The sequence below is a fragment of the Pseudoalteromonas maricaloris genome (assembly GCF_024746855.1).
In the GTDB taxonomy this organism is placed as follows: Bacteria; Pseudomonadota; Gammaproteobacteria; order Enterobacterales; family Alteromonadaceae; genus Pseudoalteromonas; species Pseudoalteromonas maricaloris.
Genome location: NZ_CP024625.1, coordinates 37501 through 94843, shown reverse-complemented (window position 1 = coordinate 94843; position 57343 = coordinate 37501). Strand labels below are relative to the sequence as shown.

The window sequence follows — 57343 nt, the reverse complement described above, 5'->3', positions numbered from 1 at the left end:
TTCTTTAAAAACATGCATTGTGCAGGGGTTTCAACCCCTTCCGCAATGACCCTTAAGTTCAATTTATGCGCCATCAAGATAATCGCACTGACGAGCGCTTTATCTTCTTCATCTTCAGGTAAATCACGAATAAAGGTTCTATCAATTTTCAATTTAGAAAGCGGGAAGCGCTTGAGGTAACTCAACGACGAATATCCAGTACCAAAGTCGTCAATTGCCAGTTCTACGCCCATTTCTCTTAATGCTTTTAACTGTGACAATATTTTGTCTGAGTTTTCAACCAGTACCGACTCTGTGATTTCCAATGTCAGATACTTTGCTTCCAGTTTGGTATCTCTAAGTACTTTTCTTACTAGCTCGACCATATCTTGGCGTTTAAACTGAATACTAGAAACGTTAACTGCAATAAATAAGGGTCTACCGTAGTTGTCTTGCCAGGCTTTAACTTGAGAACAAGCGTGATACAGCACCCACTCCCCAATGGGTAAGATAAGGCCTAGTTCTTCGCAAACGGGAATAAACTGATCGGGTGAAACATGGCCAAGCAACTCACTTTTCCATCTTAATAACACCTCGCAGCCAACGAGGTCGCCGCTGCCAAGCTGTGAAAAAATGGGCTGGTACACCAGTGATAATTCTCGATTAGACAGTGCTTTATGCAAAGCACTTTCTAACACACTACGCGCTTTGGCATGTTGATGCATCGCTGAAGTATAGAATTGAAAACAGTCGCGACCATGTTCCTTGGCTTTATACATTGCACTGTCGGCATTACGGAGCAAAATTTTTCGATCAGTGCCGTCATCTGGGTAAAGCGTGATCCCCATACTACCGGATACATAAGCTTCGTGCCCTTCCAAATGAAAAGGGTTAGCTAACGCACGTAAAATCTTCGTCGCAACCAGCTCTAAATCACTGATAGAACTTATATCTTGTAGCAATAAAGCAAATTCATCCCCACCTAACCTTGCAACGGTATCAGAGCTGCGCACGCACTCATTAATACGGTTTGCTGCTTCTTTGAGTAATAGATCACCAATATGGTGCCCAAGCGTGTCATTCACTGCTTTAAAGCGGTCAAGATCGATAAAACAAATAGCAAAGCGCTCTTCTAGCTGAGCTGCTCGTTTTAACGCTAAATCAAATTTAACGTGATAATGATGGCGATTTGCAAGGCCCGTCAAACTATCAAAGTTGGCTTGCTGCCACATCAACTGTTCATTACGTTTTCTCGAGGTAATATCGCTGAATAGGGCTACATACATATCAATTTCCCGAGCTTCATTAAATACTGCGGATACCTGCAGCCAACTCGGATAAATTTCACCATTTTTGCGCTTGTTCCAAATCTCTCCTTCCCAATGGCCTCTATTAACTAAGTCATCGTATAACGCGTTGAAAAAGCGCTCATCGTGACGTCCAGAATTCAGGATTGCAGGCGTTTCCCCAATCACTTCATCCATGCCAAAGCCTGTAATTTCGCTAAATGCGCGATTTACCATTTGGATTTGATTATGTTTGTCGGAGACCAACACGCCTTCAGTGGTTGTCGCAAATACCGTACTTGCCAAGCGCTGTTCTCTTTCGTTCTCAAGCTCTTCTGTAATATCTTGAATAACATAGATAAAACCAAGCTTTGCTTGCGTTTCGCTTACTACAGGGGCACAAGAAACCCGAACATTGCGATAGCCAAAACGCGCATCAAGTTGGCACTCAAGCGTTCCTTCCGTTAGCAGCTTTTCACTATCAAGCACATCAAATAAGGTATAAATAGATTGTGATTTTAACGATTCTAAACTATCAAAATCCTTTAACACTGAGCCATTAGCGGCTTCAATGTGATGAGTTTCATCCGTAAACACCAGATATGCTTTAATACCATCAAAAATGGCACTAAGTTTCGCACCTTGGTCTTGTGCTCGCTGATTGGAGCGCCTCAGCCTGACCAAAACGGTCATCAATACCGCCATTGATAGAATAAGCACAGCAATTACCGCAGTTAACAAAATGACCTGTACCATATTGGCTTGCTTGATTTTTTCAGTCTGCAGCATGACCTGTTGTTCAAGATTGGCTTGGTAATGCCAAAGATCTTGCTGTAGCTTACGCTGCTCACTCATATCTTGAATGATAGAAAGTAACCTAGGTTTGCCATCGCTATCTTCAAATGGTGTCGAGTGAACACTTACTGTTTTCACACTACCGTCTGCAGTTTGATGTTGGAAGATAAAATAGTTACGGCCTTCATTTAAAGCCGCGTGACGCTCATTGGCAACCTGCTCGGCGGTAAATAAGTTGATATCTTGAATGACTTTTGATTCTAGTACCGCCTCGCTATAACCATAGAATGCGGCAGCAGCCTTATTGGCATCCAAAATTTTTCCAGACGTGGGCTCGATGATCAACATCACCGCGCTATGATTAGAAAAAGTATAATATGGTAACTCGTTAGCTGGTGCTGAAATACAAAACAGCAACAGCAGCCCCCGAGCAATTTTGACATCAACTTCAAACTCAGACCCCTCAGGATATCGTTTTATGCAACCGCGGCGACTATAGCGCAAAGGGTATGTGAGCTACATCGAAAGTCGATTTTTGCTTGTTTCATATCAAAACAACTCAACACACACATCTTTTTATAACAATTTATACACTTGCTCCGGCGTACTGACAAGCCGATAAGTTCTGAAAGTGTAGTCTATTTCAAAATACTGTAGACGCAAAAGTGAGTCACTAAACCTTTTCACCATCCCATCCGTACAGCTAGGAAAAATATGCCTAGTTGATATACTAGGCCAAACTCAACTCATAGTGCGCCGATGAAATACCAAGACTTACGAGATTTTATAGCCCAGCTTGAAAAACAAGGAGAACTTGTTCGCGTCAAGCAGCCCATTTCCACCAAACTAGAAATGACTGAAATTGCAGATCGAACGCTGCGAGCAGGTGGACCCGCTATCCTATTTGAAAACCCTGTAGGTTATGACATTCCGGTACTGGCTAACCTATTTGGCACACCAAAGCGCGTTGCAATGGGGATGGGACAAAGCGATGTCAGTGAGCTAAGAGAAGTCGGCAAGTTACTCGCTTTTTTAAAAGAACCCGATCCACCGAAGGGAATTAAAGAAGCCATTGGCCAGCTACCGGTATTCAAACAAGTGTTGAATATGCCAGCCAAGGAAGTGAAAAAAGCGCCATGCCAAGAAGTCGTATTGAGCGGTGATGAGGTCGATCTCACGACACTACCTATTCAACATTGCTGGCCTGGTGATGCCGCACCTTTAATTACATGGGGGTTAACGGTAACCAAAGGTCCTTATAAAAAGCGTCAGAACCTAGGGATTTATCGTCAGCAGCTATTGGGTAAAAACAAAATTATTATGCGCTGGCTATCACATCGCGGCGGCGCGCTTGATTTTCAGGAGTGGTGCAAAGAGCATCCGGGCGAACCGTATCCGGTATCGGTTGCACTTGGCGCTGATCCGGCGACGATTTTAGGTGCGGTAACCCCGGTTCCCGATACGCTAAGCGAATATGCATTTGCAGGTCTACTGCGTGGTAGTAAGACACAGGTCGTTAAATCTATTTCTAACGAACTGCAAGTACCAGCGAGTGCCGAAATCGTCTTAGAAGGATATATTCAACCGGGCGAGCTTGCGCCAGAAGGTCCATATGGCGATCACACAGGCTATTACAATGAAGTTGACGACTTCCCTGTAATGACTGTCACTCATATAACGCATCGCAAAGATCCAATTTATCACAGCACTTATACTGGCCGCCCACCTGATGAGCCAGCCATTCTTGGTGTTGCCCTCAACGAAGTATTCGTGCCGATTTTACAAAAGCAATTTCCGGAAATCGTCGATTTTTACCTTCCACCAGAAGGCTGCTCATACCGCATGGCGGTCGTCACCATGAAAAAGCAGTATCCGGGGCATGCTAAACGCGTGATGATGGGCGTATGGTCTTTCCTTAGACAATTTATGTACACCAAGTTTGTCATTGTTTGCGATGATGATGTAAATGCTCGCGACTGGAATGATGTGATCTGGGCGATAACCACACGTATGGATCCCGCAAGAGACACCACCTTAGTTGAAAGCACGCCTATCGATTATCTCGATTTTGCTTCCCCTGTGTCCGGCCTTGGCTCTAAAATGGGTATGGACGCAACCAACAAATGGCCGGGTGAGACCGACCGTGAATGGGGCGAGCCTATCGTTATGGATCCCGAGGTTAAACAACGCGTTGACGAAATTTGGGATACCCTAGGGATCACCATCAAATGACATATATCATCTAACATTGTGCACTCAGCTATGCTAGAGTGCACAGACTTTAGCCACGTGCTTAATAAAGGTAACACATGCAAGTATTAGCAGCAGAGGTTGTCTCAATTACACCTCTTACGGAATTTGTTCACAAAGTTATATTAAAACCTGAAGAAGCGGTGCAATTCGAAGCCGGCCAGTATCTGCAATTGGTACTTGGTGAAAAAGACAAACGTGCTTTCTCGATTGCCAGCAGCCCTTCAAAAACAGAGCAGTTAGAGCTACATATCGGTGCTTCTGGCGCTGACTCTTATGCCATGCAGTCACTAGATCACCTACGTAACGCTTTTGATACAAAGCAAACCGTTGCATTAGAAGTTGGTCTTGGCGTATCTCAGATCCGTATTGATCAAGCGCGTCCACTAGTACTCCTTGCCGGCGGTACTGGATTTTCTTATGTCAAATCTATGGCCGATCACTTGGCTGAAACAGGTTACGACCAACCAGTATTATTTTACTGGGGTGTAAAAGAAGAAGCTGCGCTATATGCAAAAGCGGAGATGGAAGCTTGGGCCGCCTCAAATAAACACTTTCAGTTTATTCCTGTGGTAGAAAATGCCAGTGAAGCATGGAAAGGCCATCGTGGTTTCGTTCATCAGGCTGTGATGAAAGATATCGTTTCTTTAGAGCCGTACAGCATTTATATGGCAGGCCGCTTTGACATGATTGGCATCGTGCGTGATGACTTTATCAATCATGGTGCTGAGCGCGACTTTATGTACGCCGACGCTTTTGCGTTTATTAAGTAACCTGAGCTGCGGATAATTAATGCCTTTCTAGCAGCCAGTTTTAGCGCTAACTGCGTTGAATTCACTTCCAATAGCCAGCTATTGGTGCGTAAATTCGCCTTGTTTTCCCTAAAACTCTTTGGCTAGACAAGGAAAAAACTAAGTTGTTCTTTAGAAACAATGAGTTGGAACATTCTTATCCAAACCTCAGGTTAAGTAACTTAAGCCAAGTTATTTAATAGCAATTTATCCAATGTGTGGCAGGTCTTTAGTCACACATTGAAAAAACAGAACGAACCAATCAAAACAATCCATTTTACCAAAGCAGTCTCACCCGCTACTCTCATATTACACACAAACACCGCGAGAAGTATGATGAGTAAACTCTATGTTCGTGACATCATGTCACCCGATTTCCCACTGTTAACCGCCGAGACCGAGCTAACCGACGCGATTAGTTTGCTACAAAAGCATCATTTAATTGGTGCGCCAGTGATAGATGCACAGCGTCATCTTGTTGGATTTATTTCAGAGCAGCAGCTGCTTAAGCCTTTGCTTAATTCCAGCTACTTTTGTGATGGTAAAGTACAGCTGAGAGACTTACTGACTACGCCTGCCCTCAGCATTGAAGCTGCAACAACCGTTGTCGACCTTGCACAACGTATGCAGCAAAATAGTCCTAAGGTATATCCCGTACTCAATGAAGGCAAAGTGATTGGAATTGTGACACGCAGCCAAGTCGTTGCGGCGCTAAAAGAGAGTTATCTTAGCTGTGCGGGGTGATCCCACACAGCAATTTCAGCCTACGCTTTCTTTGCAAGCAACGCTTTTTTATCAGCTTCGCTTAAAAAGGCAATCTCAACCGCATTGCGCTGCGCTTTATGGATATCACTCAAATCTAAACCTGCCGCCGCAGCTGCATGGCTATACTCGTTATCCAACTCGATACCTTGAACCGCAGGGTCATCGGTATTGATAGTTGCCAATACACCATGATCTAAAAATGCTTTCAATGGATGCGTGGTTAAACTTTCGACAGTGCTTGTTTGGATGTTACTGGTTAGGCAAGACTCGATCCCGATACGATTATCACGTAAATAGTCCATCAGAGCTGGGTCATGGATTGCTTTAACTCCGTGACCGATACGTGTTGCACCAAGTTCTTTAATGGCTTGCCAGATACTTACCGTGCCCTCAGCTTCGCCAGCATGTACCGTCACCCCAAGGTAAGCATCGCGAACCTGCTTATAATGTTCAATAAACAGCTCGCCAGGGAAGCCCAGCTCGTCACCCGCGAGGTCAATCGCAACCAACTGCTCTTTAAAGGCAAGTAGCGCGTCTAGCTCATATTGGCATTTCTCAACACCAAATGTGCGTGACATAATCCCGATCAGGTTAACCTTAATGTCTTGGCCTTTAACTGCACTTTGTACACCGTCGACTACGGCTTCAACAACGCCCTGCGGGTGTAGATTATGGGTTTTTGCCATGTAGTAAGGACTAAACCTTAGCTCTGTGTAATCAATACCTTGTGCAACTGCGTCGGCAACATTTTCAATCGCAATACGGCGACAAGCATCGTAGTCACCTAGTACCTTTACACCCCAATCTAGTTTTTCAAGAAACGCCATTAGATTGGGTGCATTGTCCAACACTTGAACATGCGGGCGTAGACCTTCGAGATCCGTTGCCGGTAAATCCATATTAAACTGCTGGCCAAGTTCTAAAATCGTTGTAGCACGAACGTTACCATCTAAGTGGCGATGTAAATCTAATAGTGGGAGTGTGTTATTGATCATAAGAGACTCGATTTGCAGTTAAAATTTTAGGGATCATACGCACCTAAACTGAGATAGCAAGGACATATGTCAGAATTGAGTATAGCTAACTTTAATGCAAAAAAGCCTGCACATTGCTGCGCAGGCTTTTCGTTATGATTTTGCGATTAAATACGCTTTCTCGTAGGTATGCATTTTTTCGTAGGCGAGCTGAGCTTGCTTACTCCAGCGCGCCTCCCAAGGGTTTGCACTTAAAGAATCAAAGATCTTCGCAGCAAGCTCATAATCCCCCTCAGCATTGCAAAGGCAAGCCAAGGAGAACAGCAGCTCCTTGTCATCTGGATGTTTTTTCAATTGCTGCTGCAGTGCTAACTTGAGTTCATTACTACTTTGCGTGCTGTGTTGCAGATAGTCGGCCAGCTGGCGATATTGACCTTGTTTGAGCAGCTTCTTGAGCTCACCCAACACTTCCGCTATGCGTCCCTGTTGTAGCTTCACCTTATTAAGAGCTGGTATCGCATGCGCTTTTACTGCCTTAGCTAGCATATTAAACAAAGTGTCTGCTTGCTCTGGGGCTATTACAAACATGCGCTCGAACACACTCTGCCACTGTGTATCACTCCAGTTGAGCTTTTTGTGCCACTTCGCGATTTGTGCAGCGGCCAGCTCGGGTTGCTTAGCCTGTAGGCAAGCTAAAATGTAACCGCTAAGCACCGCTGAAGTTGGTTTAGCCGCAGACATTTTATCATCAAGTAAAGCCAACGCCTGTTCACTATTATTTGCCTCTAGCCATAGTGCCGCAAGCTGTCCTTGGTTGTCATCCGATATTGCTTCTAGCTCCGTATTCGCTTTGACAACATCTCCTTGCTTTAACGCCGCTTTGGCTGCGATGGCACGCACATAGTCTTGGCGTTCATCCGGCTGCGGCGTTTTCGTCAACAAGGTTGCGGCTTGTTCCACTTCGCCGTTAATAAATAGCCACAAACTTTCGTTCCATGCTTGTTGCGCTTTTAGTTTACGCTTTCTGGAAAAATGACCTTTCGTATTGACTAGACGATGCCACGACCAACGCACTACCTTACCCAACAACACTAAAGTGGTGATGGCGAGTAATAACAAGATAGTGAAAGACACTATGCTGCCTTCAATCGTGGTTTGATTGAAGGAGATCAACACATAGCCTTTCTCATCAATGAGCAAATGACTGGCGGCTAGCGCGATAAAGATAAGCGCAAAGGTGATGATTTTTGCCATCATTTTAGCCACCCTTTTACTGCTGCTGGGGTGGCAAGCTCAATCGACTCTTGGCGCTGAACTTCACTGCGGCTCAGCTTGTTTAAAGCCTGCTGCATCGCGCTCACAGGCGCGTGTTGCGTATCAAAATAACGCGCCAACGTGTCGGCTGCACTATCAAGCGCACTGAAGTAAATGCTCGCTTGTTGATCCATTAATGCGGTTTGTGCTTGGGTTAAATAGGCACGCAGCTGCGTGCGTATAAGCAGCTGCTCGTTTTTATCTAGGAGTGGGTCTATCACCATTTCATCATGGTGACGTATGGTAATAAAGTCATCAACCAATCCCCGCCAAGAGCGCTTTAAGTTCGCTTGCCAATCATCAACCTGTTGCGATAGCGCAGCATCTTCACTCGCTGCCTTTTGCGGAATTTGCTTGGTTTTGATCGTTAGCGTATCAACTTGAGACAATAAACCATGAAGCTCAAAGTAAAGTGACTCCGTTTGTGGCTTAGGCAAGGCCTTCAAAGCCGCAATATCTGTAGCAATCGCCTGTTTAACAGCAGCCGTGTTGGACTCAGACTCTAAGCTCTCTTGCAAGCGCTGCAGGATAGCAGTTGCGCCAAGATAATCTTGCTCTGCCGCAACTTTAAATGCAGCAAGGCGCTGTAAATACAATGCCTCAGAGGCCACTGCACCGCTTACTTGCTGCTGCGCCTTGGCAAGCGTCTGCGTTAACTGGGTTTCCACATGTTGCTGCTGCTCAGCCAATCGCTTTGCGACATTGTCTTGCAGCGAATCAAGCACATTTTCTACTCGTTGAAGTTGCGACTTAGCACCACTCAGCTGCGTGTTTAATAGCTGATTTTCAGCGTTAATCGCTTGGTTAGCTAGCAACGCTTGCTGCAACTGTTGTTGCTGTTGCAAATAAACATAGCCAGCACCAGCACCACTACCCAGCGCCACTAATAATGCAAGGAGCGCAACCTTACTCACACCAGCCTTCGCGTGATGTGGCGTTACGGTTTGCTCTGCTGCTTTTGCAGCTTGCGGGGTATTTGTATTCTTTGTTTGCGATTCAGACTGAGTCATTTTGCGCCCTTGCTGCTTGGTATAGTCGATGATACTCCCTGCGATGGCACGATTATCAGGGCCATGACATACCACAATTTGAGACTGTTCGATGTTATAGGATTGCTGTACATGCTCAGCAATACGTTGGCTCACAACAAAGAAAGTGCGCTGAGCCAACCAATCTTTACTTGCTGACGACTGCGTATTAAAAATCGCATCCGCTGCACTATTACTGGTAATGACTATACCTTCAATCTGCTGGCTTCGCCAGTGGTCTAACCAGCCATCTGCATTGTCTTTTACGGCAACGCGTTCATAAACCACTAGACTGTCAAGGATGGCACCTCGCGCTTTTAAAGTTTGCGCAATGACGGGACGCCCGCCTTTCCCTTTGACCAACAATACACGCTTGCCCTCAACAGAGGACAGCTGCGGGAGTGCAAGCAAGCCTTCGGAATCAGGTTGTTTAGGATATTTAGCCTTGATATTTAGGGTCTGCTGGATAGCATCGGCCGTGCCTTCGCCAACAGCAAAAGCTGCGCAATGTCCGGCTAATGGTACTTCTAATTGGTGAAAGTATCGCACCGCATCTGGCGAGACAAAAATAGCTAACTCGGCTTCGCTTATCATTGCTTTGGCGGTGTCACTCACCGCCACTTCATTAAGCTGCAATACTGGGCAAATCACTGAGCTAATTTGCTGCTGTGTCAGTAACTCAGATAAAGGTTCTGATTTGCCAACGGGTCGAGTTAGCACAACTTTCATTTAAGCGTCCCTATAAACCTCAGCAAGAATTTTATCTGCACCTTGCGCAAGTAAGGATTCTGCCAATTGAATTCCAAGTTGCTCAGCCTCTGCAACCGTACCAGAGCATTCGCCGCGCAAGATTTCGCTGCCATCGACAGCACCTACTAAGCCGCGCAAGTGCACCTGATCGCCCGAGACTTCTGCATAAGCACCGATTGGAACCTGACATCCCCCTTCCAAACGGCGGTTCATTGCACGCTCGGCAAGTACACGAATACGTGTATCAGTGTGTTCCAGTGGTGCAAGGAATGCTTTAGTTTGAGCATCATCGCTACGACATTCGATACCGACAGCGCCTTGACCATTGGCCGGTAATGAATCTTCAGGTTCAATATAACTTGCGATTCTATCCACCATTTCTAAACGGATAAGTCCCGCTGCGGCCAAAATAATGGCATCAAACTCACCTGCATCTAGCTTGGCTAGGCGAGTATTCACATTACCGCGTAAGTCTTTAATGATTAAGTCCGGACGAGCCGCTCGAATTTGACATTGGCGACGCAGGCTTGAAGTGCCAACCACAGCGCCCTCAGGCAACTCTGCAAGTGAGGTATAAGTATTAGACACAAACGCGTCTCTTGGGTCTTCGCGTTCGCAAATAGTATGCAGCTCGAGCCCTTCTGGGAAATCAACAGGTACATCTTTCATTGAATGTACTGCAATATCTGCGCGCCCTTCTAACATGGCCTGCTCAAGTTCTTTGACGAACAACCCTTTCCCGCCAATTTTTGCCAGTGGCGTATCTAAGATCTTGTCGCCTTTCGTCGACATCGGTACGAGCTCTACTTTTAGATTCGAATGGTGTTTTTCAAGCTCTGCCTTCACAAATTCGGCTTGCCATAGCGCCAAAGCACTTTTGCGCGTTGCAATACGTAATATGGAAACTTGTTCTGTCATGATTTGCCTTTCATTTATTGCAGCGTTATTGCCGCTGCAAAGAGTTAACTATGTGGTGACGGCAGTCAGTCACGTGCTGCCATACACAATGCTGCGAGTAAGATTATTGCTGACTGTTATCCACAATGCGGAACGTCTTTTGGGCAAGCAGTTGTCCAGACTGCGTCACCACCTCAACACGCCAATCTCCGGTTTGACTCGGCATGACGTTCTTACTTGAATAAGTACGATAGCGCGCGGCTTGGATCGGCAGCTCCACTTCTGCCATCAGCTCGTCTTGATGGAACCACAGGTGCGACACCACTTGATCTTTAAGCGCGTGTACTTCAGTGAAAAAGTAAAGCTTGTCACTAAACTGAGTGGTCGCAATCACGTCTTTCAACACGTTCGTTGGTTCGCGGTCATCAATCATAGTAGTGAGTACAGCGCGGCTGATAAATTGCGTGTCTATTTTTGCCCCTAGCGCGACACTGGCTATGCGCGCTTCAGCATCAAATTGATTTTTAGCTTCAGCCCTTGTTTCTGTTTCTGTTTCTGTTTCTGTTTCTGTTTCTGTTTCTGTTTCTGTTTCTGTTTCTGTTTCTGTTTCTGTTTCTGTTTCTGTTTCTGTTTCTGTTTCTGTTTCTGTTTCTTCAGAAGTGTGCTGTTGCACTTGGTCTAACGCAATAACTTGAGCGACCTCTATTGAGGTCGTCGCGGCACCAGCAGGGGTGAGTTCGGGCGTCGTTAACACGCTATCGGGTGAGGTATCCGCACTTGGCTGCTCGCCGTCACGATCCACATTAGAGTCTACTGGTGCAGGAGAGTCATTCAGTGATGTATCGGTTTGCGCAATGGTAGCATGTATAGGTACTGCCACTTGGACATCATCTTCATCTGCGTTGACGTTATCCACAACACCGTAAACCCCCGCGGTTGCAATGCCAGCAAATGCTGCCGTTGCCATAAAAATGCGTTTCCAGTGCCATTGATAGGTCACCGCTGAGGGCTCTGAGGGTTGCTTACTCACCGACGTTTTTATGACAATCTTTTGTGACATTGCTTTGCTCCTGTATCTGTCACCAGTACCTTATACCACTTAATATTAATCGCTCAGTCTCGTAATTAACCAAGCGCGAATGGCTTTTAACTCTTCAAGACATACCTGATGCTCCATTGGGTAGTCTTGCCAGCTCACTTCATAGCCTTGCTGTTGTAACGTGTTAAATGCGTGCTCACCTGCAAACATCGGCACGACAGGATCAGCACTGCCATGCGCCATAAAAATAGTAAGCTCGCTTTGCTGTGCTTCTGCGCTGAGCTTTTCAGGCACACACATATAAGTTGATAGTGCCATGACACCAGCCAATTTAACAGTTAAACGCGGTGCAAGATGGAGCGCAATCACGCCCCCTTGAGAAAATCCAGCTAGGATAATACGGTTAGCTGGAATACCTTTATCTAACTGTGCCTGAATTAACGCTTCAACCTGAGCTGAAGAGTCTCGCACACCTTGCTCATCCGCTCTTTTATCCAGATCAAATGATTTAATGTCATACCATGCACGCATCACCATACCACCATTTATAGTGACCGGCTGCTCTGGTGCATGTGGAAAAATAAAGTGTGCACCCAATTCGTCAGGCAGGTTTAACTCAGAGGCAATGGGTAAAAAGCCGTTACCTGAATCACCTAAACCATGAAGCCAAATAATACTCGCTTTATGTTGTCCTTTGGCAGGATAATCTACAAACTCCAACATTAATCGTGCTGCCACTCTATTGCGATATTTGCCTGTTTAGTCGCCGCGTCGCTCATAAACTGCCAAAACTCAGCACCGGAGCGATTATCAATCCACTGATCGCCACGCAACTCAAAGTGATGACCATTAAACTTAGTCGCCACCCAGACTTGGTGCAATGGTGCTTGTTTGTTAATAACAATTTTGCTCTTGTCAGGGAAAATAATCTCTAGAATTCCCGATGCTGATTCGTAATCTAAATCAGCGTCACAATCATCGATCTGCTCTTCAATAGTCAACATTAGCGCATCGGCTAACTCATGATATTCACTTTCTGTCATCGTGATTTCCTCTTACTGACGCACTGCGGCATGGTGCCTAAGCTTAACTCGCTATTTGAGCAATTTGATGAAGACGAAATTTCAATAGCGAAAAGCTGCTTTTTTTATCAATTCTGTTACTCTGCGATTATAAAGGCACTGACACGAATTATCTAATGAAAGCGACACCTTATAAATTTAGCGTAACGGCACTTGTTTTTACTACTTTAATCGGATTATCGGGTTGCGGTCAAAGCGGTCCGCTTTATTTGCCTGAACAACAGGCTAAAAAATCAAACCAACCGAAAGCAGCACAAGCAAACCAGCCTGAAGCAGAGCAACAGGAGCGTTAAAATGGATTATTTCAATTATCAAGATGGCGAACTATTCGCTGAAGATGTCGCCATAACCACAATCGCCGAGCAATATGGCACTCCTTGCTATATCTACTCGAAGAAGACTTTAGCGCGGCATTATCACGCTTTTACGGATGCCGCAGCCGGTCATCCCCACTTAGTGTGCTACGCAGTAAAGGCGAATTCAAATATCGCCGTGCTGAACGTCTTGGCTCAGCTTGGTTCTGGTTTTGATATCGTGTCGAAAGGTGAACTTGCGCGAGTGCTAAAAGCAGGGGGAGATCCTCAAAAAGTCGTTTTTTCTGGTGTTGCGAAAACGGAAGATGAAATTGCGTTTGCGCTTGAGACTGGGATTAAATGCTTTAATGTTGAGTCGATTGCAGAGCTTCACCGTATCAGTGAAGTGGCAACCAGACTGGATAAAATTGCGCCAATTTCATTGCGTGTAAACCCAGATATCGATGCAAAAACTCACCCCTATATTTCAACCGGGTTAAAAGAGAACAAATTTGGTATTGATATCAAAGCCGCATTTGATGTTTACCAGCTCGCTTATGCCCTACCGGGTTTAAAAGTGGTTGGGATCGACTTTCATATCGGCTCTCAGTTGGTTGAGGTTAATCCATTTTTAGCGGCGTTAGATAAAGTGCTGGCTCTAATCTCTCAACTTGAAAAAGCGGGAATTTACTTGCATCACCTCGATATCGGTGGCGGTCTTGGCGTGCCTTATGACGGTGAAAAGCCGCCGCATCCGAGTGCTTACGCTGCAGAGATTAAAGCGCGATTGGCGCAGTTCAATGATCTAGAACTCATTTTTGAGCCTGGTCGAGCGATTGCTGCCAATGCCGGTGTGCTGGTGACTAAAGTCGAATTTATTAAGCCAACCGAGCATAAGCATTTTGCAATTGTTGATGCTGGCATGAACGACATGTTACGACCATCGCTTTATCAGGCTTGGCAAAATATCGTACCAGTCACACCGCGAGACGACGTTGACGCGATAAATTACGACGTGGTTGGTCCAGTATGTGAAACGGGTGACTTTCTAGGTAAAGACCGAGTACTTAAAATAAAGGCTGGTGACTTATTAGTACAGCGCAGTGCAGGCGCGTATGGCTTTACCATGAGTTCAAATTACAACTCACGCCCCCGCTGTGCAGAGGTCATGGTTGATAACAATCAACACCATCTAATCCGCCAAAGAGAGCCGTTAGAATCTCTGTGGCAATTTGAGCAACTACTGCCACAATAATCGACTTGGATACGTCCTAGGGATGCAAAGCAAGGCTTAATGCCAAGCCGCTTCCCTAGTCGAGGTATCCATGGCAAAGTATTAGCAAAGTGAGGCCATGGTTTTATACCAAAAGATAACCACTCTATGTTTATAAACTTTTCAAAAATGCATGGTTTAGGCAACGACTTTGTGGTGATAGATAATGTCACCCAAAATGTGTTTTTGTCTCGAGACCAAATTAAGAAGTTAGCAGATCGCCACTTTGGAATTGGCTTTGATCAGCTGTTGATGGTTGAAGCGCCTTATTCCCCGGACTTAGATTTTCATTATCGTATTTTCAATGCCGATGGTAACGAAGTTGAGCAATGTGGTAACGGTGCTCGCTGTTTTGCTCGCTTTGTCCGCATGAAGGGCTTAACGAACAAACACAAGGTTTGTGTCTCAACAAAGGGCGGCAATATCACCCTGTATACCGAAAAAGACGGCCAAGTTACCGTGAATATGGGCAAACCGAACTTTAACCCACAAGCCATTCCGTTTCGTGCAAACAAACAAGAAAACACCTATATTTTAAGAGCCGACGAACATACGGTGTTTTGTAGCGCGGTTTCTATGGGCAATCCTCATGGCGTGATTATTGTCGATAGTGTAGAAACCGCTGAGGTAGCTACACTTGGGCCACTCCTTGAACACCATGAACGTTTCCCACAAAAGGCCAATATTGGCTTTATGGAAGTAGTTTCTCGTGAATACGTTAAGCTACGTGTTTGGGAGCGCGGCGCTGGCGAAACGCTTGCCTGTGGCACAGGAGCATGTGCTGCCGTAGTTGCAGGCATAATGCAAGGCAAGTTAGAAGAAACCGTTAGGGTCGACCTACCAGGTGGCAGTCTTCAAGTGCGTTGGGGCGGTCAAGGTCAAGTAGTGAAAATGACCGGACCGGCGGAGCATGTTTTTGATGGGCAAATCGCAATATGACCATAAAAGAAGCAAATTCAACTGAACAATTAGTCATTGAGTACCTGCGCAAGCATCCTGATTTTTTGCTCAGGCACCCTTATGTGCTATTGGATTTGCAGCTACACCACCAGCAGCAAGGGCTCCCAAACCTTGCTTTGCACCAACAGCGGATGCTCCGCGACGAAGTCAACTCGCTACAGCAGCAGATCAAAGATATGGTCCATTATGCAAAAGCCAACGAGCTGGTTTTCAAGCAATTGAGTGAATGCCAATTGGCTATCATGCGTTGTACTGAGTTGAGTGCAATCAATCATACGTTAGCACAGCGCTTTGAGGACCACCCGGACATCCAAGCATGTAAACTCATCAACATCGATGATACGCTTTTGGAACTAGTGTCAGCTAAACTGAGCAGTAACAACTGCTACTTAGGACGACTCAGTCCGTCACAAGCTGAACTCTTGTTTGCCGATATTGAAGTAGGATCGGTAGCACTTTACCGCGTTGATGCGTCAGACAAAGGTCGCTTTATTCTGGCCTTTGCCAGCCGCTCACCAGAACACTTTTCGCCACAACACGACAATATGTTGATCACGGCTTTTATTCAAACATTATCGCTTAAGCTCGAAGCGCTGGCATGAGCCTAACACCACTATCGGAAGATTGGACGCAACCAGTAACCGCCTTTATGGCACACTTGCGCCACGAAAAGCACTACTCAGAACATACACTAACCCAATACAACACTCAGCTTATTCAAGCAGCGCAGTATTTTTGTGACCACGCCTCTTCTTGGCTAGAAGTCAGTGGCGAGCAAATTCGCCGCTACAGCATGAAGCTTCGCGGTCAAAATTACAGCCCAAGAACTATCAACCTTAAGCTCAGTTGTATTCGGAGCTTATATAAATTTCTCAAGCTCAAGTCACAATCACAACAGGCTGTCGTCAATCCCGCACAAGGGATCCGAGGGCCTAAGTTTCAAAAGCCACTCCCAAAGAACCTTGATGTTGACCAAATGGGGCAACTTCTGGAAATTCAGGCAGATGATGCGCTTGCCATTCGTGATAAAGCCATGATGGAATTAATGTACTCTAGTGGTTTGCGATTAAGCGAGTTGGTTGGCGCAAACCTATTGGATGTCAAAGACGGTGAAATACGCGTGCTTGGTAAAGGCGGTAAGGAGCGCGTTGTGCCTGTCGGCGGTAAAGCGCTAAACGCACTAGCTGATTGGCTCAAAATAAGGCCGCAATTTGCAACGTTGGAAGAACCTGCGCTTTTTGTGAGCAAATTAAAGCGCCGGATCAGTCCTCGCCATGTCCGCGCAAGAATGAAAGAATGGGGTCTGAAACAAGGGGTTAGTACACCTATTCATCCCCATAAACTGAGGCACTCGTTCGCCAGCCACATGCTAGAATCCAGCGGTGACTTGCGCGCGGTACAAGAGATGCTTGGACATGCCAGCTTATCAGCCACTCAGGTCTACACCCATTTAGATTTTCAACATTTGGCAAAAGTGTATGATAGCGCTCACCCAAGAGCGAAAAAGCAAAAAGACGAGTAACAATGCGATTCAATAAGCCCATTTCAGACATTGCCGCCATCAGTTTTGATTTAGACGATACGCTATACGATAACAGGCCTGTTATCATTGCGGCTGTTAACGCCATGACAGCGCACCTGAATACTATTCCCGGGTGGCAAGCGAAAGGGGGATCATTCTGGTCTCAATGTCGAAACGAAACACTCAAACAAAACAGTGCGCTTGCAGAAGATGTGACAAAGTGGCGTCAAGTGGCACTTGAATGGGGCTTCACGGCACTGGGCTTTGATACCGCAACAAGTAAACAGCACGCACTACGTGCCTACCAAGCCTTTGCCGATGCCCGCAGTAATATCACGGTCAGCGACGCCGTCATCAGCCTGCTTGCTCAGTTACGCAGTCAATATCACATCATTGCTATCACTAATGGTAATGTCGAGATAGATAAATTTAATCTTCGCGATAGTTTTGATTTAGTGCTTCGCGCCGGAATTGATGGCCGCGCCAAACCTCACCCTGAGCTTTACCAGCTTGCCTGCCAGCATTTTAACCTTGCACCACATCAACTTCTGCATGTTGGCGATAGCTTAGATACCGATGTGCAAGGAGCACACCGTGCCGGCTGCCCTAGTGTTTGGCTTCGCAATCAATTTGCGCCATACCAGTACAAAGGATTGGCTAATGTGGAAATCGATGACATACAAATGTTAAAAAAGATGATGTAATGTTTCCTTTCATGCGGTTGCATTCGGTGCTTGAATAACGTACTAATATTGACTTCCAAAAAACGATAATAATGGAAGTGAAATATGTCATCACAGGACACAACAAGTGATACAGGCTTTTTTGGTCATCCAAAAGGCCTACAGACTTTGTTTCTCACCGAGATGTGGGAACGAATGAGTTATTATGGCATGCGTGCCATGTTAGTACTTTTCATGACGGCCACCTTACAGCAAGAAGGCCTTGGCTTCACCGTTGCCTCCGCTGCCGCAATATATGGCCTCTATACTGGCTCGGTTTATTTCTTAGGTCTACCGGGAGGTTGGATAGCAGACCGTTTATTGGGTGGCCAACGTGCGGTTTGGTACGGCGGCATTATCATCATGTGCGGCCACATCATTCTTGCCATCCCAAGTCAATTTTCCTTTTTTGTTGGCCTTATCTTTGTTGCCAGTGGCACTGGTTTATTAAAACCCAATATTAGCGCTATGGTTGGCCAGCTTTATAACGATGAAGATAACCGCCGCGATAGTGGTTACGCGATTTACTATATGGGGATCAACCTAGGGTCTGTGATCGGCTATGCGGTATGTGGCTACTTTATGGAAAACGTTGGTTGGCATTGGGCCTTTGGTGCAGCCGCGGTGGGCATGGCAATCGGTTTAGTCAATTATCGCCTAACAGACAAACACATCGCTACCGTTGGCAATGCGCCAACTAACCCAATGACGGGGAGTCAAAGTACTAAAGCTTGGGGTGCGATTGTTTTAGTCATTGCGGCTGTTGCAGCAATAACGGCAGCGGCGTTTGCAGGTGTTTTTGTGATAAACCCCGTAGAGCTCGCAAAATATGTCGCGATAGCTTTTACTGTCACTTTCTTTTTGTATTACGGTTATATCTACTTTGGCGGTAATCTTGATGCCGATGAAAAGCGCCGGATGTGGGCACTCTTTTTGGTTTGCGTTGCGTCCACTTGTTTTTGGTCTGGTTTTGAACAAGCAGGCTCATCGCTTAATCTATTTGCCCGCGATTACACCGACAGATTAATCGGCAGTTTTAGTATTCCAACCGCTTGGTTCCAATCGGCCAACGCTTTTTTCATTATCGTGTTATCCCCTTTCTTTGCTGCGCTTTGGATTAACTTAGCTAAGCGCATGATCACGCCAACCTATAGCGTGAAATGTGCGATTGGCCTTATCATCATGGCGAGCGGATTTATTGTGATGTTTTTCGCTTCCCAATATGCAGCTCAAGGCCTACAAGTAGCACCAATGTGGTTGATCACCACTTACTTTCTGCACACCGTGGGTGAACTTTGTTTAAGCCCAGTGGCGTTGAGCGCAGTAAGTAAGTTATCTCCCAAACGTTTTGCTGGGCAAATGATGGGGGTTTTCGTACTCACCTACTCCATTGGTAATATCTTCTCGGGTCTGCTCGCTGGTAGCTTTGATCCTAATAATATCGAAGACTTACCAAATCTATACCTACAAATTGCGCTATTTACTATCGGTATTGGTGTATTTGTCGGTGTACTTGGTCTAAAAACCAAGCATTGGGAAAAGCAATCTGAAAAGCCGCTCACAGAGCAAACGGCTTAAATGAATTGAAGATGTAGGAGTGATGGCTTCTACATCTTCTCAAACTCAGCAGAAACAAGCTGGCCGTCATAAGATTTGAAGTGGCCAACCCAATCAGAGTTTACTACTTCTATCATGCCATATAGATTTTCAATCGAGCCTATTTGAGATGCGCGACTTTCAGGGTCAAGATAATTTACCCCATAGAATTGCCAAGGAGTAAGTACATTCGATATCACGCTCAATCCAGATAAATTAGCATTGCTTAACGACCAACTCTCTAGCAGCTTAATTCCTATCACTCGGCCAAATTGGCTTTGTTCAATTAACTGATTACACCCGGTGTAAAATAGCGTTTGTTTATCTATGCCACGCCATTGCATTAAGCCGCCCTGATGCTTTGTAATAAAAGCTTTGATGTCTTCTTGACCACTCCAGCATGCAGGAGCAATTGGTTTCGCAATCTCTGTTTTGCCTATGGTTAGGGCAGATAGTTTGGTCTTCGGATCGGTAGTATATCTTCCCTCGACAAAAAACTTAATGTCAGGAAACTTTTCCTTAAGTGCAGAAACTGTCATCTCATCCAAGTCACGGTTTGCAATTTGAGTTTGCTGGTGACTTAGTGGTGTCGCAAGATCAACATCATAAATATCAATTAGATTTGCAAGACTGATAGGAAGAAGATTGAATGCATATTGGTACCCGACGAGCTTATCATGTTCAAATAAAAACGCGTTATTGCGACCAATAAATGCAAACTTTTGATAAGCATTAATAGGCCATTGCATCGTAAAACGGCCTATTTTTTCTTCCGCTTGTGAAAAAGAGTCTCCGAGCTTAATACCAAATACTTGGTCCGTAGTAACAGAAGTATCAAGTACCTCTGTTAGCTTTGGCTTGAGTCGACTTTTGTTCGGATCAATCGTTGTGTTATAAGTAATTGAATGGGTCGTTGGTTTGGATGAAAAAACAGCACCAGATATCAGCTCAGTGTTTTTTGCTGTAAGTACTTCAGTATAATGACAAGATAAAACGGGCTGAGCTACAACTTTCCCGGATACAACAGCTCTTTTCGACCACCCATCAGCCGTTCTTTTGAATGAAGCATTTTTAATAATTATACCTTTCTCAAACGCTTTAGCTTCTTCAGATAACGCGTCAAATAGTGACAATCTAACATCGTCAAACAGCGCTGTGACAACATCCGATAACTCACCATTACTCGCCTCTTGTCCCCCCAACAAACGCATTGACTTTGAGCTTTGCTTGTATATTTCAATGGGCGCTTTACTTTCATCAATGACACAATCACTATTTTTCGCAAATATTTGGGTCGCACTCACTTGCACACTCACCGCAAACAAACCAGCTAGCAAAATATTTTTTTTCATTTTATTGTCCCTTTTTTAGCCTTATCTCAACCTTAGCGTAATCCGATACAAATCTGTAGTTTTTCTTCCGACTTTGCTACTGTACTGACTCTTTAAAAAAGGATGCTGTTATCTATGTCTAAAGTCATGATCACTGGTGCAACGGGCTTGCTTGGCCGCGCACTTTGCCAAGAGCTAAGTAGTACCCACGAGATTTTAGGATGTGGCTTTAGCCGAGCAGCCGCGCCACTTCACAAACTTGACTTGGCTGACCACAGTTCGGTTTTAGATTTCTTAGATAATCACGGGCCAGAGATACTTATTCACGCAGCAGCAGAGCGCAGGCCAGAACAATGTGAGCGAGACCAAGCGGCGACGCTTGCGCTCAATGTTGCGGCAACCGAGTTCTTAGCCCAAGCCTGCCGCGAAAGAGATATTCGATTTTTCTTTATTAGTACTGACTATGTGTTTGACGGCACCTCAGCACCTTATGTTGAAACAGATATCACTAATCCTGTGAACTTCTACGGCCAAACCAAGCAAGCTGCGGAGCGCGCGATCCTCGCAGACAGCGCATCACATACCATAGTACGAGTGCCTGTATTATACGGCGAGGTAAAAACGCTGGAAGAATCTGCGGTAACCATTATTGCAAAACAGCTGTTAGCCAACCCCGCTTCAAGTCACGATAATTGGGCCATTCGCTACCCCACCCATGTTAATGATATTGCACTAACGCTCAAAGATGTTATCGCACAGCCTAGCCTTGGTGGGATTATTCATATCAGTGGCAATCAAGCATTCACTAAGTATGAAATGGCGCAGGTCATGGCGCAGGCTTTGCGGCTACCGACCCAGGATCTCATGCCGCTGAGCCAACCGAGTGACGATGCCACAAGGCCACAAAATTGCGCTCTAAAAGACACTAGATTGATTAACATGGGGATCGCCCACCACCGCGATTTTGCAACTGCGGTGAGTGAAGTGCTCACAAAACACAGATAACTTTTAAAACAGGTTATTACGACCAAAGGGCACTTCTAATGTATTGTCATTGGCTGATACTGGGTGCCCTACCATCTCGTCATAAGCGCTTTGATGCCTAATCACCATTTCCATGTAGCTAATATCAAGCAGGCGTTTTTGAATTTGCAGCGGGTTATGTGCTTTTAAAAACTCGCCATTTTCTTCCGTGACATAATATTCCACATTATTAATAAGCACACTGACTTGATAAAGCGCTAAATCGATGGAATGCACTATTACCTTTTGCAGCGGTTGATGTTGTTTTAACTTTGAAAACACAATGGCCATTGATATTCCCCATGCATAGATCCAAACAGTCTGTTGCCCTACAATACGCGCTGTTATCTCTTTTTGATCATGTGAATGTCTATGTCCTATCCGATGCGTTTGGCCAAATATCTCAGCCACTGCGGTGTTTGCTCTAGGCGACAAGCGTCTCGCTTAATTGATAGCGCAAGAGTGACCGTAAATGGCCGCTTGGCAAACCATATAGATCACATCAATTTGACCGATTGCATTATGGTCGATGGTGAACCGGTCGCGCCGCCACAAGCGAGAAGACTCTTTGTTTACCATAAACCCGTGGGTATAGACTGCAAAGTGAATCCAGATGACCCTGCGAGTATCTACCATGTACTACCAAAATCGTGTCGTGTGTATCCAATAGGTCGGTTAGACAAAGACAGCAGGGGGCTACTACTACTCACCAATGATGGGGCACTGTGTCAGCAGTTAATCCACCCTGACCATCATCAAGAGAAAGAATATGAGGTGCAAGTTGACAAGCCTCTAGACCCAGATTTTTGCCTTAAAATGGCAGCCGGCGTGCCAGTGAAGGGCCAAATAACCCTCCCCTGTACCGTTGAGCAAATCGCACATGACCGCTTTAGAATAGTGTTACGCCAAGGACTCAATCGCCAGATCAGAAGAATGGCACATTACTGTGGTTATCGGGTTATCGACTTATACCGAGTGCGTATCGCAAACTTAGCATTGACACAGCTAGAGGTTAACTCCGCTGAAGTGAAAGAGATTTCAGCAGAGTTAATTCAGTTGACCTAAGTGTAGAGTCACGCAAAGGACGACTATAAACCACACACCACAATAATGGCGATAGCACAGCCGAGTCCTAGCGCCCAGACAATGGAGCGCAGCACGTCAATATTCGCCCAATACAGCACACAATATAATGCTCGAGCGACAATATGGCCTATCGCTAGCCATTCGACTAGAGGAGTGTAGGTTTGGGTGCCAAACGCAACGGCCAAGGCGACAGCAAACACGGCTAATGACTCAAAACAGTTTTGATGTGCGGCCAGCGCTCTTGCCCCCAGCCCAGTTAGTTTCTTTTGCTGTTCACGCGGGTGCTTGTTGTCGTAGCCCCCTTCTTTATTCATCGCCACTGCCACAGGGATTTTGGCAAAATAAGGTAGTAAGATGGCAAGAATTGCACAGATGATTAGTATACCCACAAGATACTCCTTCAACCTTTTGATTATTCAACTCAGTAGAGCAGAATAGCGTTAAAAAGAAAAGCCATAAGTGAATACGTAATACCCTAACCTATGGCCCAATCTTGTAGCATCGACGTTAATCATATCGTGATACTGAAAATTGAACATGTGGCAAATTGTCGCAGTACGCCAACCACAAGAATGCTTCCGTAGCACCTTGAATACACATTGAATTATTTTCACTATCACGATAATTCATTTATTCAGACTCGCTCCTATCCGGTATGCTGATACACATTCGAGCATTGTAGAGTCACCTCTCATGTGGATTTTGTTCACCTTACTAGCTGCTTTTTCTCAGGCTTGGCGAAATGCTTTTCAAAGCAAATTGAGTGAAAGCGCCTCCACAGCCAGCGTCACCTTAGCAAGATTTATTTTAGCCAGCCCACTTGCGGGGCTATATCTTTGGAGCCTTTATCAGATCGCTCCTGCAGAATCGCTCATCATTAACGATGACTTTTTAGCCTTTGTGCTGGGTGCCAGTGTCATGCAAATCATCGCGACGGGGTTAATGGTGGTGCTATTTAAGCAAAATAATTACGCCATAGGCGCTGGACTTGCGAAGAGTGAGGCACTCGTGGCGGCAATTTTGGGCGTACTCTTTTTTGGCTCAAGCTTAACTTTACTCGGTTGGTTTGGTGTCTTTATCGGTGCTATCGCGGTGTTGTTATTGAGCGGTTTTAGTCTGCGTGCTTTCAATGGTAAAACTGCACTAGTGGGACTTGCCTGTGGAACAAGCTTCGCGCTTACTTCTCTTTGGGTGCGTGAAGCCAGTATCGCATCGGGCTTACCTTTCCCCCACAGTGCAGCCTGGGTGTTATTATTAGTGCTGGTTTGCCAAACTGTGATGTTGAGTATGTATTTGACAATGCGCGAACCACACTCTTGGCGCGTGCTGTGGCAACGCCGCAAACTGACGCTGGCAATTAGTATTAGCAGTTGCATCGGTTCTATAGGTTGGTTTAGCGCAATGAGCCTTGAGCATGTCGCCTACGTGAAAACACTCGGCCAAATCGAAGTGTTTTTCACTTTGCTTATCTCATTCTTGTGGCTCAAAGCACCAGTAAAGAAGCGCGACTCAATGGGACTCTTACTCATCGCCGTCGCGGCTATTTTGGTTATGCTAACTTAAGTACCACAACCCCACTGATGATAAGTAACACGCCCAAGTAGCGCATAAAACTACTTGGGTCACCGTAGAAAAAGATACCCACTAAGAATGTGCCTGCCGCGCCAATACCCGTCCACACCGCATACGAGGTACCCAATGGAATTTGCTTTTGCGCCAGCCATAACATCCAGCCGCTCAAGGCCATAAAACCAACTGCTATCACTATGCCTAGCCAACGAGTATCGGCTTGTTGCGCCATTTTCAGACCAACGGGCCAACCTATTTCAAACAGGCCAGCCATAATTAAATAAACCCACGCCATACTATTTTTGTTTCAACTCCACAGAATACAGGTCTTTTCTTCGGTCTCGTAAATTACGCACCGTTCCTTCACTATGCAATATTTTGAGTTTATCTAAATCTAAGTCACTAAATAACAGCATTTCCGTATTTGGTGTTGCTTCATTGAGCGCGGCATCATGAGGAAAAGCAAAGTCCGATGGCGTCAACACCGCTGACTGCGCGTACTGCACATCTAGGCTTTCTACCTGTGGTAGGTTACCAACGCTTCCTGCGATAACCACGTAGCATTCGTTTTCAACCGCACGGGCCTGCGCGCAGTGCCTCACCCTTAAATAGCTATTTTTCGTGTCAGTCCAAAATGGTACAAACAAAATATCCAGCCCTTTTTCAGCCATGATCCGCGATAGCTCTGGAAACTCCACGTCGTAGCATACTTGGATCCCTACTCGGCCCGCGTCCGTATCGAACACTTCAATTTTATCACCGCCTTTGATAACCCAATCATAGTCTTCGTGAGGGGTGATATGAATTTTACGTTGTTCATCCACTTTGCCAGAGCGATGACACAAGTAACTGACGTTATAGAGCTTGTCGCCCTCAAGTAGCGGCATAGAGCCCGTGATAATATTGGCATTGTACTCAATCGCCATTTGCGACATAGCGGCTCTAAACTGCTCGGTATACGTCGCCAATGCACGAATTGCTTCGGTCTGATTTCTATAGCTTCCGAGCCCCATTAGTGGCGCGTTAAAAAACTCAGGGAAAAGGATAAAGTCACTTTGGTAATCCGAGACCGTGTCCACAAAATACTCTACCTGCTTCATTAGCTCCTCTACCGATTCCACCCGGCGCATCTGCCACTGCACGGCCCCCACTCTGACGATGGTTTTCTTGCTTTCGATCACGGTATCGGTTGGCTCGAAGAGAATGTTATTCCACTCAAGTAGGGTCGCATAGCCTTCGGAGTCCTGATCTTCCGGCAGATATTGCTTAAGCAATCGCTTTACTTGGAAGTCGTTGGCAAGTTGGAAGCTTAGAATGGGGTCGTGTAATTCTTTATGGTCGACTTTGTTTATATACTCCATTGGCGACATACTGCCACGGAATTGCTTATAAAGCGGAATACGACCACCCGCTAAAATCGCGCGTAAGTTGTACTGACGACAAAGCTCTTTACGAGCATCATACAGCCGTCGACCAAGACGTAGACCACGATGGCTTTTGGCTATCACTACGTCCAGCCCATACAGCGCATCAGCATTACTATCACTAAAAATTCGGCTATGCGCGTCAACAATGTCTTCATAGGTATGCGGGTTAGAAAAGGTTTGATAGTCAACTTGAACACTCAGCGCGATACCGACGAGACGCTCACCGTCTTTGACACCGATCTGCCCCTCAGGAAACTGGTCAATCAACCTAAATATCGTATGACTAGGCCACGCACCACCGAGATCAGGATAGGCTTCATCCATTAATGATTTAACCTGATCGTAGTCAGACTTTTCTAGGTTACATAGCGTGATCCGCGCTTTTTCTACAGACATATCAACTCCAAAGCTTTTATTATCTAACCTGAGGTTTGGATAAAGAATGTTCCAACTCATTGTTGCTAAAGCACAACTTAGTTTTTTCCTTGTCTAGCCAGAGAGTTTTAGGGAAAACAAGGCGAATTTACGCGCCAATAGCTGGCTATTGGAAGTGAATTCAACGCAGTTAGCACTAAAACTGGCTGCTAGAAAGGCATTAATTATCCACAGCTCAGGTTATCTACCTATCTCTCACTCTACTACAGCCAACCTTGCTGGATGCTGAGCGAATAACCTGAGCTTAGGTCAAATAGACGGCAAATCACAATAGAGCTTCTATACTTATTTTATTGTGAATACCACAAGAGCTTACGTTTGACTAAATACCACCCTTATAGCAAACCAGACCAAGTAGAAGCATTAAAATTTGCATTATTACGACGTGTGGCCGCGTATTGCATGTGGCTACACGCAGGCCTCATTGGTGTCTTTTGGCATTTAGAGGTGAACATACTTGCTTTGGTAAACGTGGGTAGTGTGCTGATGTGGTACGCTGGCATTAAACTCATTGATGCGAGTAAACCCTCGATTGCACTGCGGGTTTTCTGCCTTGAAGTCGCCATACATGCGACGCTGGTGTGTGCCTATCTCGGCATGTCACTCGGGTTTCAGTACTATCTCTGGACAGTGTCTTGCCTCATGTTGTTAGATTACCAACTCAGGTTACGTAATGCCGTGATTTATTCCGTTGTGTTGATCACGCTTTTCGCAGTCTTAGAATTATTGTTTGGTGATGTTGCCTATCAATATCGCTATCAACAGTTAATTCCCTATGTCCATTTTGCCAATGTGCTCATATGTGGTATTCCAATGATCTACACAATCAGCCACATACGTAAAATGACAGTGCAACAAAGAGACAAATTAGAAGAACTCGCTGCACACGATCCGCTCACACAAATGTTCAACCGTCGCTATGCGCGCGAGTTAATCACCCATGCTAAAGAAAACTGTATCTCCACTCACTCTCCTTTATGTTTGGTGATGGCGGATATCGACCACTTTAAAAAAATCAATGACACCTTTGGCCATGACAAAGGAGATCAAATTTTAAAAAGTGTGGCCGAAACAATCAAAGCACATATTCACCCTGCAGACATTGCAGTTCGTTGGGGTGGTGAAGAGTTTTTAATCGTGCTCGCGCCTTGCTCTAGTGGAGAAGCAATGCAGCGCATGGAAAAACTACGACGAGCCGTCGAGACCACCAGTTTTGAAAACGACATTCTTAAAGTCACCATGAGTTTTGGCGTTGCAAATTGGGATCCTAGCCAAACTTTTGAGGTCGTCATTCAACACGCGGATGCCGCACTTTACGACAGCAAACATTCAGGTCGTAACCGTGTTACCGCAGCACCGATTTTGCGTGTATCGGAGGGTGTAAGTTAATCCCCTCCGATACGTTCAGTGCAAAGCATTACTTAGGTGAAATGACTATCTGGTGAGTTAATTCACCAGGTAGCAAAGGGGTATTCTCCCCTTCGGCATAATCTGCAAATCCAGATCGATAAAACGGTGATAACGGATGTCCACTTTGGCCACCAGCAACCGTTAAAATTGCATTTTGTAAATGACCTGGTTGTGCGATAAAGCGTTGCGATGCGCCGAATGATTTACCCTGCACCGCAGGCATAAAGGTATCACCAAAAGCTTGTGCGGTTGGCATATCTAACAAACCACTCAGCATTGGCATTTGTTTTGAAAAAGGATGCTGCACCTTGAGTGCATTAACATCCCCCCAGCGCCAAGCGGCCATATTACTGCCATATCTTTCGCTAAGTTGCTGCTTGGCAAGCTTGTAAGCAGCCAACTCTAACTCAACCCAAGAACCATGCTCGCCCAACCAACTATTTGGCTGCTCGGTTAAGAGCTGCCAGAGTCCGGACTCAAGATAACGCTTAACCGGCTTCAGCGACAATTTTTGCGTGTTTAAGTGCTGCTCCAAGGGGGCGAAAAGAGTGTCGATCAGTGCGTTGCGGTAGGCTTTCACTAAGGTGTAACCGACTGAATCGGCACAAGCACAAGCCTGCCAGTCATTAAGGAGCGACATATCATTTTCAAAAGATGCGGAATGTTGGTTTTGCAATAGAGATACTAAGTGCTCGTGCCACGGGGCTAAAAACTTGGCGCGATTGTCCAATTGCAGCTGATAGAAATCCGCTTCCGTAAATTGTTGCTGACCTAACAGTCCATCGCGGATCTGCACGGCACGTGCACCTAACGCATAGCCGCCATCACCAAACCTTTGATTATCTGCAACTGAAACCACGCGAGAGTTAGCCGTCCACAATTTACCATTTTCAGGGTTTTGCACAACCGGGCGAACTTGTTCGTTGTTCTGCCACGCTTGCTCATATTGCTCTGTATTCAACGCCGTGTCATGAGCTATTTTACGTGCAGGAATAGCCCCCATCGGCGTCCAAGCAGCTGCCCCTTTACTGTCTACCACCATCAAGTTTTGTACAGGGATCCCTACCGTTTTGGCATGCTCTGTTGCTTGCTGAACTTCGGTTAATCGCTCAAGTTGCACAAGCTCTAAGTTTACGGCATAGGGTTGATGAGCAACCCAACTCAGCGCTAGCTTCTTATGTCCAAGTTGTTTAACGGGACCAAATGTACTCATTTCCAATTTATAGGAATGGCTTTTGCCATCAGGCAATTTAATTTCTTCAGCAATGAACTGCGTCTTGGCGTCTGCGTCAAGCTCAATCCAATCGGCTGTATCTAAATAACCATTGGTGAATCCCCACGCTATGCGATTATTGCTTCCAACCACAATGGCTGGAGCGCCTGGTAACGACACCCCAGTTACCTGAATTGCATGGCCCTGATCCTGATAATTAAGCTGGGCACGATACCAAATCGACGGCACATTTAAGCCAAGGTGCATATCGTCGGATAACATTGCCGAACCTGTCTTTGTAAGCGCACCTGTTACGGCCCAATTATTACTGCCGTAAAGCGGCACATCAGCAATATGTGATGGCTGAGCTTGCACGATTTGTTGCTGTAATACAGGAATAGTAACTGGCGATGCCGTAAGTACACTGCTATCCAAAGCAGCCTGATATTGACTAGGCTGCAAGATAAAATCGAGCATATCTTGACCATATTGCTGCTTAAGCGCAATTAGGGTTTCATCGCGCTCATAAGTACCTGCTTGCAAGTCTAGATACATGCTAAAAATAGTGAGTAAGCTGTCTTCTGGCTGCCATGGTGCAGGAGTTGCACCTAGAAGCAGGTATTCAAAACTGGTGAAGCCAGATTGTACTCGCCCATCGTTCACCCCTTGTGTATAACGCTCAAGGATTTGCCTATGCGCCTCAGGTAAGGACATCACGATAAGCTTTGCCCGTTTTCTGAATTGATGGAATCGCATGCTTTCATCAAGGCCAATGGCCGCCGAGCCAAATAACTCACTCAATTCACCTGCGGCATTGCGACGCAACAGGTCCATTTGGAAAAAGCGGTCCTGACCATGTGCAAAACCCAATCCATACGACGCATCTGCTCGGGTGTCAGCCGACACCACAGCTTGCCCCATAGCATCGCGCGCTACCGTTACTGTATTATCAATCTCCGATGTACTTCCTTTACCATCCAGTGCGGGCAAGCTCAGCGCAAGCAAGCCATATATACTTGCAGTACCAAGCAATACCAGTAACAGCAGAGCGACAACAATTCGTTTAATCCAAGTAAGCATGACCATCCCTTAACAATGTATCTAGCGCTAATTTATGCCTAGAAGATATAGCATGTCATTGGCTAATAAACCAATATTCTCGACTTTGTCACAGTTATAAGACAATCAAGTTAAAGCATTTTATTTTGGTTAATTAGATTTCGCTTTGCGAGGACTGAACTATAGTTAAATCATCGTCTTCAACACAGAAGCACCATGATCTCTGAACTATCGACATCGCCACTTAAATTTCGCTTTGTGAAATATAGCTTCTGGCTTTTGCTAGTCGTGATCATCGCGGTGGCATGGTATGTTGATCAAGTAAACTATCGCCGCTTAATCGCGATAGAAAAGAGCCGCTCGACCGAGGAAGTGAATGTCTACCGCACTAAAATAGAAGGTATTCTGGCAAAAAATGTACAACTTGTCAGAGGACTAGGCATTGCCCTTTCTGGTCAATCCGAACTCTCTCAAGCTCGCTTCGAACAGCTCGCAAAACCCTTATTCGATAGTAGCCAAATCCTTCGAAATATCGGAGCAGCTCCAAATATGCGGCTCGACTATATTTACCCATTGAAGGGCAATGAAAAAGCCATAGGCTTAGACTACCAAACCCATCCGACGCAAAAATACGGCGCATTACTCGCCAAAGAGAGTCGCGAAATCGTGATGGCAGGCCCACTGGAGTTGCTGCAAGGAGGCACAGGTTTAATCGCAAGAGTTCCCGTTTACACTGACAAAACTCACTTCTGGGGATTACTCTCGGTCGTGCTCGATATGGATAGTTTGTATCAACAAGCAAACTTTACCGCGTTAGAAAGTCAATATCTGATCGCGATTCAAGGCGTCGATGGCAAAGGCCGAGATGGAGATTACTTTTATGGCAATAGTAATATTCATTCGCTTGCTCCCATCGCGTTTAGTGTCAACGTGCCCTCCGGTGAATGGGAACTCTACGCCGTGCCTCGTATTGGTTGGCAGCCCGCAGCAACTGCTGTGTGGCCTTTTCGCTTAGCTATCATCGCATTGATTATCATCTTTATTGCCGCATTTATCTTCATCACTCGACTGCTATCGCAACTGCAACGAAATGCTTTGTCACTGACCAATATGGGTATACTCGCAGAAGTTGGTGCATGGGAAATTAACGTCAAAACACGCGATATTATTTGGTCGGACGTCACTCGTAGTATTTTCTGCGTGCCGAGACAATTTCAGCCCACTTGGATGAATACGACAGAGTTTTTCAAAGCAGGTTTGCACAGAAAGCGTTTGCAAGACTGTGTGGATGAACTTATAAAAACAGGCCATGAGTTCGAAGAAGAGTTTATTATCCAAACCCAAAATCTGGACGACTTATGGGTGCTAGTGAAAGCACGCTCTATTCGCAATGGCAAACGCACTAGCCACATTTTTGGTTCCATTCAAAACATCCATAAACGCAAAATCATGGAAATGGAACACGATAAATTCGCCAAGAATAATGAGCTCCTTGCCCATTTGAGCTCTCACGAAGCCATCTTAAATAACCACCTCAACAAAGCACTCACACTCTGTGCAGATACCTGTAGAAAAGGAGTGGAGGTTAATAAAGTGAGCATTTGGCAATTTAATGAGGATAAAAACCAATTGATCCCAGTATGTTTTTCAAATGCAGCGATGGATAACTTAGAGCACTTTCCTCCTTGGCGAAAAGCAATAGCGCCTGCATTCTTTAGTGAAATTGAGAGTGGTCAAATAATTGCGGCGGAACAAGCTGAAAACCACCCTGCAACCATGGCCCTCACTACAACGTACCTTGAACCTTTTGAAATTAAGGCGATGCTTTGCTGCCCCATCAGTCATAAAAACCAAACCTTAGGCGTTCTTTGTGCAGAGTACGATGTTGTAAGTCCAGGTTGGGGTCAAAGCGATCTCCGTTTAATGAAATCTATCGCCGCCATGCTAGGGAGCCTCTTTATCAATAAGGCCCACCAAAAGGCAAAAAATCAAGCCATCATTGATAAAGACTTAGCAGAACAATCCGCTAAAATGAAAGCAGAGTTTTTAGCCAGTATGAGTCATGAAATACGCACTCCACTCAATGGCGTAATGGGTATGGTTGAGCTCGTCATGCACTCACAACTCACTTCGACTCAACACCACCAGCTCTCTTTGGCACATAGTTCAGCGAAGTCCTTGCTTACCATCATTAATGACATTCTCGACTTTTCCAAAATAGAGGCTGGTAAGCTAACGATCGAATTTGTTGAGTTCGACCTGATCGAGATGTTAAGTAATATGCTGTCTGGTTTTGTGCGCGCCGCTGATGCCAACAATAATCGGCTACATATCGATTTATCAGGTATGAAAGTCCATACCGCACAAACAGATCCTAATCGCCTCAAACAAATCCTTAATAATTTGTTAAGCAATGCGATTAAGTTCACCCATGATGGTTCAGTGACATTAAGCTGCCATACCGAACAAACGGGCGATCAAACTCGGTTATGGTGCAGTGTCGAAGATACTGGTATCGGTATTTCAAAGGAAAAGCTCAATAAAGTTTTTGATTCATTTACCCAAGCAGATTTATCAACCACTCGACAATATGGTGGTACTGGGCTTGGCCTCACCATTGCAAAGCAATTGTCTCAATTGCTCGGTGGCGATCTACAAGCATTTAGTAAAGAACACGTTGGCAGCACGTTTTCCTGCAATGTGCTTTTGACAGCAGCTAAACCCATTACCGTACATGAGAAATCAGATAACTCAACGTTATATATATTAAGCGAAATCAATGAAGACTACGGTAAACTACTGAAGCCCTGGCATATCACGTGCTTACACGTGCAGCAACTAGATATGCTCATGACACAACTGCAACAACCATCCTCACATCTTGCTGTTATTTTGGATGCCAAGTTACTCAATGCCACACCGCGGAAAAAACAACAAGCACTCAAAGCGCAGCTAACACAGCAGCAGATCGTACATATGGTTGCCGTTGAAGAGCAAAGTAGCGAAACGCTCTCACTATTTTCCTCCTGTGAGCGGGTATACTATCCCATTACGCCATATGCAGCACTTCAGGTGTTCAACTCTGATTATCAAGATCCAGACAAGCCGACATCCGTCAAAACCGACTCACAGGTCAATGCTGAACCCCTGTTAGCACGCTCAATCTTATTGGTGGAAGATAATCGGATAAACCAAACCGTTGCGATGACGATGTTAGAGCGTTTAGGTGCAAAAGTCGTCTGCCAAGAAAATGGAGAGTTAGCACTTGCACACTTACAATCAACTAACAAACCTTACGATGTAATTCTAATGGATTGTCAAATGCCAGTGATGGACGGTTATCAGGCAGCACAGCAGATCCGCCAAGGTGTTGCCGGAAAAATCCATCAGCATAGCGTGATCGTTGCACTCACCGCCAACGCGATGCAAGGTGATAGAGAAAAATGCCTTAATGCTGGAATGGATGATTACCTCACCAAACCCATTGACTTTGATGAGCTAAAAGCCAAGCTGCTGCAAATAAAACCGCAGCAAACAATGCAAGCACCTTCGTCTACGGCCCAACAAAGTTAGCTCGCACACTTTGCTACAGTAAATATTGGTATTATATTGCTACTATCAAGATGATGTTATACATCTCATCAGCAACAACAAAAATAAGGAAAGTGATGCAATTAGATACTCAAGAGCAACGCGTACTGGGTAGCTTAATCGAAAAGCAAGTCACCACCCCAGAACAATACCCCATGTCACTCAACGGCCTCACCAATGCGTGTAATCAAAAGTCGAATCGCGAGCCGGTGATGGAACTCTCTCAAAATGATGTGCTAGACACACTGACTCGCCTACAAGAAAAACGCTTAATTACCTGCGACGAAGCACTCTCTGGTCGCGTCGACAAGTACAGCCAGCGCTTTTGTAACAGTGATTTTGGCCACCTTAAAGTCAACGCGAAACAAAAAGCGATTATCTGTTTGTTGTTACTGCGTGGACCACAAACTCCAGGTGAACTGCGTACCCGCAGCAACCGCCTCGCAGAGTTCAGCTCCGTACAGGACGTTGAAGCGACATTAAGTGCGATGCAAGAACAGGATTATGTAGTTAAGCTTGCCAGAGAACCTGGAAAACGAGAAAGTCGTTATCAACACTTGTTTGGTGACCAAGTCGTTGAACCAACAGCGCCTGCAGAACCCATAACCTGCACCCAAAATGACAGCGAAATCGAAAGCTTAATTGCCGAGATTGAGCAATTAAAGCAAGAGCTCGCTACCATCAAAGCACATTTAGGGCTTTAAAAAGCGCGTCAGCACCAACATAATAGAAGTTTATCGCCCCGATAGTATTGAGGAACCAGTATGCGTGAAGCAATCATGGCCGAAATGAAAGTTCAGCCAATTATTGACCCGGAATTTGAAGTCAAACGACGTGTCTCATTTTTAAAAGCACGATTACAAGCCTCTGGCTGCTTCACCCTTGTGCTTGGCATAAGCGGAGGAGTTGATTCGTCAACTTGTGGACGTCTATGTCAGCTAGCTATCGATGAACTCAATGCTGAACATGGTACTGGGGCTTATAAATTTATTGCCATGCGCTTGCCGTATGGCGTTCAAGCTGATGAAGATGAAGCGCAACTTGCACTTGAGTTTATCCAACCGAGTCAGCGCTTAACAGTCAACATCAAGCCTGCGGCCGATGCCATGCACGAGCAAGCACTTGCAGCCATGGCGGGTGGAAGCGTGCCACTGCCTTCACAAGCCAGCGTGGATTTTATTAAAGGAAACGTAAAAGCACGCCAGCGCATGGTCGCGCAGTACGAAATAGCAGGCCTGACTCGCGGTTTAGTCGTCGGCACCGATCACAGCGCTGAAAACATCACGGGCTTTTACACCAAGTTTGGTGACGGCGCCTGCGACTTAGCGCCCTTGTTTGGCCTGTCAAAACGCCAAGTTCGCGCACTAGCGGCTTTTCTCGGGGCACCCGCTGGACTAGTACATAAAGTACCGACAGCCGATCTCGAATGCGACCGTCCTGGCCTTTCCGATGAAGAAGCGCTGGGACTAAGCTATGACAATATTGATGACTTCCTTGAAGGCAAGCCTGTTAGCAGTGAAGTAAACGACAAACTTATTGCCATTTATCAGCGCACCCAACACAAGCGTCAACCAATTCCTACGGTATACGACGAACAATAGTATTGTTGGCAGGAGATAACCAGTTATTCATCCTGCCAACCTTAATTTCTCAATTCACAAGGTGATTAACGTATGAGCCCCGCAGCTGCACCTATTTTAATTACTGGTGGCGCACAGCGCATTGGACTTGCTTTGGTGAAACACTTTCTCGCTAAACAGCAAGCCGTCATATTGACGTATCGCACCAAACATCAAGTTATTGATGAACTAGCATCGCTAGGTGCCATTTGTATCAAGGCTGATTTTGACGAGCCAGAAGCAATCACGCAACTCAACAACCAAATTCGTGCCCATACCGACGCACTCAGTGCCATCATCCACAATGCATCGAGCTGGGATTGTGAAGCCAACAACCCTGATTTTTCAGCATTATTCGACAATATGATGCGGATCCACGCTAAAGTCCCCTATTTGATCAATCATGCCTTGAGCGACTTATTGACAGCCAACAATAACGTCAGCGATGTGATCCATATTACAGACTATGTAGTAGAAAAAGGCAGTCCAAAACACATTGCCTATGCCGCTAGTAAAGCTGCATTAGATAACTTAACTCGGTCATTTGCCGCTAAGTTTGCACCTAACATCAAAGTGAATAGCATTGCACCATCTCTTATCATCTTTAATCAAGACGATAGTGACGAGTACAAGGCAAAAACCTTGAAAAAGTCTATTATGGGAATTGAGCCTGGTAGCAAAGAAGTTATCAATAGTGTCGACATGATACTCTCTAGCAACTATATGACAGGACGCACGGTACAAATCGACGGTGGCCGCCATTTGAGGTAACGCATTATGCAAGACAAATTACAACAGAGTTATAAAACAATTATTGACGCCGTGGGTGAAGATGCAGACCGCGAAGGATTATTAGATACGCCAAAGCGCGCAGCGAAAGCGATGGAGTATCTTACTCAGGGCTACCGTCAAACACTGGATGAAATCACCAATAACGCGGTATTCAGCTCGGATGCCGATGATATGGTGCTGGTCCAAGATATAGAGTTGTACTCTATGTGTGAGCATCACCTTCTACCTTTCGTTGGCCGTTGTCACATCGCTTATATACCTGACGGTAAAGTGCTTGGCTTGTCTAAATTTGCCCGCATTGTTGATATGTTTGCCCGACGTTTTCAAATCCAAGAGCAGCTAACTCATCAAATCGCCAAGGCCGTTGAGGAAGTCACCGGCGCAAAAGGCGTTGGCGTGATCGTCGAAGCCAAACACATGTGTATGATGATGCGTGGGGTTGAAAAACAAAACTCTAGTATGCGAACGTCTGTCATGCTTGGTAATTTCAGAAGCGACCCCAAAACCCGCAACGAATTTTTACAGTTAGTGAAAGGATAAGCACGCTATGTCGAATGCCATTATTAAGGTGACGAATTTAAGGCTACGTACCTTTATTGGTTTTAATCCCGAGGAGCGGGAAAAAAAGCAAGATGTCGTGATCAATATTGAAATTCACTACCCAGCGGATACGGCATGTTTAGATCATGATAACGTGGCTCACGCGCTTAACTACAAAACGGTGACCAAAGCTGTCATCACACTGGTAGAAGAAGGGCATTTTTTGTTACTTGAGAAATTAGTGGCTGACATACTTGCTGAATGTCATCAACATCAAGACGTGACGTATGCAAAAGTCACCGTAGATAAACCGCACGCTTTACGGTTTGCTGACTCAGTGTCACTCACGCTTGATTGGTACAGAAGCTAAATTAAGCGATAAGACCCTGATATGCACTTCCTTGCCTTCTGGTATTAAGAAATCACCTGTAAGGCAAGGTAAATCACCAGTGCGTAACGGGCGCCTTTACCGAGCGCGACTAGCACAAAAAACCACCCAAAAGAGGTCCGTAGAGACCCCGCTACCACAGTCAAAGGATCTCCGACTATGGGTAGCCAAGCAAATAGCAATGAAAACTTACCGTAACGATTAAATAGTCCACAAGCCTTATCATATTGCTGTTGAGAAACCGGAAACCAGCGCTTATTCCGCCACTTAGCGATAAACCAGCCAAGATAATAGTTGACACAGCTACCTAGTAAATTACCTGTTGTCGCAGCCAGCCATAACCAAACCAGTTCGCCTTGCTGTTTCACAACGAACCCACTTAGCGCCAGCTCCGACGACGCAGGTAATAAGGTTGCGGCAACAAAAGCAAGCCCAAATAAAAAAAGATAAATCATATCAACGGCTATAAGAAATTGGACTTTAAGAAATCATCTAAGTCGGGCAATATACTGAAATGAGCGCAAGACTTCAAAAACACCGACATGGAATCAAGGGATAGGCATGAAAACAACAATAAAAATGTTACTACTTAGCACCGTACTCGCTACCGGATTAAGCGGCTGCAAGGCCTCTAACGAAGCGCTACCACAAGCAGACGATGGCTATCAGACCTATATCCACACTGGCGACACCTTTAAACATTTGCAATTTACGGATATCAAAAACCAAGCCGTTAGGTTCGATGCTAATCACAAAAAGTTGGTAATTTTATTCGCGACATGGTGCTCCGATTCGCAACGCTTATTGAGTGAACTAAAACAATCTGAATTACTCACCCAAGCCGAGTTAACCATCGTTGCCATTGGTCGAGAAGAAACTAACACTACACTTGAGCAATTCAACGAAACCATGCAATTGCCCATCCATTTTGTTGCCGATCCCAATCGAGATATGTACAACACGTATGCCAATAAAGGCATTCCTAGAGTCATCTTGCTTGATGAACGCAACCAAGTGATACAAACCCTCATCGGTGAGCAACCCAACACCTTATCAAAACTAAACTGGAATTAACGAGGTAACTATATGAATCCAGAAGTCGTTAGCATTCTCACGATGGCCAAAGTTATCCAAACCGCCGTTGCCCCTGTATTTTTAATTACGGGTATTGCTGCGACCTTAGGGGTACTATCAAACCGCTTAGCACGGATCACGGATAGGGCGCGTTTACTCGATCGCAAGATTAATACCACGCAAGATGAAGAACTCAAAATGCACTTTAGCCGTGAAATGCGCGCACTGTTAAAACGGTCTCGTTTTATTCACGTTGCATTTAGCATGAGTGTACTCAGTGCGTTGCTTGTGTGTGCAGTGGTTATGCTGCTGTTCATGTCGCACTTGTACAGTATGCCATTGGGTATTACTTTATCGTCTTGTTTTATCGCGGCTATGGTGCTGCTTATTGGCGCGTTTGTCTCTTTGCTTGGAGAAATCTTTCTGGCCACCCGCAGTATGCGCAGGGGCATGATATTCAAAGACATCGAGAGTTGATTATTTAAAACTAGTTGCTTCCGTCACAGGACACTTATCGCAATTGTTTGATTATATTTGTAATTTACATTGAAAATAGGGAAAAATATTAGGGGTTTACTATGAAGAAACTACTTACCGTCACACTATTTAGCTGTCTTGCAGCAACAGCACAAGCTAACACTATGTTTGAATCGGCTGAAGATGCAATTGAATACCGCCAAGCGTCTTTCCAATTGATCCGTTTCCAGATTGGCAATATGGGCGATATGCTAAAAGGCAAAGTACCATTTGATGCTGAAGTATTTAAGCAACGTGCTCACAATGCTGCGCAATTATCGCAAATGCCTTGGGAAGCATTTATCGACGGTTCTGACAAAGGCAATACTGATGCCCTACCAGCCGTTTGGTCAAACAGAGCTGAGTTCGATGGTAAAGCCAAGCAATTTGCCGAGTATGCTCAAGCACTGGCTGTTGCAGCTGACTCTGGCGACAAAAAGCTGATTGCTTCTGCATTTAAAGATTGGGCAAAAGGCTGTAAAGACTGCCATAAATCTTTTAAAGATTAATACCAATCGTATAAAAACAAAACAGCCGCATATTTGCGGCTGCTTACTATCTGAATATCTCGTCACTTGCTTGGCTATCACCAACGACACAGTAACTCAGACATCGCACTGAGTAACCCACAGTCCTGCTTAATCACACAGCCAAATTGAATTACTGTCAGTGCTAGACTCGTAGATGACGTCTAGTGATCAATCATCAATATAGTCGAAATCATCATCGCCTAGATTTCTACGTAGGCGTTTTTGCTCTAAGTAGTCGTCTAGCTTTCTTTTGACTTTACGCTTTTGCTTGTCATGTTGGTTACGACCCAACTTTTCAAATTCATCGTCTGCAAAATCATCATCAAGCGCATCGTAAGAGAATGTCTTACCCACAACTAACTCCAAAATAAAATAGTCATTAATAAAATGAGAGCCGTCTCTCAAGATCACTATTTAGCGCTAAATTGTCATTCTGAAAAGTGAGAGTTTCTTATCCTTACAATAAAAATTTTTTATTGCCTAATTCATTTTGACAAAAACAACTATATTTTAGTCAATTTCATCACTTTTAGAGCGCATTAACTTTCAACAATAAAACATAATATATTGATTTTATTTGAATTTATATTTGGCATTGTTCTTGTAACAACAATCATGCAACTGAGCCAATAAGGATCGACCATGAATAAAATTTTACTACTAACAGCAGCAACAATGATGACAACCACCGTCGCTGCACACGAAAAAAATAACATCACGTTTAGCGGTGACAATTGTGAAGTAGAATTTCAAAATGACGTTAGGATCACGCCTGATAACTTGGTGATCACAACGGCCAAAAACAAAACAGCTGAGATCAACAACCTTGGCGAACTGACACTCAATGGCGAGCGCATCGCACTTAATACACAGCAAAAAACGATGCTCACGCAATATGGTGATGAACTAAGAGGCCGCCTACCACAAGTGGCTGATATTGCTTTTGAAGGCATAAAACTAGCGGGCGTTGCCCTTAATGAAGTGGCGCAAACCTTTAATTTAACTAGTTTAGATAGCATCCATGCTGTGATCGATGACCTCGAAACAGAAGTGCAAAATACGTTTTATCAGCAAGGTGCGTTTGTGATGGGCAAGCAAACCTTTGATGAGTTTGGCCAAAATTTTGATAATCAGTTTGAAGAAAAAATCGAGACCGCAGTACAAGGTGCCATGATGCAATCGATAGGTAGTTTACTGGTTGCGATTGGCAACGAAATGTCAGATGCAAACGGTGATATGAGCAGCTTTGAACAACGTATGGAAAACTTCGCAACGCAAATCGAAACCAAAGTTGAACAACAGGCAGAATCTATTGAGAAAAAAGCCGACGCACTGTGTGGCGATTTTGAACAAATAGCGAAAAACGAAGCTATTGTTGCAAGGTCTATCCCCGCCATGTCAGAGTACCAACTGTTTAAATTTAAATAATCTGACGTTGGCATAACTTACATCTAATTAAAGATACGTTATGCCAACCCTTTCCTTTGTGCATCAGCCAATTCCCCCAGCGTTTTAATCGCTTGCTCTACCGACGCATCCCACGGCAAACCATAACTGATACGTATACAATTTTGATACTTTTTGCTGGCACTAAATAGCGTACCGGGCGTAATACTGATCCCGCGCTCTAAGGCTTTTTGGAACAACAAGGCACCATCAACGTGCTTACCTAAGTCTAGCCACAGCACACAACCACCTTGCGGGCGACTGACTCTTACCTCACTACCAAACGCAACATTCACCGCTTGGATCATACGATCTCGATTCTCAATTAACCGTTTACGGACCAACTTTAAATGGCGCTCGTAGCCTCCGGAGCTGAGAAAATCCGCCAGTGCCCATTGATTCATTAAAGAGGACGAGCAACTCAACGCACGTTTTATGCGCTTTGCTTTTGCACTAAATTGACTGGCGACCATCCAACCCACTCGATAGCTGGGCGCTGCGGTTTTTGAAAATGACGCACATGTGATCACTAAGCCCTTTTGGCTAAATGCTTGTGCCGGTATGCCGCGCTGCTCGGTAAAATATAAATCACCATACACATCGTCTTCTATCAACACCACGTCACGTTGCTCTAATAGCGCCACCAGCTGCGCACGTCTCGTATCTGGCATAAAGCTACCAAGCGGGTTACTAATACTGGTAGAAAACACACACGCTCGAATATCATGCTTTTCAAGTGCCCGTTCAAGGTCGCTCAGCCAAATGCCATCATCTGGGCAAACAGGTATTTCAATGGCCTTTAACCCTAAGTTTTCAGCCAGTTCAACAATGCCAAAATAACAAGGGGATTCAATCGCTATCACGTCTCCGGGCTTGGTCACCGCTTGTAACGCAATCGCCAATGCTTCTTGCGCGCCATTGGTGATCACCACTTCATCCATATCTATTGCTAAGCCCATATCCAAATAACGCCGCACGATTTGCTTTTTTAAACTATCTAAACCATCCATAGGACCATAATTAATGAGTTCATTCCCTGCTTCTTTCATTGCGCGGCGCATAATTTTGGCAAGAACCTGCTCGGTACCAGCAATGGCGATGGGGTTGGCGATACCTAAGGGGATTGCATGTGGCTGATGGATCCCCTTATACACTTGTTCAATCAACGCCTGCTTGTTAACCACCACAGGTTTGGCGGACAATCGTGCACGCTTAGGTGAGTCGTTGTGCGAAGTTCTGTGACATAAAAAGTAGCCGGACTTCTCTTTGGCAATGACTTTTCCCTGATCTTCAAGTGCTTGATAGGCCTGCTTTACCGTTGGGATACTGACGTTTAAGTTTTGCGCCATAACACGCAATGAGGGAAGCTTTTCGCCCGGTAAAATGGACTCTTGTTCTGCCATCGACAAGATCATTTGGATCACCTGCTGATAGAGAAAGGCGGAATGTTGGCGTTGAATAACGGTACTCATAAGCAATAATCTGTATAGGTATAAATTAGCAAATTCTGTATATAGCTTATACAGAATAACAGCGTAAACTACAGACTTCCACTGCTGTTTGAATCTAGAGCCGATCATGAAAAATCTATTTCTTTACGCCATCACTGTGTTGATTTGGGGATCAACATGGCTTGCCATTGAATACCAACTTGGCAGCATCAACGAGTTTGTGTCGCTGTTTTACCGCTTTGGCCTCGCCGCGGTTTGTATGTGGGCATTTGTCATCTATAAGCGTGTGCCAATGCGATTTTCTCGCCGAGATCACGGCTTTTTCATCCTCTTAGCGCTGTGTAACTTTGGTGCTAACTATCTCTTCTTATATTGGGCTCAGGCACATTTAACGTCAGCGATGGCATCAATTGCGTTTTCATTATTATTGGTCGTTAACATCGTCAACACTAAGCTGTTTTTTGCCAAACCTATTGCAAAGCGAATTTACTTTGGTGCATCACTGGGCACGCTTGGGATAGTCAGCTTGTTTTGGCACGACTTGGTCGCATTTGATTTGCAAAGCGAGGCCTTCTTGGGATTATCATTAGCTCTATTAGGAACAGTGGTCGCGTCACTCGGTAATATGGTGAGCGTACGCAATTCTAATCAGCAAATTGATGTTATGGCGGGAAATGCGTGGGGTATGCTTTACAGCGCTGTCATGTTAGCAACCTATGTCGCCTTTAGTGAACATCAGTTTATCAACCAAGCGCCGGCATCATATTGGTGGTCTCTGATTTACCTCAGCGTGTTTGGCACCGTCATTGCCTTTGGTTGTTATTTCTCACTACTCAAGAATATTGGGCCTGAGAAAGCGAGTTATTTGATAGTGTTATTTCCTTTTGTTGCCGTGGCCTTGAGTACCTTATTTGAAGGCTTTGAGTGGCAGCAAAACACCTTTATTGGGTTTATTTTGGTCATCCTAGGTAATGCGATTGTACTCACGCCTTTAGATCGCATCTACGCTTGGTTGTCCATTCGGTCCCCAGTTAGAAGTTGAAGTCTTACCAATGCTTTAGCTTCTTACTTTTCAGCGCCATTTTATAATGGCGCTTTTTTTATGTTCAGAGCTCGGCGGCAGCATGTTATCGTCGCAGGCGTGCACCCAACAATCTCGCCATCAGCCTCGATGTCATACCCCTCTTGTGCGATATAAAGCTCTGCAATGCGACCGTGGTGCACATTTCTTGTGCCCATATGACGTTTAAGTAGCATATTGACAAACAATATCACCCGCTGCCAATGCGTTTGCGGTGTAAACCACAGCAGCTCCAGCTGACCGTCATCAAGGCAAGCCATAGGAGCAGGAGTTAACCCTGCCCCAAAGTGTTTGCCATTCGCAAGTAACAACATCATACCCTGCTCAGGCCACGTATTGCTGTGGTAGCGAATGAGTTTGGCAGTAAACAGCGACATTAATCCCGCATAGGTATAGCTCAGCTTTCCTAGCCGTTTGGTCTGTCCTAAGTTATTCATGACATGCGCGTTAAAGCCAATCCCAGCAACATTGACAAACCAGTGCCCATCCACTTTACCCAAATCAATACTTGAGATCTTGTCTGAAAATACAGCTGCTCGCCACTGTGCTTTGGAATAATTAAACTGCCGAGCAAAATCGTTGCCAGTCCCCGCTGGCAGCAGTGCAAGCGTGTTATCCCGTTCAGCAATGGCATTGGCGACTAGGTGCAAAGTGCCATCCCCCCCAATCACCACCACGCTCACTTCCGCCGTAGCTGCTTGAGCAATTGCGTCCCTATCTGCGACAAAGTTTCCAGTGGTATTAAACCAAGTTGCCGTCAACTGTTGTTGTTTTAATTGTTGCTTTAACCATGCAATTTGCGCTTTCCCCTCAGCACCCGCTAAAGGGTTGACTACCACCAGCATAAAAACCCTTAAATACAAAAACTCAACTTATATGAATAAAAAACCAAAACTAAAACCAAAAATAAAAAACAAAAACCACAAACGCCCATATTAATTGAGATGCAGCCTAATAAAGACAATCACACTTATGCATAACCATGCAAAAAAGCCATTAAAATAAAAATAAACAAACCATTAATTCATTAGTTATTTTTATCCGAAAACATCAATTTTTATCGTTTTAAATTTAAACAAATTGCGTGCAAAATAGCCTTGTTTTCAATCATAGCTTATTAGGAGCCAGACATGCTTAATTCAGCTGCACCTTGCAGCCCATCACAAAACACGTTTAACCAAACACAACCAACTAAACAACGTCGTATCAATTGGACGAAGTGGTTGGCAGTATGTGGTCAACACTTAGCGTTAAAAGACGTGATTATGTATAAGTAAGTCTGCACAGAGCATGGCGTCCCAACCCGCCATGCTCTCGTCAGCATTTGTTTCAATAGACCATAAAAGCACCACTTCAACCAGCATTTTTGTACAAAACCTCTTCGTCAAACCGCTAATTTCTAGCACAATTTTAAAAAAACCTCACTTTTAGCACATTTTTTAAGCAAACAGTTTAAAAACGGTTTACAGCGCCTAAATCGCTAAGTATTATCTTTGCCCATGGAGAGATGGCTGAGTGGTTGAAAGCACCGGTCTTGAAAACCGGCATACGTTAATAGCGTATCTAGGGTTCAAATCCCTATCTCTCCGCCATTTTTAAAGTATTGCGCCGGAGAGGTGGCCGAGTGGCTGAAGGCGCTCCCCTGCTAAGGGAGTATAGGGTTTGTAGCCCTATCGAGGGTTCGAATCCCTCCTTCTCCGCCATCACTTATAAAAAAACCGCTTAATTGCGGTTTTTTTATGTCTGCGATTTATCACTTCCACACACAACTGGTCAGATGTCTTCAACCTATGCTATGTTGAGATCTGATTGGGGAAATGAGTGTGACGAATGAAAATCCATGTCTTAGAAGGCTATATTCAACATATTTATCTGGTTGAGCACGAAACGGGCCTGCTGTTACTCGACGGTTGCTGTCGTGCCGATGTTGAGTTGGTCTGCAACTACATCCTGCAACTGCAAAAGCCACTAAACGCACTCAAGCTGATTGTGGTCACGCATATGCACCCAGATCATGCCGGTGGCGCGCACAAACTCAAAAAACTCACGGGCGCAAAGATTGCGGCCGCAAATGCCCCCAGTCAGTGGTATCGTGGTATTGATGGTGTCATGATGCACCTCTCCGATATGGCGCTGGCACTTTGGGTTGCAGGGAGAAAGCGCAAGGCCAAACGTAATCTTTGGTATCCAAGACAATTATCACCAGACTTTTACCTAGCCGACGGTGATAACTTACCTTACTTTAACGAATGGCAAGCGATACACACACCCGGTCATACAGATAGAGATTTGAGCTTGTATCACCTCCCCAGTAAGCGCATCTATGTGGCGGATTTGACGGTAAAAGTGAAAGGGCAATTTGTTGCGCCTTTTCCGGTATTCTATCCACGCCTGTATCGTCAATCTCTTGCCAAAGTAAAGGCACTACAACCCCACTCCGTGATCTTGGCGCATCAAGGAGAAGTGCTCGCAGAAGAAATTGATTTCAACGCATTGATAGCGCGCGCGCCCAAGCAACCAATGACACATTGGCGCTCGGTGAAGAAGAAGACTAAAAAAGCACTAGGATTAGGAAACTAGCTTTCGTTGATAACCCGCACCAACTGCGCGATGTCCTCCTGACTATTATAAATATGTGGTGAGACACGAATACCGTAGCGACGATTATCCACAGCAATGTCTGCGTGCTTAAGCTGCTCCATCACTGCCTCATGCTGCGAACCAAAATGCAAAATAGCGGTCCCAGAGCAAGCACTCTGTGCTGTAGGAGAGCGATAAAATTCAGGCAATGCCGCTTGTAACTCAGATAACAAAGCAAAGTTGTACGCTCTTACTTGCTCAATCCCAAGCTCGGCAAAATAGCCAAGGCTGTGCCCCGCATAGATATAAGGTGCCACACTTGGAGTACCGCCCCAAAAACGCAGCGCACTTTCACTCAGCGCAAAATGATGAATATCAAACTCGAATGGATTTTGATGCGAAAACCAGCCAACGTCTTTTGGTTCGCAATAAGGCAAGACATCCTCATTCACCCAGATGAAACCTGCGCCAGGGCCACCGCAGCTCCATTTCACACAAGAGCCGATAACGCAATCCGCACCCCACTCGCTTAAATTTATTGGTAATACACTAAGTGACTGAGCAATATCAATAATGCTTCGACAACCATATTGGTTAGCAAGGCTAATGATGTCAGCAACAGGCGCCTGCTGACCGCTGTTCGAATAAACATGACTGACAAATACCCAGTCAATTTGCTCGTCAATATAGTGCTGCCACACACTTAAGTCGTGCATATTCATCGCTTCGGGAATATAAACAATCTCAATATTGTCCAGCGCATTTTGTAACGCAAATCCCATGCTGGGGAAGTCTTGCTCACTCATCAATACGCGTACTTTGCGAATGCCACTTTCGGGCAAACTCATCGCCCATTTCGTTAAACCACTGGAAAGGTTTGTTTGCGGACAAAACAGGCGCGCATCCGTGTGTAATAGGGAAGCTAGGGCTGAGGTAAAGCGATCAATACCGCTTAGCCACTGCTGCCAAGGCTCTTGATTTTGTTGTTGCCACGGCACCATAAATTGCTGATGGAAATCTTCCGCTGCAGATTTCAACATACGACCAACGGAATGACTCAATAAATAGCGACCCGTAGGCAAGTGAAAATCATCCCTATATTGCTTCATGCTTAACCCCTATTGCTTGGCGTAATCGTTTTAAATCATGATGCCGAGTAAAGATATCAGCGCGCTCGGCAGCGGCTCGCCTATCTCTTAAGTCTGCGAGTTCTTTGAGTAAGACTTCAATCGGTGGACCACTGGCGGTCACTTTGCTTAAGTGCTGTTGCTGCATTGCTTGCGAAGGTTTGGCGATATACTTTTCGACGAGTTGATTGTGATGTTGTATGGCCGTATCTCCATGCAGCTTACACACTTGTATAAACAAGCTACAGGCAGGGCCAAACCAATCACTTTTCGGCCCTTTCAATGCACTCAGAAACGCATCCATTAAATTAGGCGTGCGCATGCATTCACGCAGTGTTGCTTGGTCTTCTGGCATCATATAGAGGAATTTTTCCACCAGCATTTGACCGTAACTAATGTCGTTCGCCGGGCATAACCCCAACATCATATCGATAACATTGATACCCGCAAAATCTCCAGCGTTTGCGCCACGATAGACCTCTTTACCAACTCGGTATGGTTTATAATAGGGTCGTACAACATAAAAGAATGCCTCGGTATCTAGTTCCTTAAATAACTCTCGATTAGACTCTATCACCTCAAGCAGCGCTTGCTTAACTTGTTTGAGTAGCACCAATGACATGGGATGAGAAATTCCCAAATGATGCACCTTCATTAACGATTCGGACGCACGTTTATAGGCAAGAATGGCCTGAGTATTGTAGTCGATGAATAAGCGCTCTGCCGGATGAGAGGTAAAGCGCTTATACACGCCGTTGATTGCGCGGTTGTGTGTGGTGAGATGAGCCGTTGCGAAGCGTGGTGTAACTCCCAAAGAGGCACCAATATGCATAGCCAGTGCCGATGCTTGTGTTAGTGGAGACACCCTTTCACGGCTTGGCTCGGTAATTTCGTGGCGTCTGCATGCAGCCATAAATAGACCAACGTTACCGAGTAAGTCGAATGCTTGCTCAAAGCCTTCGTCGGTATTGCCTTCTTCTAGCAAGGCTTGGATCAGTTGATTACCTTCTTCTAATAACTGTGCTTTTAGCGTTTCACCAACGCCTTCAACGTTTGCTTTATCCTGCTGCTGCCAATAAAGATGTTCAAGCTTGTCGTTAAGGTCGACAAACGGACCTCTAATCCAAGCGTCAAATTGTACGGCTAATGGACTCATGATTACTTCTCGTGATTATTCCACAGTAAAGGCTAGCAAATCACCACGAGCATAATTTGCCAATTTTCTCTAAAAGTTTAATACTGATTAGCAAGAATCACTCTTTTATTTCGTTTATGTCGGTAAATCTAGATGCCAAGGACAAATTGCTCCTTAACGCCTTGCAACATAATGCACGTTTGAGTAATGCCTCACTCGCCGAAAAGGCAAACCTTTCTGATACTCCCTGTCTTCGACGCGTAAAACGCTTACAAGATACAGGAGTAATTTCAGGCTATCATGCGGCACTGGATAGAGCACAAGTTGACCTAAGCATTTTGGTTTATGCATTTATAAAGCTCAGTGAAAATACCGCAACCGCAGCGCATTTATTTGAACAACACGTGGAATCTGAAGATCAGGTGATTAGTTGTTCGGTGATCTCCGGAAGTCATGATTACCTATTGGAAATCGTAGCAAAGGATTTGCCCAGCTATGAACAATTTGCCAAACATCAACTGGGCGCCTGTAAGGTAATTAGCGGGATTGAATCAACGATTGTCCTAAAGCAAACTTTTGCAAAACGCACATTACCGATCCGCTAACCATTTTTATCGTCATCTGTTCTCGCTATACTGCATGTGATTTTATGCTCATAAGGACCGACTATGCGCCACTACCTTACCTCCACAGTATTTGCTTTTAGCCTGCTTGCCTCACCTTTGGTCATCGCACAAGACTGTGTTACCCAAGTGAGTGATATGTCGCTATTCACCAAGAGCAAAAAGTCGGGATTATTCCGCGACGCAATCAATAAAGGCCCTGTCACCATCGATATAGCGAATATAAAAAACTATAACGATTATATTCGTTCTACCAAGCAAATTATTGAAAGCCGCAATCCCCGCGCTACACTGCCATGCCCGTTAATGACACCCACTGCAACATTACTCAATCTGACAACCCCCAAGGTAAGTGACTTAATCGCGCCATTTTCACTTGAGCATGACAACAAAGATCACGCCATTTTACTTATCCATGGTCTGACCGATTCTCCTTTTACTTTTCACTACCTTGCGGCAGCACTCTATGAAGCAGGATACAATGTCAGAACCATGTTACTGCCAGGCCACGCGACTGCACCAAGCGATTTAACCGAAGTTGATATTGACGATTGGCAAACCCATACGGATTATGCCATCGCACAGACGAGCCAAGATTTTAAGCATTTTTCCGTACTTGGTTATTCCACTGGTGCCGCCTTGGTGCTGAGTAGCATAGCAAAGCACAAGCCCAATAATTTAGGCTCTGTTGCACTTATCTCACCCGCCACAGAGCCACATAATAAGAACGGTTGGCTAGCCAAGTGGATTGATTACGTGCCATTTGTCAATTGGATAGATGAAGACGCTGACTTGGATTTCGCCAAATATGAATCTTTCCCATGGCATGGCGCAACGTTAGCCCATCAGGCTATGGCGCCACTCAAATCACTCACCACTTTGCCAGATGTACCGATGTTTATCAGCTATAGCGATGTCGATACCACCATAGACAATCATGCAACGGCAAAGCTGCTAGAAAAATGGCAACCTAAATCAACATTGACCCAATTTATCTACTCGGAAACGCCATCGACTAAGCAAGGTGTGAATTATCGGAGCGTGAAAGCCGACAACATTGTCGATATGTCTCATATTGGTATTTTGCAGCCACCTGAACATATTTTTTACGGCCGCAAAGGGCCTTATCGTAATTGCACCAGTTACCACTTAGAAGACCAAGCCTTCATTAACTGCCGCACAGGTAAAACTGTCCATTTTGGCGAGCGTCACGAGAAAAGCATGACGCAATACACCGCTCTTGCGCGGATCACGTTTAACCCTGATTACAGCAACTTTGAGCAAGCACTGCTCGCATTTTTTGACGGCCACAATGACTGAGTACCAACACAGGTTTATTCATTCCCTGACTGAAGTGACAGAAGCACAGTGGGACTGTGTTTCACCATCACATGTATTTACGAGCTACGCGTGGCTGCTTGCATTAGAGTTGAGCGGCTGCACCAGCAAAGAGACTGGCTGGATACCGCATCACCTAATGATTGAACGCCAAGGCGAGTTGATTGCAATTTTACCAGGCTATATTAAATCGCACTCTTATGGCGAGTACGTTTTTGATTGGGCTTTTGCTGAAGCTTACGAGCGCCATGGATTAGATTACTATCCGAAATGGCTATGTGGCGTCCCCTTTACGCCCACTCAAGGGCCAAGAATATTAACGAAACGTCTATCTTCTTGCTTGCTTGAATATATTGACGCTACGCTCACGAGCCTCGCCCAACTAGGCATTAGTGGAGTCCATATTAATTTTTGTCGTGAAAGCGATTTTCTCACTCAAAGTCATTTAACGATGCGCCGCAATGTGCAATTTCATTGGCATAATCAAGGTTACGCCGAGTTCGATGATTTTCTCGCACGACTCACATCAAGAAAGCGTAAAATGGTCATGAAAGAACGCCAAGCTGTGACCGCCCAAGGTATTAACATAAGCTGGACTGTTGGCAGAGAAATAAGCACAGCACAACTTGATGCGTTTTTTCTCAGTTACCAGCTCACCTATCTTAAACGCTCGCGGCACCACGGCTATCTCTCTCGCGACTTTTTTCAGCAAGTTATCACCTCAATGCCAGATAAGCTTCGTCTTTGCTGCGCTTACTTAAACCACGAAATTATTGCCACTAGTTTATATCTTGTGGATGGTGATACCTTGTATGGTCGCTATTGGGGCGCAATTGAGGATAGTTACGACTTTTTACATTTTGAGCTGTGTTACTATCAAGGCATAGAGTACGCCATTGCTAATCAGCTTGCTGTCTTTGACGCAGGTGCTCAAGGCGAGCACAAGTTAGTGAGGGGTTTTGAGCCGGTGTGGAGGCAATCGTATCACCGCTTATTTCAACCTGACTTTCAACACGCGCTTGAGGATTTTACCAAGCGCGAAGCGGACGCACTCGGGCATTACTTTATCGAGTGCCAAGCAAAACTACCGTTTAAACACCAATAAGCGATTATTAGCCGGCATCGCATAGTCTTGCTGTAGTGTAAGTCCTTGCTCTGCCGCAAGCGCCAATACCCATTCTTGATCGCGAATGCCACTCTCTTTGTCTTGCGATTTTAAATATGCATCAAACTCTCGGTTACTCTCGCTGGTAAATTCACCTTGATAATTAAACGGCCCATAAACTATCAGGTAGCCGCTTTCTTTAAGGTGTCGTCCAACTCCTGCGATTAAGCGCTCAACGAGTGTTGATGACACAATGTGCAAGGTATTAGCGGTATAGATCACATCATAACGCTGATTAACAGGCCACCCATGGTACAAGTCTAGCGCCAATGGCGGTAAAGCATTTTCTAACTCGGCGTCATCAAGCCACGCTTGAATACCTGCGTGATTAACCTCCCTGTCCGCCGTCTGCCACGTTAAATGCGGTAACGCCGCAGCAAAGTGCACCGCATGTTGACCCGTACCAGAGCCTACCTCTAGCACTTCCAAAGGTTTATTTAGATAGGGAGTGAGCTTTTCTAATATTGGCTGTTTATTGTTTTCACACGCTTGAGAGTATGGTTTTGTCATCTCGTTTGCACTATTTTGATCGATTTATGCGCCTCATTGAGGCAAGAATTTATCTCAATTGCAAGGCAAATAGCTAAAACTTCCACTAAGCAATTAAAATTAGAAAAGAAATTTATTTTGGTACAACTTCTGCTAAGTTTAAAGAGTACTAAGAGGAGAAGCGAGCATGAAAATTTCAGAGATCACCCAAATGCCAAGCCAACTTAAAAGCGAAGGACTTGTTCTGAAGAAGCGTAAAAATACCTTCACGAAAAGTCGCGCTTACCGACAAGAAGTCGCCAACCTGATGCAACTCGAAGAACAAGAGAAAGAGCATTCAGAACAGCAATATCTCCTCGGCTATAATTAAGCTTAATCACACTTTCTTAAATTCATTTCAGACTCATAGTGAGCTGCTATGGTGAATGCTAAACAAATTGTTTGGCAGTGCGAATACTAAAGCTTGAATTGCCAACCAAACGATGTAATGATAACCATTATCATTACATCGTTTGGTTTTGTATTTATGCAGCTAGCTACTTTATTACAAACTTATCGTGCGAAGCTTAATCGCCACTGCCAGCGACCACAACTTGAGGCGCCGCTCTTGGTTGCGGAATATATTTCAGCAGGCATAAGCATGGCGAAATGGTACGAGCGCCATAATAACCCGCTGCTGCAAGAGCTTTATCTTAAAAATACATTGTCCGAACTGTTAGAACAGATTGCCGATCCACTCGTTGATACAGCCATACGTAAACAATGCATGGATCAATTATTTAAACCTTTGTTGGCACTAAAACGGTTTTATAAACATCACCATACTTCGTCACGGCAATTTTTGAAGCTCCAGCGAGATGCGTGCCAAACCTGCCAGCAGTTTAACCCTTTTTATTAGGAGCAACGATGACTACATTTCGTCAAGAATCCGATAGTATGGGAACATTAGATGTTCCTGAACATGCGCTCTACAAAGCGCAAACACAACGCGCTGTAAATAACTTTCCTATTAGCGGGATCACAATGCCAAGTAGCTTTATCAAAGCATTGGCCTATATCAAACAAGCCGCAGCAGAAACCAATCAATCCCTAGGCCATCTATCAAGTGATAAAGCAAAAGCAATTGTGAGTGCCTGTCAGCAGCTAATTGATGGCAAACACTTAGATCAATTTCCGGTAGATGTCTTTCAGACTGGCTCTGGTACCAGTTCAAATATGAATGCCAACGAAGTGATAGCTACTCTAGCTACTGAATTGAGCGGTGTCGCAATTCATCCTAATGATGACGTTAACATGGGTCAAAGCTCAAACGATGTGATCCCAACAGCGATTCACGTGAGTAGTGCAATCACAGCAGTGTATGATCTTCTGCCAGCACTAAAACACTTATCTAGTAGTATTGAACAAAAAGCAGAGCAAGTTGGTCATCACGTCAAAACTGGCCGGACGCACTTGATGGATGCAATGCCAGTGACCTTTGCACAAACATTAAGTGGCTGGCAAGCGCAAGTCGATAACGCCTGTCAGGGCATTGTTCATTCCTTAGAAAAAGTTTACGAGTTAGGTCAAGGTGGAACAGCGGTCGGCACAGGTATTAATGCCGATCCTCAGTTCGCTAAATTATTTAGCCAAAACCTGAGCACTAACATCGGGATCCGCTTCAGTAAAGGTAACAACTTTTTCTATCATATCGGTTCACAAGACGCGATAGTGGGACTGTCAGGCCAACTTAAAACCTTTGCAGTAGCACAAATGAAGATAGCCAATGACTTGCGCTGGATGAATTCAGGACCGCTTGCTGGCCTAGGTGAAATCGAGCTTGAGGCGCTACAGCCAGGCTCTTCAATCATGCCAGGTAAAGTAAACCCTGTTATTCCAGAAGCGGCTGCAATGGCCAGTGCTCAAGTGATAGGTAATGACGCAACGATTAGTGTTGCAGGCCAGTCTGGCAATTTTGAGCTGAATGTTATGTTGCCGGTGATTGCATTAAATATTTTGCAAAGCATTGAGATCCTCTCAAATACCGCGAGGCTACTTGCGGACAAAGCTATCTCAAGCTTTAAAGTAAATGAGCAAAATATTCAAAAGGCACTGGCTAAAAACCCGATTTTAGTTACCGCGTTAAATCCTGTGATCGGGTATGAAAAAGCAGCACAAATTGCCAAGCTTGCCTACAAAGAAGGACGTCCAATCATTGAGGTCGCTGCTGAGCAAACCGATCTGAGTGAAGACAAACTTCAATCATTACTCGATCCACAAAAACTCACCAAAGGCGGTCTATAACGCTGTCCCTCACAGCCTGCGATCACATATAGTGTATGCAGGCTGCAGAGCTTGCTATTCCTTAAGGACTTGCGTAGTTTAATTAGCAAACATTAGGAGAGCATATAATGAACAAGATGATCCCCACTTTACTTGCAACCTTTTTGCTGTTTGGTTGCCAAGAAGAAGTAACTAAAGAACAAACTGTAGAACAAAAAGCACAAGAAACTAAGCCTGTAAGCGAAAAGCACACCGAAGTTAAAGAATCAAAAGAAGCAAGCTTACCTATTCAACAAGATGGTAAAAAGCTCGATACCTCTGACATCAAAACCCATAAACAATCATTGGAAAGCGTCGTGGCCGACAAAAGCTGTGATAACGATACCCAGTGTAAAGTCATTGCCGTTGGCGATCGTGCCTGTGGTGGCCCCTCTTCTTATCTAGTGTATTCAACAAGATCAGCAGATGAGGCCCAAGTTAAGCAGCTAGCGGAGCAAATTACTACATTAGAGCGCGCCTATAATATGCAAAATCAGATGATGAGTATCTGTCAGCATTTAATTGAACCCGCAACACAATGCGTTGAAAATAAGTGTGTTAAACTAGAAAATAGTCGTCCTACTTACTAGAGGCAATAATGAAGTTAGCTATTTTTATCGCTTGCATCGGCACGCTAATTGCGGCGTTATCTGGCTGTGAAATGACACCAAGCGATGCAACAAGTCGCTCGAATGCTACGCATACACTCAGCGATATAAGAGCAAATATAGGATGTGATGCAAGCTATCAGTGTAAAGTAATTGGAGTAGGTGAGCGATTAACCTGTGGTGGACCAAGAGAATACCTGATCTATTCAACGAAGCATACTGATGAGCAAGATGTAGAAGCAGTCGTTAGCGCTATTACAAAGCAAGAAAAGCTGAATAACAAAGGAAAAGCGCCAGCGGTTAGTTGTGAACCTGTGATGCCAATACAAACACTATGTATTGCCCATACCTGTCAGGCTGTGCCTCTATAAACTGATGAGCACTCAGGTTATCGGATAAGCTCATTGATCACTGAGATCACCATCACCAAAAGCGCACAAATACTCGCATTAATAATATACTTCACTTCAAGCTGCTTCTTAATCCAATAGCTATACATAAAGCGAATTAAGTAAGTGGCTGAAGTACCAAACAATGCAAATATTACCAACAGTGCAATTAAATGAAATGACACGCTAAATCCCCGGTTTTTAATCCATCATATCGTTAATTGACCCTTCCTTATAGCCCTTATTGCATAAAACCACATAGCAGCTTCTCGCTTGCAACCTATCGGCGGGTAAACCATCTCCTACCGTGTTGTACTGTGCTTATGTTGTGGTGGGAGTGGGAGCGAGTTCATCTCGCGAGGTTTTCTAAATCCTAGACAGCAAAAAACCCGTCGCATTGCTGCAACGGGTTTCTCTTATTTGGCCCTGGCGATGTTCTACTTTCACATGGGTAATCCACACTATCATCGACGCTGTTTTGTTTCACTTCTGAGTTCGGCATGGGGTCAGGTGGGTCCAAAACGCTATAGTCACCAGGAAATTCTGTTCATCAATGAAGTCTCCCTCATCAATGTAAATCTGGAAAAAGCTATTAAATTCTTTTGTCTACTTTAGTCTATTAACTTCTGTCGCTTATAAACCACTTTGGCGTTGTATGGTTAAGCCTCACGGGTAATTAGTACGAGTTAGCTTAATGCCTCACAGCACTTCCACATCTCGCCTATCAACGTTGTAGTCTTCAACGGCCCTTCAGTTGACTCTAAGTCAAAGTGAGAACTCATCTCGAGGCCTGCTTCCCGCTTAGATGCTTTCAGCGGTTATCAGTTCCGAACGTAGCTACCGGGCAATGCAATTGGCATCACAACCCGAACACCAGCGGTTCGTCCACTCCGGTCCTCTCGTACTAGGAGCAGCCCCTCTCAATTCTCAAACGCCCACGGCAGATAGGGACCGAACTGTCTCACGACGTTCTAAACCCAGCTCGCGTACCACTTTAAATGGCGAACAGCCATACCCTTGGGACCGACTTCAGCCCCAGGATGTGATGAGCCGACATCGAGGTGCCAAACACCGCCGTCGATATGAACTCTTGGGCGGTATCAGCCTGTTATCCCCGGAGTACCTTTTATCCGTTGAGCGATGGCCCTTCCATTCAGAACCACCGGATCACTATGACCTACTTTCGTACCTGCTCGACGTGTCTGTCTCGCAGTTAAGCTTGCTTCTACCATTACACTAACCGTACGATGTCCGACCGTACTTAGCAAACCTTCGTGCTCCTCCGTTACTCTTTGGGAGGAGACCGCCCCAGTCAAACTACCCACCAGGCACTGTCCTCAACCCCGATTCAGGGGCCTAAGTTAGAACATCAACACTACAAGGGTGGTATTTCAAGGTCGGCTCCACAGAAACTAGCGTCTCTGCTTCAAAGCCTCCCACCTATCCTACACATGTAGGGTCAATGTTCAGTGCCAAGCTGTAGTAAAGGTTCACGGGGTCTTTCCGTCTAGCCGCGGGTACACAGCATCTTCACTGCGATTTCAATTTCACTGAGTCTCGGGTGGAGACAGCGTGGCCATGGTTACACCATTCGTGCAGGTCGGAACTTACCCGACAAGGAATTTCGCTACCTTAGGACCGTTATAGTTACGGCCGCCGTTTACCGGGGCTTCGATCAAGAGCTTCGCCTAAGCTAACCCCATCAATTAACCTTCCGGCACCGGGCAGGTGTCACACCGTATACGTCATCTTACGATTTTGCACAGTGCTGTGTTTTTAATAAACAGTCCCAGCCACCTGGTCACTGCGGCTCTCGTTTGCTTACAGAGCAAGTCCTTCACAAACAAGAGCGTACCTTCTCCCGAAGTTACGGTACAATTTTGCCTAGTTCCTTCACCCGAGTTCTCTCAAGCGCCTTAGTATTCTCTACCTGACCACCTGTGTCGGTTTAGGGTACGATTCAGTATGAACTGAAGCTTAGAGGCTTTTCCTGGAAGTAGGGCATCAACAACTTCACCACCTTAGTGGCTCGTCTCGACTCTTAGCCTTAGCAACCCGGATTTTCCTAAGTCACCAGCCTACAGCCTTTCACATGGACAACCAACGCCATGCTTGCCTAGCCTGCTCCGTCCCCCCATCGCATTCATACCGAGTACGGGAATATTAACCCGTTTCCCATCGACTACGCTCTTCAGCCTCGCCTTAGGGGTCGACTCACCCTACCCTGATTAACATGGGATAGGAACCCTTGGTCTTCCGGCGGAGGAGTTTTTCACTCCTCTTGTCGTTACTCATGTCAGCATTCGCACTTCTGATATGTCCAGCATGCCTCCCGGCACACCTTCAGCCACTTACAGAACGCTCCCCTACCCCGCATACTTACGTACGCAGCCGTAGCTTCGGTGGTATGTTTAGCCCCGTTACATCTTCCGCGCAGGCCGACTCGACTAGTGAGCTATTACGCTTTCTTTAAAGGGTGGCTGCTTCTAAGCCAACCTCCTAGCTGTTTTAGCCTTCCCACATCGTTTCCCACTTAACATACACTTTGGGACCTTAGCTGACGGTCTGGGTTGTTTCCCTCTCCACGACGGACGTTAGCACCCGCCGTGTGTCTCCCGGATAGTACTTTACGGTATTCGGAGTTTGCAAAGGGTTGGTAAGTCGGGATGACCCCCTAGCCTTAACAGTGCT

Annotated in this window: 57 protein-coding genes, 2 tRNA genes and 2 rRNA genes (2 of these 61 running past the window's edge); 37 read left to right on the top strand and 24 right to left on the bottom strand. The window is 45.2% G+C overall.

The genetic code is table 11. The features are described 5' to 3' along the window. On the bottom strand, nucleotides 1-2564 hold the 5' portion of the coding sequence (locus CTT31_RS00465) for a sensor domain-containing protein (RefSeq protein WP_260491756.1). Its footprint begins 109 nt before the window's first position; 2564 of the gene's 2673 nt are visible here — the first part of the coding sequence; the start codon lies at nucleotides 2562-2564; its stop codon lies off the left edge, out of view. Between the two features lie 255 nt (nucleotides 2565-2819). Here CTT31_RS00465 and ubiD point away from each other — a divergent pair, with 255 nt between their 5' ends. The 3 genes from ubiD to CTT31_RS00450 all read left to right on the top strand — a co-directional run bounded on the left by ubiD (nucleotide 2820) and on the right by CTT31_RS00450 (nucleotide 5845). Beyond that, entirely contained in the window at nucleotides 2820-4292 is a 1473-nt protein-coding gene (gene ubiD / locus CTT31_RS00460) for a 4-hydroxy-3-polyprenylbenzoate decarboxylase (protein WP_010378157.1), read from the top strand. A gap of 77 nt (nucleotides 4293-4369) precedes the next feature. Continuing rightward, a complete protein-coding gene (gene fre, locus CTT31_RS00455; protein ID WP_260491755.1) occupies nucleotides 4370-5083 on the top strand; it encodes an NAD(P)H-flavin reductase in 714 nt (237 codons plus the stop codon). Between the two features lie 351 nt (nucleotides 5084-5434). Beyond that, nucleotides 5435-5845, top strand: coding sequence for a CBS domain-containing protein (locus tag CTT31_RS00450; RefSeq protein WP_370649630.1), 411 nt, complete (start codon nucleotides 5435-5437; stop codon nucleotides 5843-5845). 20 nt (nucleotides 5846-5865) lie between these two features. Here the strand turns inward: CTT31_RS00450 and add are convergent, their stop codons facing one another. From add to cyaY, 7 genes are all read right to left on the bottom strand, one after another. Further along, nucleotides 5866-6861, bottom strand: coding sequence for an adenosine deaminase (gene add / locus CTT31_RS00445; protein ID WP_260491754.1), 996 nt, complete (start codon nucleotides 6859-6861; stop codon nucleotides 5866-5868). A gap of 132 nt (nucleotides 6862-6993) precedes the next feature. Next, nucleotides 6994-8097: a heme biosynthesis HemY N-terminal domain-containing protein gene (locus tag CTT31_RS00440; RefSeq protein ID WP_260491753.1), complete on the bottom strand. Its 1104-nt coding sequence runs from the start codon at nucleotides 8095-8097 to the stop codon at nucleotides 6994-6996. Beyond that, complete coding sequence (locus CTT31_RS00435) at nucleotides 8094-9911, bottom strand: uroporphyrinogen-III synthase (RefSeq protein WP_260491752.1); 1818 nt, start codon at nucleotides 9909-9911, stop codon at nucleotides 8094-8096. The genes CTT31_RS00440 and CTT31_RS00435 overlap by 4 nt, the downstream gene beginning before the upstream one ends. Continuing rightward, a complete protein-coding gene (hemC, locus tag CTT31_RS00430) occupies nucleotides 9912-10850 on the bottom strand; it encodes a hydroxymethylbilane synthase (protein ID WP_211858970.1) in 939 nt (312 codons plus the stop codon). A 103-nt stretch (nucleotides 10851-10953) separates the two neighbouring features. Next, complete coding sequence (locus tag CTT31_RS00425; RefSeq protein ID WP_260491751.1) at nucleotides 10954-11889, bottom strand: DUF2914 domain-containing protein; 936 nt, start codon at nucleotides 11887-11889, stop codon at nucleotides 10954-10956. A 45-nt stretch (nucleotides 11890-11934) separates the two neighbouring features. Further along, complete coding sequence (locus CTT31_RS00420) at nucleotides 11935-12591, bottom strand: alpha/beta hydrolase (RefSeq protein ID WP_010604231.1); 657 nt, start codon at nucleotides 12589-12591, stop codon at nucleotides 11935-11937. Next, on the bottom strand, nucleotides 12591-12911 hold the full coding sequence (gene cyaY, locus CTT31_RS00415) for an iron donor protein CyaY (RefSeq protein WP_010378141.1): 321 nt from the start codon (nucleotides 12909-12911) through the stop codon (nucleotides 12591-12593). The genes CTT31_RS00420 and cyaY overlap by 1 nt, the downstream gene beginning before the upstream one ends. Nucleotides 12912-13066: 155 nt before the next feature. Between cyaY and lptM the strand changes: the two genes are divergently transcribed. From lptM to CTT31_RS00380, 7 genes are all read left to right on the top strand, one after another. Beyond that, nucleotides 13067-13243 (top strand): LPS translocon maturation chaperone LptM, encoded by a 177-nt coding sequence (gene lptM / locus CTT31_RS00410; protein WP_010604229.1) that lies wholly within the window; start codon nucleotides 13067-13069, stop codon nucleotides 13241-13243. A gap of 1 nt (nucleotide 13244) precedes the next feature. Continuing rightward, complete coding sequence (lysA, locus tag CTT31_RS00405) at nucleotides 13245-14498, top strand: diaminopimelate decarboxylase (RefSeq protein ID WP_102055833.1); 1254 nt, start codon at nucleotides 13245-13247, stop codon at nucleotides 14496-14498. A gap of 126 nt (nucleotides 14499-14624) precedes the next feature. Beyond that, complete coding sequence (gene dapF / locus CTT31_RS00400) at nucleotides 14625-15455, top strand: diaminopimelate epimerase (RefSeq protein WP_039491011.1); 831 nt, start codon at nucleotides 14625-14627, stop codon at nucleotides 15453-15455. Next, entirely contained in the window at nucleotides 15452-16078 is a 627-nt protein-coding gene (locus tag CTT31_RS00395; protein ID WP_130163258.1) for a DUF484 family protein, read from the top strand. Before dapF ends, CTT31_RS00395 begins: the two co-directional genes overlap by 4 nt. Further along, nucleotides 16075-16998 carry a tyrosine recombinase XerC gene (locus tag CTT31_RS00390; protein ID WP_039491009.1) on the top strand — a complete coding sequence of 308 codons (924 nt, stop codon included), beginning with the start codon at nucleotides 16075-16077 and terminating at the stop codon, nucleotides 16996-16998. Before CTT31_RS00395 ends, CTT31_RS00390 begins: the two co-directional genes overlap by 4 nt. Nucleotides 16999-17000: 2 nt before the next feature. Beyond that, complete coding sequence (locus CTT31_RS00385; protein ID WP_260491750.1) at nucleotides 17001-17702, top strand: HAD-IA family hydrolase; 702 nt, start codon at nucleotides 17001-17003, stop codon at nucleotides 17700-17702. Nucleotides 17703-17786: 84 nt separating this feature from the next. Beyond that, nucleotides 17787-19298, top strand: a complete 1512-nt coding sequence (locus tag CTT31_RS00380) for a peptide MFS transporter (RefSeq protein ID WP_260491749.1) — start codon at nucleotides 17787-17789, stop codon at nucleotides 19296-19298. A gap of 29 nt (nucleotides 19299-19327) precedes the next feature. Here CTT31_RS00380 and CTT31_RS00375 read toward each other — a convergent pair whose 3' ends face one another. After that, nucleotides 19328-20668, bottom strand: a complete 1341-nt coding sequence (locus CTT31_RS00375) for a hypothetical protein (protein ID WP_260491748.1) — start codon at nucleotides 20666-20668, stop codon at nucleotides 19328-19330. Between the two features lie 114 nt (nucleotides 20669-20782). Between CTT31_RS00375 and CTT31_RS00370 the strand changes: the two genes are divergently transcribed. After that, complete coding sequence (locus CTT31_RS00370; protein ID WP_260491747.1) at nucleotides 20783-21652, top strand: dTDP-4-dehydrorhamnose reductase family protein; 870 nt, start codon at nucleotides 20783-20785, stop codon at nucleotides 21650-21652. Nucleotides 21653-21655: 3 nt separating this feature from the next. Here CTT31_RS00370 and CTT31_RS00365 read toward each other — a convergent pair whose 3' ends face one another. Beyond that, nucleotides 21656-21961, bottom strand: coding sequence for a DUF6482 family protein (locus CTT31_RS00365; RefSeq protein WP_260491746.1), 306 nt, complete (start codon nucleotides 21959-21961; stop codon nucleotides 21656-21658). An 81-nt stretch (nucleotides 21962-22042) separates the two neighbouring features. Between CTT31_RS00365 and CTT31_RS00360 the strand changes: the two genes are divergently transcribed. After that, nucleotides 22043-22735, top strand: coding sequence for a pseudouridine synthase (locus tag CTT31_RS00360; protein WP_211858965.1), 693 nt, complete (start codon nucleotides 22043-22045; stop codon nucleotides 22733-22735). A 23-nt stretch (nucleotides 22736-22758) separates the two neighbouring features. Here CTT31_RS00360 and CTT31_RS00355 read toward each other — a convergent pair whose 3' ends face one another. Continuing rightward, nucleotides 22759-23145 carry an MAPEG family protein gene (locus tag CTT31_RS00355; protein ID WP_039491002.1) on the bottom strand — a complete coding sequence of 129 codons (387 nt, stop codon included), beginning with the start codon at nucleotides 23143-23145 and terminating at the stop codon, nucleotides 22759-22761. 304 nt (nucleotides 23146-23449) lie between these two features. On the opposite strand from CTT31_RS00355, the gene CTT31_RS00350 reads away from it, so the two are divergent. Next, the gene (locus tag CTT31_RS00350) at nucleotides 23450-24319 is read left to right on the top strand and encodes a DMT family transporter (protein ID WP_260491745.1); all 870 of its coding nucleotides are present in this window, start codon (nucleotides 23450-23452) and stop codon (nucleotides 24317-24319) included. On the opposite strand, the gene CTT31_RS00345 is transcribed toward CTT31_RS00350, so the two are convergent. Beyond that, entirely contained in the window at nucleotides 24306-24620 is a 315-nt protein-coding gene (locus tag CTT31_RS00345; protein ID WP_010604216.1) for a DMT family transporter, read from the bottom strand. The two genes, CTT31_RS00350 and CTT31_RS00345, sit on opposite strands and share 14 nt — an antisense overlap. Before the next feature lies 1 nt (nucleotide 24621). Continuing rightward, complete coding sequence (locus tag CTT31_RS00340) at nucleotides 24622-26148, bottom strand: carbon-nitrogen hydrolase family protein (RefSeq protein WP_010378119.1); 1527 nt, start codon at nucleotides 26146-26148, stop codon at nucleotides 24622-24624. A 357-nt stretch (nucleotides 26149-26505) separates the two neighbouring features. Here CTT31_RS00340 and CTT31_RS00335 point away from each other — a divergent pair, with 357 nt between their 5' ends. Further along, complete coding sequence (locus CTT31_RS00335; RefSeq protein ID WP_039490999.1) at nucleotides 26506-27576, top strand: GGDEF domain-containing protein; 1071 nt, start codon at nucleotides 26506-26508, stop codon at nucleotides 27574-27576. A 28-nt stretch (nucleotides 27577-27604) separates the two neighbouring features. Here the strand turns inward: CTT31_RS00335 and CTT31_RS00330 are convergent, their stop codons facing one another. Next, a complete protein-coding gene (locus CTT31_RS00330) occupies nucleotides 27605-29890 on the bottom strand; it encodes a penicillin acylase family protein (RefSeq protein WP_260491744.1) in 2286 nt (761 codons plus the stop codon). A 195-nt stretch (nucleotides 29891-30085) separates the two neighbouring features. Here CTT31_RS00330 and CTT31_RS00325 point away from each other — a divergent pair, with 195 nt between their 5' ends. From CTT31_RS00325 to folX, 6 genes are all read left to right on the top strand, one after another. Continuing rightward, nucleotides 30086-33442 carry an ATP-binding protein gene (locus tag CTT31_RS00325; protein ID WP_211858962.1) on the top strand — a complete coding sequence of 1119 codons (3357 nt, stop codon included), beginning with the start codon at nucleotides 30086-30088 and terminating at the stop codon, nucleotides 33440-33442. A 95-nt stretch (nucleotides 33443-33537) separates the two neighbouring features. Next, complete coding sequence (locus CTT31_RS00320) at nucleotides 33538-34164, top strand: YceH family protein (RefSeq protein WP_211858961.1); 627 nt, start codon at nucleotides 33538-33540, stop codon at nucleotides 34162-34164. 60 nt (nucleotides 34165-34224) lie between these two features. Then, nucleotides 34225-35061 carry an ammonia-dependent NAD(+) synthetase gene (gene nadE, locus CTT31_RS00315; protein WP_039490991.1) on the top strand — a complete coding sequence of 279 codons (837 nt, stop codon included), beginning with the start codon at nucleotides 34225-34227 and terminating at the stop codon, nucleotides 35059-35061. Between the two features lie 72 nt (nucleotides 35062-35133). Continuing rightward, on the top strand, nucleotides 35134-35850 hold the full coding sequence (gene folM, locus CTT31_RS00310) for a dihydromonapterin reductase (RefSeq protein WP_211858960.1): 717 nt from the start codon (nucleotides 35134-35136) through the stop codon (nucleotides 35848-35850). 6 nt (nucleotides 35851-35856) lie between these two features. Beyond that, the gene (folE, locus tag CTT31_RS00305; protein ID WP_039490987.1) at nucleotides 35857-36411 is read left to right on the top strand and encodes a GTP cyclohydrolase I FolE; all 555 of its coding nucleotides are present in this window, start codon (nucleotides 35857-35859) and stop codon (nucleotides 36409-36411) included. Between the two features lie 7 nt (nucleotides 36412-36418). Next, nucleotides 36419-36781 carry a dihydroneopterin triphosphate 2'-epimerase gene (folX, locus tag CTT31_RS00300; RefSeq protein ID WP_010378103.1) on the top strand — a complete coding sequence of 121 codons (363 nt, stop codon included), beginning with the start codon at nucleotides 36419-36421 and terminating at the stop codon, nucleotides 36779-36781. 44 nt (nucleotides 36782-36825) lie between these two features. Here folX and CTT31_RS00295 read toward each other — a convergent pair whose 3' ends face one another. Then, nucleotides 36826-37254, bottom strand: a complete 429-nt coding sequence (locus tag CTT31_RS00295) for a YqaA family protein (protein WP_211858959.1) — start codon at nucleotides 37252-37254, stop codon at nucleotides 36826-36828. Nucleotides 37255-37360: 106 nt separating this feature from the next. Here CTT31_RS00295 and CTT31_RS00290 point away from each other — a divergent pair, with 106 nt between their 5' ends. From CTT31_RS00290 to CTT31_RS00280, 3 genes are all read left to right on the top strand, one after another. Next, a complete protein-coding gene (locus CTT31_RS00290; RefSeq protein ID WP_211858958.1) occupies nucleotides 37361-37873 on the top strand; it encodes a TlpA family protein disulfide reductase in 513 nt (170 codons plus the stop codon). Nucleotides 37874-37885: 12 nt separating this feature from the next. Next, the gene (locus CTT31_RS00285) at nucleotides 37886-38350 is read left to right on the top strand and encodes a DUF2721 domain-containing protein (protein ID WP_017219384.1); all 465 of its coding nucleotides are present in this window, start codon (nucleotides 37886-37888) and stop codon (nucleotides 38348-38350) included. Between the two features lie 101 nt (nucleotides 38351-38451). Next, nucleotides 38452-38898, top strand: coding sequence for a c-type cytochrome (locus tag CTT31_RS00280; protein WP_010378096.1), 447 nt, complete (start codon nucleotides 38452-38454; stop codon nucleotides 38896-38898). Nucleotides 38899-39087: 189 nt separating this feature from the next. Here CTT31_RS00280 and CTT31_RS00275 read toward each other — a convergent pair whose 3' ends face one another. Further along, entirely contained in the window at nucleotides 39088-39273 is a 186-nt protein-coding gene (locus tag CTT31_RS00275; RefSeq protein ID WP_010604204.1) for a PA3496 family putative envelope integrity protein, read from the bottom strand. Between the two features lie 288 nt (nucleotides 39274-39561). On the opposite strand from CTT31_RS00275, the gene CTT31_RS00270 reads away from it, so the two are divergent. After that, nucleotides 39562-40347 carry a DUF2884 family protein gene (locus tag CTT31_RS00270; RefSeq protein WP_099031410.1) on the top strand — a complete coding sequence of 262 codons (786 nt, stop codon included), beginning with the start codon at nucleotides 39562-39564 and terminating at the stop codon, nucleotides 40345-40347. Nucleotides 40348-40385: 38 nt separating this feature from the next. Here the strand turns inward: CTT31_RS00270 and CTT31_RS00265 are convergent, their stop codons facing one another. Further along, complete coding sequence (locus CTT31_RS00265) at nucleotides 40386-41945, bottom strand: aminotransferase-like domain-containing protein (protein ID WP_260491743.1); 1560 nt, start codon at nucleotides 41943-41945, stop codon at nucleotides 40386-40388. Between CTT31_RS00265 and CTT31_RS00260 the strand changes: the two genes are divergently transcribed. Then, nucleotides 41944-42858: a DMT family transporter gene (locus tag CTT31_RS00260; protein WP_039490974.1), complete on the top strand. Its 915-nt coding sequence runs from the start codon at nucleotides 41944-41946 to the stop codon at nucleotides 42856-42858. The genes CTT31_RS00265 and CTT31_RS00260 overlap by 2 nt on opposite strands. Nucleotides 42859-42899: 41 nt before the next feature. On the opposite strand, the gene CTT31_RS00255 is transcribed toward CTT31_RS00260, so the two are convergent. Beyond that, complete coding sequence (locus tag CTT31_RS00255) at nucleotides 42900-43742, bottom strand: diacylglycerol/lipid kinase family protein (protein ID WP_260491742.1); 843 nt, start codon at nucleotides 43740-43742, stop codon at nucleotides 42900-42902. 285 nt (nucleotides 43743-44027) lie between these two features. On the opposite strand from CTT31_RS00255, the gene CTT31_RS00250 reads away from it, so the two are divergent. From CTT31_RS00250 to CTT31_RS00235, 4 genes are all read left to right on the top strand, one after another. Then, nucleotides 44028-44174, top strand: a complete 147-nt coding sequence (locus CTT31_RS00250; protein ID WP_017219379.1) for a hypothetical protein — start codon at nucleotides 44028-44030, stop codon at nucleotides 44172-44174. A 224-nt stretch (nucleotides 44175-44398) separates the two neighbouring features. Next, a tRNA-Ser gene (locus tag CTT31_RS00245) sits at nucleotides 44399-44489 on the top strand. Nucleotides 44490-44507: 18 nt separating this feature from the next. Next, nucleotides 44508-44600 (top strand) — tRNA-Ser (locus CTT31_RS00240). 127 nt (nucleotides 44601-44727) lie between these two features. Then, on the top strand, nucleotides 44728-45477 hold the full coding sequence (locus CTT31_RS00235; protein ID WP_260491741.1) for an MBL fold metallo-hydrolase: 750 nt from the start codon (nucleotides 44728-44730) through the stop codon (nucleotides 45475-45477). On the opposite strand, the gene CTT31_RS00230 is transcribed toward CTT31_RS00235, so the two are convergent. Further along, nucleotides 45474-46586 (bottom strand): aminotransferase class V-fold PLP-dependent enzyme, encoded by a 1113-nt coding sequence (locus CTT31_RS00230; RefSeq protein ID WP_260491740.1) that lies wholly within the window; start codon nucleotides 46584-46586, stop codon nucleotides 45474-45476. The two genes, CTT31_RS00235 and CTT31_RS00230, sit on opposite strands and share 4 nt — an antisense overlap. Continuing rightward, nucleotides 46573-47760 (bottom strand): PrnB family protein, encoded by a 1188-nt coding sequence (locus tag CTT31_RS00225; protein ID WP_017219376.1) that lies wholly within the window; start codon nucleotides 47758-47760, stop codon nucleotides 46573-46575. The genes CTT31_RS00230 and CTT31_RS00225 overlap by 14 nt, the downstream gene beginning before the upstream one ends. 116 nt (nucleotides 47761-47876) lie before the next feature. On the opposite strand from CTT31_RS00225, the gene CTT31_RS00220 reads away from it, so the two are divergent. From CTT31_RS00220 to CTT31_RS00210, 3 genes are all read left to right on the top strand, one after another. After that, the gene (locus CTT31_RS00220; RefSeq protein WP_222241969.1) at nucleotides 47877-48344 is read left to right on the top strand and encodes an Lrp/AsnC family transcriptional regulator; all 468 of its coding nucleotides are present in this window, start codon (nucleotides 47877-47879) and stop codon (nucleotides 48342-48344) included. A gap of 63 nt (nucleotides 48345-48407) precedes the next feature. Beyond that, a complete protein-coding gene (locus CTT31_RS00215) occupies nucleotides 48408-49682 on the top strand; it encodes an alpha/beta hydrolase (protein WP_260491739.1) in 1275 nt (424 codons plus the stop codon). Further along, the gene (locus CTT31_RS00210) at nucleotides 49675-50805 is read left to right on the top strand and encodes a GNAT family N-acetyltransferase (protein ID WP_260491738.1); all 1131 of its coding nucleotides are present in this window, start codon (nucleotides 49675-49677) and stop codon (nucleotides 50803-50805) included. The genes CTT31_RS00215 and CTT31_RS00210 overlap by 8 nt, the downstream gene beginning before the upstream one ends. Here CTT31_RS00210 and CTT31_RS00205 read toward each other — a convergent pair. Beyond that, nucleotides 50785-51375: a DUF938 domain-containing protein gene (locus CTT31_RS00205; RefSeq protein ID WP_211858952.1), complete on the bottom strand. Its 591-nt coding sequence runs from the start codon at nucleotides 51373-51375 to the stop codon at nucleotides 50785-50787. The two genes, CTT31_RS00210 and CTT31_RS00205, sit on opposite strands and share 21 nt — an antisense overlap. A gap of 166 nt (nucleotides 51376-51541) precedes the next feature. On the opposite strand from CTT31_RS00205, the gene CTT31_RS00200 reads away from it, so the two are divergent. From CTT31_RS00200 to CTT31_RS00180, 5 genes are all read left to right on the top strand, one after another. Next, complete coding sequence (locus tag CTT31_RS00200; RefSeq protein ID WP_010378070.1) at nucleotides 51542-51724, top strand: hypothetical protein; 183 nt, start codon at nucleotides 51542-51544, stop codon at nucleotides 51722-51724. A gap of 117 nt (nucleotides 51725-51841) precedes the next feature. Beyond that, a complete protein-coding gene (locus CTT31_RS00195) occupies nucleotides 51842-52252 on the top strand; it encodes a hypothetical protein (RefSeq protein ID WP_312026959.1) in 411 nt (136 codons plus the stop codon). An 8-nt stretch (nucleotides 52253-52260) separates the two neighbouring features. Beyond that, on the top strand, nucleotides 52261-53637 hold the full coding sequence (locus CTT31_RS00190; protein WP_260491736.1) for a class II fumarate hydratase: 1377 nt from the start codon (nucleotides 52261-52263) through the stop codon (nucleotides 53635-53637). A 107-nt stretch (nucleotides 53638-53744) separates the two neighbouring features. After that, entirely contained in the window at nucleotides 53745-54245 is a 501-nt protein-coding gene (locus CTT31_RS00185; protein ID WP_260491735.1) for a hypothetical protein, read from the top strand. Between the two features lie 8 nt (nucleotides 54246-54253). After that, nucleotides 54254-54634: a hypothetical protein gene (locus tag CTT31_RS00180; protein WP_211858949.1), complete on the top strand. Its 381-nt coding sequence runs from the start codon at nucleotides 54254-54256 to the stop codon at nucleotides 54632-54634. Nucleotides 54635-54651: 17 nt separating this feature from the next. On the opposite strand, the gene CTT31_RS00175 is transcribed toward CTT31_RS00180, so the two are convergent. The 3 genes from CTT31_RS00175 to CTT31_RS00165 all read right to left on the bottom strand — a co-directional run. Continuing rightward, the gene (locus CTT31_RS00175) at nucleotides 54652-54837 is read right to left on the bottom strand and encodes a hypothetical protein (RefSeq protein WP_010378060.1); all 186 of its coding nucleotides are present in this window, start codon (nucleotides 54835-54837) and stop codon (nucleotides 54652-54654) included. A gap of 239 nt (nucleotides 54838-55076) precedes the next feature. Next, nucleotides 55077-55190: ribosomal RNA gene (gene rrf, locus CTT31_RS00170) — 5S ribosomal RNA — on the bottom strand. Nucleotides 55191-55307: 117 nt separating this feature from the next. Then, nucleotides 55308-57343 (bottom strand): 23S ribosomal RNA (locus CTT31_RS00165) (it continues 849 nt past the right edge of the window).

Bases quoted from the DNA above. Each gene is read 5' to 3' on its own strand.
- ubiD (WP_010378157.1), top strand. From the start codon at position 2,820: ATGAAATACCAAGACTTACGAGATTTTATAGCCCAGCTTGAAAAACAA.
- fre (WP_260491755.1), top strand. From the start codon at position 4,370: ATGCAAGTATTAGCAGCAGAGGTTGTCTCAATTACACCTCTTACGGAA.
- CTT31_RS00450 (WP_370649630.1), top strand. From the start codon at position 5,435: ATGATGAGTAAACTCTATGTTCGTGACATCATGTCACCCGATTTCCCA.
- add (WP_260491754.1), bottom strand. From the start codon at position 6,861: ATGATCAATAACACACTCCCACTATTAGATTTACATCGCCACTTAGAT.
- CTT31_RS00440 (WP_260491753.1), bottom strand. From the start codon at position 8,097: ATGATGGCAAAAATCATCACCTTTGCGCTTATCTTTATCGCGCTAGCC.
- CTT31_RS00435 (WP_260491752.1), bottom strand. From the start codon at position 9,911: ATGAAAGTTGTGCTAACTCGACCCGTTGGCAAATCAGAACCTTTATCT.
- hemC (WP_211858970.1), bottom strand. From the start codon at position 10,850: ATGACAGAACAAGTTTCCATATTACGTATTGCAACGCGCAAAAGTGCT.
- CTT31_RS00425 (WP_260491751.1), bottom strand. From the start codon at position 11,889: ATGTCACAAAAGATTGTCATAAAAACGTCGGTGAGTAAGCAACCCTCA.
- CTT31_RS00420 (WP_010604231.1), bottom strand. From the start codon at position 12,591: ATGTTGGAGTTTGTAGATTATCCTGCCAAAGGACAACATAAAGCGAGT.
- cyaY (WP_010378141.1), bottom strand. From the start codon at position 12,911: ATGACAGAAAGTGAATATCATGAGTTAGCCGATGCGCTAATGTTGACT.
- lptM (WP_010604229.1), top strand. From the start codon at position 13,067: ATGAAAGCGACACCTTATAAATTTAGCGTAACGGCACTTGTTTTTACT.
- lysA (WP_102055833.1), top strand. From the start codon at position 13,245: ATGGATTATTTCAATTATCAAGATGGCGAACTATTCGCTGAAGATGTC.
- dapF (WP_039491011.1), top strand. From the start codon at position 14,625: ATGTTTATAAACTTTTCAAAAATGCATGGTTTAGGCAACGACTTTGTG.
- CTT31_RS00395 (WP_130163258.1), top strand. From the start codon at position 15,452: ATGACCATAAAAGAAGCAAATTCAACTGAACAATTAGTCATTGAGTAC.
- CTT31_RS00390 (WP_039491009.1), top strand. From the start codon at position 16,075: ATGAGCCTAACACCACTATCGGAAGATTGGACGCAACCAGTAACCGCC.
- CTT31_RS00385 (WP_260491750.1), top strand. From the start codon at position 17,001: ATGCGATTCAATAAGCCCATTTCAGACATTGCCGCCATCAGTTTTGAT.
- CTT31_RS00380 (WP_260491749.1), top strand. From the start codon at position 17,787: ATGTCATCACAGGACACAACAAGTGATACAGGCTTTTTTGGTCATCCA.
- CTT31_RS00375 (WP_260491748.1), bottom strand. From the start codon at position 20,668: ATGAAAAAAAATATTTTGCTAGCTGGTTTGTTTGCGGTGAGTGTGCAA.
- CTT31_RS00370 (WP_260491747.1), top strand. From the start codon at position 20,783: ATGTCTAAAGTCATGATCACTGGTGCAACGGGCTTGCTTGGCCGCGCA.
- CTT31_RS00365 (WP_260491746.1), bottom strand. From the start codon at position 21,961: ATGGCCATTGTGTTTTCAAAGTTAAAACAACATCAACCGCTGCAAAAG.
- CTT31_RS00360 (WP_211858965.1), top strand. From the start codon at position 22,043: ATGTCCTATCCGATGCGTTTGGCCAAATATCTCAGCCACTGCGGTGTT.
- CTT31_RS00350 (WP_260491745.1), top strand. From the start codon at position 23,450: ATGTGGATTTTGTTCACCTTACTAGCTGCTTTTTCTCAGGCTTGGCGA.
- CTT31_RS00345 (WP_010604216.1), bottom strand. From the start codon at position 24,620: ATGGCGTGGGTTTATTTAATTATGGCTGGCCTGTTTGAAATAGGTTGG.
- CTT31_RS00340 (WP_010378119.1), bottom strand. From the start codon at position 26,148: ATGTCTGTAGAAAAAGCGCGGATCACGCTATGTAACCTAGAAAAGTCT.
- CTT31_RS00330 (WP_260491744.1), bottom strand. From the start codon at position 29,890: ATGCTTACTTGGATTAAACGAATTGTTGTCGCTCTGCTGTTACTGGTA.
- CTT31_RS00325 (WP_211858962.1), top strand. From the start codon at position 30,086: ATGATCTCTGAACTATCGACATCGCCACTTAAATTTCGCTTTGTGAAA.
- CTT31_RS00320 (WP_211858961.1), top strand. From the start codon at position 33,538: ATGCAATTAGATACTCAAGAGCAACGCGTACTGGGTAGCTTAATCGAA.
- nadE (WP_039490991.1), top strand. From the start codon at position 34,225: ATGCGTGAAGCAATCATGGCCGAAATGAAAGTTCAGCCAATTATTGAC.
- folM (WP_211858960.1), top strand. From the start codon at position 35,134: ATGAGCCCCGCAGCTGCACCTATTTTAATTACTGGTGGCGCACAGCGC.
- folE (WP_039490987.1), top strand. From the start codon at position 35,857: ATGCAAGACAAATTACAACAGAGTTATAAAACAATTATTGACGCCGTG.
- folX (WP_010378103.1), top strand. From the start codon at position 36,419: ATGTCGAATGCCATTATTAAGGTGACGAATTTAAGGCTACGTACCTTT.
- CTT31_RS00295 (WP_211858959.1), bottom strand. From the start codon at position 37,254: ATGATTTATCTTTTTTTATTTGGGCTTGCTTTTGTTGCCGCAACCTTA.
- CTT31_RS00290 (WP_211858958.1), top strand. From the start codon at position 37,361: ATGAAAACAACAATAAAAATGTTACTACTTAGCACCGTACTCGCTACC.
- CTT31_RS00285 (WP_017219384.1), top strand. From the start codon at position 37,886: ATGAATCCAGAAGTCGTTAGCATTCTCACGATGGCCAAAGTTATCCAA.
- CTT31_RS00280 (WP_010378096.1), top strand. From the start codon at position 38,452: ATGAAGAAACTACTTACCGTCACACTATTTAGCTGTCTTGCAGCAACA.
- CTT31_RS00270 (WP_099031410.1), top strand. From the start codon at position 39,562: ATGAATAAAATTTTACTACTAACAGCAGCAACAATGATGACAACCACC.
- CTT31_RS00260 (WP_039490974.1), top strand. From the start codon at position 41,944: ATGAAAAATCTATTTCTTTACGCCATCACTGTGTTGATTTGGGGATCA.
- CTT31_RS00265 (WP_260491743.1), bottom strand. From the start codon at position 41,945: ATGATCGGCTCTAGATTCAAACAGCAGTGGAAGTCTGTAGTTTACGCT.
- CTT31_RS00255 (WP_260491742.1), bottom strand. From the start codon at position 43,742: ATGCTGGTGGTAGTCAACCCTTTAGCGGGTGCTGAGGGGAAAGCGCAA.
- CTT31_RS00250 (WP_017219379.1), top strand. From the start codon at position 44,028: ATGCTTAATTCAGCTGCACCTTGCAGCCCATCACAAAACACGTTTAAC.
- CTT31_RS00235 (WP_260491741.1), top strand. From the start codon at position 44,728: ATGAAAATCCATGTCTTAGAAGGCTATATTCAACATATTTATCTGGTT.
- CTT31_RS00230 (WP_260491740.1), bottom strand. From the start codon at position 46,586: ATGAAGCAATATAGGGATGATTTTCACTTGCCTACGGGTCGCTATTTA.
- CTT31_RS00225 (WP_017219376.1), bottom strand. From the start codon at position 47,760: ATGAGTCCATTAGCCGTACAATTTGACGCTTGGATTAGAGGTCCGTTT.
- CTT31_RS00220 (WP_222241969.1), top strand. From the start codon at position 47,877: ATGTCGGTAAATCTAGATGCCAAGGACAAATTGCTCCTTAACGCCTTG.
- CTT31_RS00215 (WP_260491739.1), top strand. From the start codon at position 48,408: ATGCGCCACTACCTTACCTCCACAGTATTTGCTTTTAGCCTGCTTGCC.
- CTT31_RS00210 (WP_260491738.1), top strand. From the start codon at position 49,675: ATGACTGAGTACCAACACAGGTTTATTCATTCCCTGACTGAAGTGACA.
- CTT31_RS00205 (WP_211858952.1), bottom strand. From the start codon at position 51,375: ATGACAAAACCATACTCTCAAGCGTGTGAAAACAATAAACAGCCAATA.
- CTT31_RS00200 (WP_010378070.1), top strand. From the start codon at position 51,542: ATGAAAATTTCAGAGATCACCCAAATGCCAAGCCAACTTAAAAGCGAA.
- CTT31_RS00195 (WP_312026959.1), top strand. From the start codon at position 51,842: ATGATAACCATTATCATTACATCGTTTGGTTTTGTATTTATGCAGCTA.
- CTT31_RS00190 (WP_260491736.1), top strand. From the start codon at position 52,261: ATGACTACATTTCGTCAAGAATCCGATAGTATGGGAACATTAGATGTT.
- CTT31_RS00185 (WP_260491735.1), top strand. From the start codon at position 53,745: ATGAACAAGATGATCCCCACTTTACTTGCAACCTTTTTGCTGTTTGGT.
- CTT31_RS00180 (WP_211858949.1), top strand. From the start codon at position 54,254: ATGAAGTTAGCTATTTTTATCGCTTGCATCGGCACGCTAATTGCGGCG.